Here is a 56614-nt window from a genome sequence, read left to right as displayed (position 1 = left end):
GCCCGCGTCCGGGTCGACCCACAGGAAGGTCCCGGTCTGGCCGAAGTGCCCGAAGGTGCGCGGACTGGAGACGGAGCCGGTCCAGTGCGGGGTCTTGGAGTCGCGGATCTCGAAGCCGAGGCCCCAGTCGTTGGGGTTCTGGTGGCCGTAGCCGGGGAGCACGCCCTTGAGGCCGGGGAAGACGACGGACGTCGCCTCGTCCAGGGTGGAGGGGTGCAGAATGCGCGGCGCCTGCAGCTCGGCGGCGAAGCGCACGAGGTCCTCGACGGTGGAGACGGCGTCGGAGGCGGCGGAGCCCGGGAGGGTGGTGGCGGCCATGCCCAGCGGCTCCAGGACGGCCTGGCGCAGGTATTCGGGGAACGGTATGCCGGTGACCTCGGCGATGTGGTCGGCGAGGACCTCGAAACCGGCGTTGGAGTAGAGCCTGCGGTCGCCGGGCGCGGCCATCACCCGGTGCTCGTCGAAGGCGAGGCCCGAGGTGTGGGCGAGCAGATGGCGGACCGTCGAGCCCTCGGGCCCCGCCGGGTCGTCCAGCTCGAAGACGCCCTCCTCGCAGGCGACCAGCGCCGCGTAGGCCGTCAGCGGCTTGGTGACGGAGGCGAGCCGGAAGCGGTCACCCACCGGGCCGTGGGAGCCGGCCACCGTGCCGTCCCGGCGAACGACGGTGACGGCGGCCGACGGGACCGGCCAGTTCTGGATCTCGCGCAAGCTCTCCATGGGGGCGAGCGTAACGCGGGCGGAAAGATCTTCTGAAGCCGCTTGCTTGGAGTGCACTCCAAGTCCGTAGCGTAGGGGCATGACCGTAACGCAGGTGGCCGTGACGAAGGTGGCGAAGAGACGGCCCGGCCGGATCGCCAGCTGCGACGACGAAACCTCGATTCTGCGGCCGGACGGCCAGGACCAGTACACGATCAGCGAAGTGGTCACGGTGACCGGGCTGACCGCGCACACCCTGCGCTGGTACGAGCGGATCGGACTGATGCCGCATGTGGACCGCTCCCACACCGGGCAGCGCCGCTACAGCAATCGTGATCTGCACTGGCTGGCCTTCGTCGGCAAGCTCCGGCTGACCGGAATGCCGGTCGCGGACATGGTCAGGTACGCGGAGCTGGTGCGCGAGGGCGACCAGACCTTCGGCGAGCGGCAGCAGCTGCTCGTCGCGCACCGCGAGGACGTGCACCGGCGGATCGCCGAGTTGCGGGACACCCTCGAGGTGCTGGACTACAAGATCGACATGTATGCGGGCGCCCGTCGGGCGCCGGAGAGGGCCTGACCCTGATGAGCGACAACGCGAACGACAGCGCAAGCACCGACAGCGCAAGCACCGACAGGATCGACACGGTACGGCTCGGCACGGACGGACCGCTGGTCGGCGTCCAGGGCCTGGGCTGCATGGGCATGAGCGAGTTCTACGGCGACACCGACGAGGCCGCCGCGCTGGCGACACTGGGCGCGGCGCTGGAGGCGGGCGTCACGCTGTTCGACACCGCCGACGTCTACGGGTCGGGGGCGAACGAGGAGTTCATCGCGCCGTTCGTGAAGGCGCACCGGGACGAGATCACACTGGCGACCAAGTTCGCCATCGAACGCAGCGCGGACGACGAGCACTACCGCGGGATCCGCAACGACCGCGCGTACATCCGGCAGGCCGTCGAGGCCAGCCTGCGCCGCCTCGGCACGGACGTCATCGACCTGTACTACATGCACCGCCGCGACCCCGCCGTCCCGTTCGCGGAGTCCGTCGGCGCCATGGCCGAGCTGGTGCGGGAGGGCAAGGTCAAGCACCTGGGCCTGTCCGAGGTGACGGGCGCGGAGCTGCGCGAGGCGCACGCCGTACATCCGATCGCCGCGCTGCAGTCCGAGTGGTCGCTGTTCAGCCGCGATGTGGAACGCAGCGCGGTACCGGCGGCCGCCGAGCTGGGAGTGGCCTTCGTGCCGTACTCGCCGCTCGGCCGGGGCTTCCTGACCGGGGCGTTCCAGGACGCCACGACGGAGCTCACCGGTAGTGACTACCGGCAGTTCCAGCCGCGATTCACCGGCGAGAACGCCAAGCGGAACGCGGATCTACTGGAGCCGGTCCGCCGGATCGCCGCGGCGCACGGAGCCACGCTGGGACAGATCGCGCTCGCCTGGGTGCAGCAGCGGGCCCGGGCGCACCGGCTGACCGTGGTGCCCATCCCGGGCACCCGCAAGGCGAGCCGTGTACTGGAGAACACCGGCGCGACCCGGATCACGCTCGGCGCGCGGGAACTGGAGTGGCTGGAACCGATCGCCGGGCAGGTCGCGGGCGACCGCTACCCGGACATGAGCTCTACTTCCGCCGCGCGCGAGTAGCGGTCTGGACGGCGGCCAGCACGGCGGCGGCGAACGGCAGCGACTCGTGGACCTGCCCGTAGCCGAGCCCGAAGACCACCGCGGCCGGGTCCTGGTCCGGGTCGCCGGGCCGCTCGCCGTCGTTCTGCGGCCGCAGCCGCAGATAGCCGTGGAGCAGCTCGGGGGAGCGCCAGTCGATGCCCGTCAGGCCGGTGACCGGGAAGTGCTGGTCGCCGGCCTTCCACTTGGCGGTCGAGGCGCCCGTCCAGAACCAGCGGAAGGACACCGTGCGGCCGTCGAAGGCGGCTTTGGCGTCGTACGCCTTGAAGGACTGCGGCCCGGCGGGCGCGGCCACCAGGAAGCGGTCGGCCGGTTCGCCGGTGTCGTTGTCGGTGACCGACACCCGCAGTTCGTCCGCGTAGTACTCGGCGAGCGTCTCGCGTTCGGCGGGCAGCACCAGCCGGTAGGGGTCGGCGGCCTCCTTCAGCTGGCCGCTCGCCGCCTCCATCAGCGGATCGGCGCCGGGCCGCGGCAGCGCGCGCAGGACGACGGTGCCGCGCTTGCCCGGGGAGAGTTCGACGCCGGTCAGGGCCGCGTACGGGATCCGGCGCTCGCCGAGCGTCTGGAGAAGCTTCGAATTGCGCACCCCGCGCTCGTACCGGATGACGACGGCATCCGTGTCGAACTCCCACATGGCATTGGATCCGGCCAAAACGTCACCCATATGGCTCATCGTAGGGCCGAATTCACGCTCAACCGCCTGACGGGCTGGAAATACGAAGGCGCACCGGACCCGGGCCTACGGACGGCTCCGCCATGGGTCCGGCACCCGGCTCGGCGCTCAGCTCTGTTGGTGGAGGCCGGACGCGCAGTCCTCGCGGCCGGGAGCGCACTGCACGGAGCCGTAGTGGCCCAGGGCGATGTCCGTGAAGTTCGCCAGGCTCTCGGCGCCGGGCGCGAAGTAGCCGGGGTGGCCGAGAGCGCCCTCGGTGCCGATCACGCGCGCCCCGAAGGACTCGGAGACCGGGTCGGCGCCATGTCCGAGACCCGCGATCTCCAGGTGCGGCACAGATCCGATCCAGTCGCTCGGATCGCGGGCCGCCCACACGTTGGCCGAGGTGTGGAGCTGCTCGGCGTGGTTCACCCGCATCCCCGGACTGCCGAAGACGGTGATGTCGGAGATCTGGCCCTGCGGCAGGTCGGGCGCCGCCACTCCGCACAGCACCGAGCCGTACGAGTGGCAGAAGAGCGAGACGCGCGCGCCGGCGGGGAGTGCGTCGACCAGGGAGTTCAGCCGGACGGCGCCCTGCTCGGCCAGCTCGCCGGTGGACGCGTCCAGGCCCACGCCCGAGGGCGTCGTGTAGTTCGCCCAGGCGATCACCGCGGTTTTCGCGGACGGGTCCTGGGTGCGCTCCGCCGTGTACAGGGCGCGGGCCATGCCGACCGGGGCCGCGTACGACTTGGCGGTGCGTTCGAAGGTGCTGATGTCGGTGTCCACACCCGGCACCACAAGGGCCACCCGGTCGGCGGAAGCCAGATCGCCGAAGACCTCGGCGGCCCGGCCCGCTCCGCTGGGGTCGAAGGCGAGGATCTGCCGCCCGTCGCTCAGCAGCGAGGCATAGCGGCGGGCGCGCTTGTCCGCGTCCATGCGGCCGGCGGGGGTGAGCAGGGAGCTGTGCGAGCGGGCGATCTCAGAGACGCGCGTCTGCGCGAGCGCCACCCGGTTGGCCAGGTAGCGCAGGCTCACCGGCGCGCCGTCGAGGTTGCCGACGACGAGCGGGTAGCGGTTGGCGAGCTGACGGGTCTGCCCGGCGGTCAGCGTCGTGAAGAAGTACGCGATGGAGTCCGCGCCGACCGCGGGGCTGGGCAGCTTGTGCCCGGCCACCGAGCCGTGCAGCCAGGAGGACAGTGCGGCCGCCCGTGGATCGCCGGCGCCCTTGTGCGGTCTCACTGCGGTCCAGCCGGTGGTCGCGAGCATGATGAAGACCACGGCCAGGGCCAGCAGGGCCCGAAGGGACGTTGCGTTGAAGCGCTCATCGAACGGGGTCACTACAGGATTGCCTCGCGAAATCGTCCCGGACGCGCACACCGACCCGGTCCGTCGGCAGAGGGTGCGCGGGGGGATGTACCCCCGGAGGTTTGCGGTAACTCCAGCCAGCGTAGAAGACGCACGGGCATGCCTGAGCCCGTGGTGACTCAAGTCACGTTTCGAAAGTGGCGAAAGAGGCCAAACGGAAGCGCCCGGCCGGAGCTCAGCCGGAGCTCAGCCCAAGCCGAGTTCGACACCTGTCCGACGGGGACCTGGGTGCCCGAATCCCGTTACGCCGTCAGGGCGTTCAAGGCTGGGAGAACTGACGCCGCATGGGCGGCCAGGGGTGGGGAACGCGAACGTCGAGCCCCGAAACCTTACGGAGGGACGATGGCCGCCAGAACCCGCACCCGCTCCCGTATCCGCGCCCGTAACCGCACCGGCGCCGGCACCGCCACCCGCACCGGAACGATCGCCGTCCTCGGCGCCGGCTGCGCGATCGCCGGCTTCTTCGTGCTGGGAATCCTGCTCGGACCGGCCGCGATCATCTTCGGCTGGCTCGCCATGGGCCGCAGCTGGCGTGGCGGAAAGTCGATCCCCGCGGTCGTCGCCGTCATCCTCGGTGCCATCGACACGGTCATCGCCGTCCTGTGGCTGGCGCAGTGACGGCGGCACCGGGCGCCCCATGACGAACGCCGGGCCCCCACCACGGAAAGGGTGCGGGCCCGGCGTTCGAACGTAGACCTAACGAATGACCCGCCGCCTCAGGCGTCGCCGCCCGCGGCGCCCGGGTCGGCCGCCGAGACGTCGAGCAGCTGGTAACGGTCCACGGCCTGCTTCAGCACCGAACGGTCGATCCGGCCGTCACGGGCGAGCTCGGTGAGCACACCCAGGACGATCGACTGCGCGTCGATGTGGAAGAAGCGGCGGGCCGCGCCACGGGTGTCGGCGAAGCCGAAACCGTCGGCGCCCAGCGACTGGTACGTGCCCGGGACCCAGCGCGAGATCTGGTCCGGTACGGCGCGCATCCAGTCCGAGACGGCCACGAACGGGCCCTGCACACCGGCGAGCTTGCTCGTGATGTACGGGACGCGCTGCTCCTCCTCGGGGTGGAGCAGATTGTGCTCCTCCACCGCGATGGCGTCCCGGCGCAGCTCGTTCCAGGAGGTGGCCGACCAGACGTCCGCCTTGACGTTCCACTCCTCGGCGAGGATCTTCTGCGCCTCGATCGCCCACGGAACCGCCACACCGGACGCCAGGATCTGCGCCGGAATGGTGCCGGCGGCGCCCTCCGCGTACCGGTACAGGCCCTTGAGGATGCCCTCGGCATCCACATCGGCCGGCTCGGCGGGGTGCTGGATCGGCTCGTTGTAGACGGTCAGGTAGTAGAAGATGTCCTCGGCGTTCTCGCCGTACATCCGCTTCAGACCGTCCTGCACGATGTGCGCGATCTCGAAGCCGAACGCCGGGTCGTACGCGACGACGGCCGGGTTGGTCGAGGCGAGCAGCTGCGAATGGCCGTCCGCGTGCTGCAGACCTTCACCCGTAAGGGTGGTCCGGCCGGCGGTCGCGCCGAGCACGAAGCCACGCGCCAGCTGGTCGGCCATCTGCCAGAACTGGTCACCGGTGCGCTGGAACCCGAACATCGAGTAGAAGACATAGACCGGGATCAGCGGCTCACCGTGGGTCGCGTAGGCGGAGCCCGCCGCGATCAGCGAGGCCGTACAGCCCGCCTCGGAGATGCCGTCGTGCAGCATCTGGCCGGTCGGCGACTCCTTGTACGCGAGGAGCAGGTCGCGGTCCACGGCCTCGTACTGCTGGCCCAGCGGGTTGTAGATCTTCGCCGACGGGAAGAACGCGTCCATACCGAAGGTGCGGTACTCGTCCGGGGCGATCAGCACGAAACGCTTGCCGATCTCCTTGTCCCGCATGAGTTCCTTGAGGATGCGGACGAACGCCATGGTGGTGGCGATCGACTGCTGCCCGGAGCCCTTCTTGGCCGGTGCGTACGTCTTCTCGTCCGGAAGCGGCAGCGGCTTCGCGCGCACCACACGGGTCGGCACATAGCCGCCGCACGCCTTGCGGTGGTCGTGCATGTACTGGATCTCTTCGGAGTCGCGACCCGGGTGGTAGTACGGCGGGTAGCCCTCGTCGAGCTGCTTGTCCGTGATCGGGATGTGCAGCCGGTCGCGGAAGCGCTTGAGGTCCTCGGTCGTCAGCTTCTTCATCTGGTGGGTAGCGTTGCGGCCCTCGAAGTTCGGACCCAGGGTCCAGCCCTTGATGGTCTGGGCGAGGATCACCGTCGGCTGGCCCTTGTGGGCCTTGGCCGCCGCGTACGCCGCGTAGACCTTCTTGTGGTCGTGACCGCCGCGTCCCAGGTGCAGGATCTGCTCGTCGGTCATGCCCTCGACCATCTTGCGCAGCCGCTGGTCGTCACCGAAGAAGTGTTCACGGATGTAGCCGCCGGTCTCGGTGGCGTACGTCTGGAATTGTCCGTCCGGCGTGGTGTTCATCTTGTTCACCAGGATGCCGTCGCGGTCCTGGGCGAGCAGCGGGTCCCAGCTGCGGTCCCAGACCAGCTTGATGACGTTCCAGCCGGCGCCCCGGAACTGCGACTCCAGCTCCTGGATGATCTTGCCGTTACCGCGTACCGGCCCGTCGAGGCGCTGCAGGTTGCAGTTGACGACGAACGTCAGGTTGTCCAGGCCCTCACGGGCGGCGATCGACAGCTGGCCGAGCGACTCGGGCTCGTCCATCTCCCCGTCGCCCAGATACGCCCAGACGTGCGACTTGGAGGTGTCGGCGATGCCGCGCGCCTGCATGTAGCGGTTCATCCGCGCCTGGTAGATCGCGCCGAGCGGGCCGAGGCCCATCGAGACGGTCGGGAACTCCCAGAAGTCCGGCATGAGCCGCGGGTGCGGGTAGCTGGACAGGCCGTACGGGGCCTTCGACTTCTCCTGGCGGAACGCGTCGAGCTGCTGCTCGGAGAGCCGGTCCAGGAGGAAGGCGCGGGCGTAGATGCCCGGCGAGGCGTGCCCCTGGAAGAAGATCTGGTCGCCGCCGTCGCCCTCGTCCTTGCCCCGGAAGAAGTGGTTGAAGCCCACGTCGTAGAGGGAGGCCGAGGAGGCGAAGGTGGCGATGTGGCCGCCGACACCGATACCGGGGCGCTGGGCGCGCGACACCATGACCGCCGCATTCCAGCGGGTCGCGTTCAGGACCTTGCGCTCGATCTCCTCGTTGCCGGGGAAGAACGGCTCGTCCTTGGTCGCGATGGTGTTGATGTAGTCCGTGCTGCGCATCTCGGGCACCGCGACGCGCTTCTCGCGGGCGCGCTCGATGAGGCGGAGCATCAGGTAGCGGGCACGCTCACGGCCGCGTTCGTCGATAGCCGCGTCGAGCGAGTCGAGCCATTCCGCCGTTTCCTCGGGATCAAAGTCCGGGACCTGGCTGGGAAGGCCGCCAATGATGATCGGGTTGCGATCGGATCCGGAAGCCACGCTGTTCCTTCGCTACTAGGTCTTGCTCTGCTGGGTCGCGCCGCCTCCATCGTGTACCGCGTCGCCAGAAACGTCATCTCTACTGAGCGGTAACTGCCACTCCGTGAGACGGAGGGGTGCGCAGCGAAGCAGGTCGCCGGGCGGCCAAATCGCAACTCTACGCCCACTCGGACGTACGACCGACCCCTGACTTCATTCGTGCACAACCCCGGCAAACCGGCGTGATCTGCGTCACGATCGGACGTGCGGGATAAGGTGACACGTCAACGTTTGGGCGGGATCGGATGCCGGGTACTTGCGCGATCCGCCGCGCCCGTGTGGACTACCGCCAATAACCCCGCGCAGGTGCGGGGAGTTTCCCCCCATGACAGGAGGCAAAGCGTGAGCGCGACCGCGGACCACGCGGAGGAGCGGACCAACCCGGCTGGCCGGCTTGGTTTCGAGACCGGACAGGTGGTCCAGGAGCTCGGGTACGACGAGGACTGCGACCAGGAGCTCCGAGAAGGTATCGAGGAGCTCACGGGCGAAGAGCTCGCCGATGAGGAATACGACGACGTGCCCGACGCCGTCCTGCTGTGGTTCCGCGAGGACGACGGCGACCTCACCGACGCCTTGGTCGACGCCACGTCGACGATCGACGACGGCGCCCCGATCTGGCTCATGACCCCGAAGACGGGCCGAGTCGGCCATGTCGAGCCAAGCGAGATCGGCGAGGCGGCCCAGACCGCAGGTCTGGCCCAGACCAGCACTGTCAACGCCGCCAAGGACTGGACCGGCAGCCGCCTGGTCACTCCGAAGACGGCCAGGGCCGCCGGCAAGCGATAACTCTTCCGGACCCTGCTCCGCGCCCCCGGTGACCTCGGTCGCCGGGGGCGCGGTGCGTCCCGCCCCGGACGGCAGTGACACACTGGCCGTGACCTTCCCGGTACCGAGACGAGGATGTGGCCGTATGGCGATCGAGGTCGGCAGCAAGGCCCCGGACTTCGAGCTGAAGAACCAGCACGGCCAGACCGTGCGGCTCTCCGACTTCCGCGGCGAGAAGAACGTCGTCCTGCTCTTCTACCCGTACGCCTTCACCGGTGTCTGCACCGGGGAACTCTGCGCCCTGCGCGACGAACTGCCGAGGTTCCAGAACGACGAGGTGCAGCTCCTCGCCGTCTCCAGTGATGCCCCGTTCTCGCTGCGCGTCTTCGCCGAGAAGGAGGGCCTGGGATACCCGCTGCTCTCCGACTTCTGGCCGCACGGCGAGGCCTCCCGCGCCTATGGCGTCTTCGACGAGGAGAAGGGCTGCGCGGTGCGCGGCACCTTCGTCATCGACAAGGAGGGCGTGGTCCGCTGGACGGTCGTCAACGGCCTGCCGGACGCCCGCGATCTTCATGACTACGCAAAGGCGCTCGAAGAGCTGTAGAACGGGCTGTAGTCATCGGGAACTGCTCACTAAGCTCAACGCGTTGATCTGTGTACCGCACGACGGGGGCGAGGGTTCTTCCTGACACCCCACGACCGTATGGGAGGACTCGTGGGAGTCAGCCTCAGCAAGGGTGGAAACGTCTCACTGACGAAGGAGGCCCCGAATCTCACGGCGGTCATCGTCGCTCTGGGATGGGACGCCCGGACCACTACCGGAGCGGACTTCGACCTCGACGCCAGCGCACTGCTGGCGAGCCCCGAGGGCAAGGTCATCTCCGACCAGCACTTCGTCTTCTTCAACAACCTCAAGAGCCCCGACGGCTCGGTCGAGCACCTCGGTGACAACCTCACCGGCTCGGGCGAGGGCGACGACGAGGTCATCAAGGTGAACCTGGCCGGCGTCCCGGCCGATATCGCCAAGATCGTGTTCCCGGTCTCGATCTACGAGGCCGAGAGCCGCCAGCAGAGCTTCGGCCAGGTCCGCAACGCGTACATCCGCGTCGTGAACCAGGCGGACAACAACGAGCTGGCGCGCTACGACCTCACCGAGGACGCCTCCACCGAGACCGCCATGGTCTTCGGTGAGCTCTACCGCAACGGCGCGGAGTGGAAGTTCCGCGCCATCGGCCAGGGCTACGCCTCCGGACTGCGCGGCATCGCGCAGGACTTCGGCGTCAACGTCTGAACCGCCTGCGGCGCCGCACACCCGGCAAGGGCGTGCGGCGCCGTGCACGTACCGACCTCAGTACGCACGGGGAGGAAGCGAAAACCATGGGCGTCACGCTCGCCAAGGGGGGCAATGTCTCCCTCAGCAAGGCCGCACCGAATCTCACCCAGGTGATGATCGCCCTCGGCTGGGACGCGCGCTCCACCACGGGCGCGGACTTCGACCTCGACGCCAGCGCACTGTTGTGCGCCAACGGCCGGGTACTCAGCGACGAACACTTCGTCTTCTACAACAACCTCAAGAGCCCCGAGGGCTCCGTCGAGCACACCGGTGACAACCTCACCGGCGAGGGCGAAGGGGACGACGAGGAGATCCTCGTCGACCTCACCAAGGTCCCCGAGCGTGTCGACAAGGTCGTCTTCCCCGTCTCCATCCACGAGGCCGACAGCCGCGGCCAGACCTTCGGCCAGGTCAGCAACGCCTACATCCGCGTGGTGAACCAGTTCGACCAGGCCGAGCTGGCGCGCTACGACCTCTCCGAGGACGCCTCGAGCGAGACCGCGATGATCTTCGGTGAGCTGTACCGGTACAACGGCGAATGGAAATTCCGGGCCGTAGGCCAGGGGTACGCGTCGGGACTGCGAGGCATCGCCCTAGACTTCGGGGTCAACGTTTCGTAAAGCCGCGCTCTGCGCGGGGGGATCTCTCGTAGAGAAGGACTGGGTAGCCCGTGCTCCTCAAGACATTTGGCTGGTCGTTCGGCATCACTGCCGCCGGCCTGGCCTTGGCCGCGTACCTCTGGGGGGTAAAGGGGCTTGCGGTTGTCGCGATCCTCTCGGTCCTGGAGATCTCGCTGTCGTTCGACAACGCGGTCATCAACGCCGGGATCCTCCGGAAGATGAACGCGTTCTGGCAGAAGATGTTCCTCACCGTCGGCATCCTGATCGCCGTCTTCGGTATGCGGCTCGTCTTCCCCGTGGTCATCGTGGCCATCACCGCCAAGCTCAGCCCGCTCGAAGCGGTCAAGGTCGCGATCAACGACCACAACCGCTACGAGGCGCTGGTCACCGGCGCGCACCCGGCGATCGCCGCGTTCGGCGGGATGTTCCTGCTCATGATCTTCCTCGACTTCCTTTTCGAGGAGCGGGACATCCGGTGGCTCGGGTGGCTGGAGAAGCCGCTCGGCAAGCTCGGCAAGCTGGACATGCTGTCCGTCGTGATCGCCATGGTCGTGCTGGTCATCGCCGCGACCACGGTCGCCACCGGCGTTCCGGTGCACGGCGGGAGTGGGACGATCGACAAGACCGCGACGGTGCTGCTGTCCGGTATCGCCGGTCTCATCACGTATCTGGTCGTCGGCGGGATCTCCGGATTCTTCGAGGACCAGCTGGACGAGGACGAGGACGAGGACGAGGACGACGCGGACGAGGAGACGGCGGCCTCCACGAAGGGCAGTACGGCGGCGGTCGTCGGCCTGGCCGGCAAGGCCGCGTTCTTCATGTTCCTCTACCTCGAGGTCATCGACGCGTCGTTCTCGTTCGACGGCGTCATCGGCGCGTTCGCGATCACCAACGACATCTTCGAGATGGCGCTCGGCCTCGGTATCGGCGCGATGTACATCCGGTCGCTGACGGTCTTCCTGGTCCGCAAGGGCACCCTGGACGACTACGTGTACCTGGAGCACGGCGCGCACTACGCGATCGGCGCGCTGGCGTTCATCCTGCTCGCCACGATCAAGTTCCAGATCAACGAGGTCATCACGGGCCTCGTCGGCGTGGTGCTGATCGCGGCTTCCTACTGGTCCTCGGTGGTGCGAAACCGTCGAATCGGGGAAAACTCAGAGGGGTCGAACGATACGGCGGAAGTGTCGTCCGGGGTCTGACAGTCTGAATCCCGGAGCGAGAATTCCCGCCCCCCGCCGATCCGGCGGGGGGCGGTGTCCGTTCAGGGGAGTTCAGGGGAGGGGTTGTCATGTCGTGGTGGAAGTTCCTGCGGCCCAGCGGCGCATCACAGTTCGACGTCGCCAACGCGCACACGGTGGAGCTCACGAAGCGGCACCCGGTGGTCTCGCTGAGCAAGCAGGGGGCGGCCGTCGGCAACCTGCGGATCAATCTCTCCTGGGAGATGCGCACCTCGGACACCGGCGGCTGGAACAAGCAGGGCGGCAGCGGGCTGTTCGGCCGCCGGATGAACCTCTTCAAGCCGGAGATCGTGCAGGCCGCGGGGCCCGCCATGGTCAATGTCGACCTCGACCTGGCGTGCATGTACGAACTCGCCGACGGGACCAAGGGCGTCGTCCAGCCGCTCGGCAACTTCCTGGGCGACCTGAACGAACCGCCGTACGTCAAGCTCAGCGGTGACGACCGGTTCGGCGGCACTTCGGGCGAGACGATATACATCAACTTCGACAAAAGGGACGAATTCGTCCGACTCCTGGTCTTCGTCTACATCTACGACGGCACGCCCGCGTTCGACCGCACCCACGCCATGGTCACCCTCTTCCCCAGCTCGGGCCCGCGGATCGAGATCCCGCTGAGCGAGCGCGAGCCGCAGGCGCGGTCCTGTGCGGTGGTCCTCATCGAGAACCGCAAGGGCGAGATGATGGTGCGGCGCGAGGTGAAGTACGTCTACGGCTTCCAGGCCGAGATCGACCGGCTGTACGGCTGGGGTCTGCAGTGGGGACGGGGCTACAAGTCCAAGGTGTGACGGCGGCCGCGGATCCCGGCAGGGCGGGCCCCGGACAGGCCCTAGCGGTGGCCGGTCTGGAACTGGGGGCCCTGCGGGGGCAGGACGAAGCCCGGTGCGGCGGCCACCGGCTGCGGGTAGCCGTAGGCCGGTGCGGCGGGCTGGGGGCGCTGCTGCGGGGGCTGGGGGTACCCGTAGGCGGGCTGGGCGGGTACGTGGCCGGGAGACGGCTCAGGGAGCGGGTAGCCGTACGCGGAGGTGGCGTCGGGTTCCGGGGCGGCGGGGGCCGCCTGGGCGGGCCCCTCGGCGGCGGGCCCGGAATCGGGGTCCGCGTTCGTGTCGTCGTCGACGGCGATGCCGAATTCGGTGGCGAGGCCGACGAGGCCGGTCGCGTAGCCCTGTCCGAGGGCGCGGAACTTCCAGGTGGTGTCGCGGCGGTACAGCTCGCCGCAGATCAGTGCGGTCTCGTCGCCGGTGTCGGGCGTGACGTCGAAGGTCGCCAGCGGGGCGGCGTGGACGGCGGCCGCGGTGTCGTAGAGCAGGACGTGCAGGTCGGGGACGTGGCCGAAGGAGCCGCCGTCGGCGGACGCGGCGATGACGACGCGGGCCACGGAGGCGTCCAGCGACGCCAGGTCGACCTCGACGGTGTCGGTGAGGCCCTCGGCGACGCGTTTCTTCGGGAGGTGGCGGGCCAGGCCGGAGGGATGCCTGGGCTCGTTGTAGAAGACGAAGTCCGCGTCGGAGCGGACCCGGCCGTCCGCGCCCAGCAGGAGGGCCGAGGCGTCGACGTCGGGGACGCCGGCGCCGGGGCTCCAGCGCAGCACCGCCCGGATCCCCAGGACGTCCAGGGGGATGTTCGAGCCCTTCACCATCGCGTGGGTCATGGCGGTCATCCTGCCTTCCCCGGCGTCCGGGCCACAACGCAGGGGACCGGAAGCGCTGACAGAGGTCATACGACCGACGTGTGCGAGTTACCTGATTTTCACGCGCGGGGGGAACGTCAGTCGTGTGACCGCACGTACGATAATCCGCCAGCTACCATTGGGTCAGCCACGCATAAAAGGGGGCATATGCGCCACTTCGGACACCTTGCGCCAGACGTACGGAACGAACTGTTCCACCGCGAGCCGCAGGAATTCACCGCGGACTCCTCCGCCCGCACACTCTCCGTCGCCCTCGGCGCGACCCTCTACAGCCCGGCGACCCGGCCGCACCTCGCTGACGACGTGCTGAAGCAGGCCGCGCACGGCGTGGTGTCCATGGTGCTCTGCCTGGAGGACTCCATCGACGACCGCGAGGTCGTCGCCGCCGAGGCCAATCTGGTCCGGCAGTTCGCCGACCTCGACCGGCGGAAGAGCGTCAGCGACCCTCCGCTGCTGTTCATCCGGGTCCGCAACCCCGCCCAGATAGGCGACCTGGTGCGGCGGCTCGGTGACACTGTGCGACTGCTGACCGGATTCGTGCTGCCGAAGTTCACCGAGGAGAGCGGCATCCCCTTCCTGGAGGCGCTGGCCGCCGCGGAGGCGGCGTCGGGCCACCGGCTCTTCGCGATGCCGGTGCTGGAGTCCCCGCAGCTCATGCATCTGGAGAGCCGTGTCGAGACGTTGTCGGGGATCTCCCGCACCGTCGACAAGTACCGCGACCGCGTGCTGGCCCTGCGGCTGGGCGTGACGGACTTCTGCTCCTCGTACGGGCTGCGCCGGGCGCCCGCGATGACGGCATACGACGTGCAGATCGTCGCCTCCGTGATCGCGGACGTCGTCAACGTCTTCGGACGGGCCGACGGCACCGGGTTCACGGTGAGCGGTCCGGTGTGGGAGTACTTCCGGCACCACGAGCGGATGTTCAAGCCGCAGCTGCGGCGCAGCCCCTTCACCCCCGAGGCGGAGGACCTGCGCACCGCGCTCATCGAGCACGATCTGGACGGGCTGCTCCGGGAGATCGAGCTGGACCGGGCCAACGGGCTCCAGGGCAAGACCTGCATCCACCCGACGCACGTCTTCCCCGTTCACGCGCTGAACGTGGTCACACACGAGGAGTACTGCGACGCCGCCGACATCCTCCACGAGGACCGCAGCGGCGGCGGGGTCCTGCGCTCCGCGTACACGAACAAGATGAACGAGGTGAAGCCCCACCGGGCCTGGGCCGAGCGCACCATGGGCCGCGCCGAGATCTTCGGTGTGGCCCGCGCGGACATCGGCTTCGTGGAACTGCTCGCGGCCTGCCTGCCGTCCTGATCAACGCAGCACCCGACCAGCGCCGTACCTGATGCGCCGCACCTGATGCACAGAAGTGAGAACCACCGCATGGCAGCAACACCGACATGGTCCGGCCAGTGGGTCGCCGACCGGCTGGACATCGCCCTCGAAGGCGAAGGGCTGAACGCGCTGCTGGGGCTCGCGCTGCGGGAGAACAAGAAGCGCGCCCACCTGTTGGTATCGAATGTGCTGGGCAAGCACGTTCCCCGGCATCCCTTCGACGTCCACGCCGCCGGATACGGGCTGGGCCGCAGGGTCAGGGAACTGCTCGGTGACGCGGAGGCCGCGCGGGCCGTCGTCCTCGGTTACGCGGAGACCGCGACGGGTCTCGGCCACGCGGTCGCCGACGGTGTCGCCCTCGCGCCGTATCTGCACTCGACGCGGCGCGCCGTCGCCGGAATCGCGGCGGCCGGCGGCTTCGAGGAGGAGCACAGCCACGCGACCGGGCATCTGCTGCTGCCGGAGGACCCGGAGCTGCTGAGCGGAGACGGACCGCTGGTGCTGGTCGACGACGAGTTCTCGACCGGCCAGACCATCCTCAACACGATCAGGGATCTGCACGACCGCCACCCTCGCGCCCACTACGTGGTCGTCGCGCTCGTCGACATGCGGTCGGACGCCGACCGGGTGCGGCTGGACGAGTTCGCGGCCGGGCTCGGCGCCCGCGTCGACCTGCTGTCGCTGGCGTCCGGGACGGTCCGGCTGCCGGACGGCGTACTGGAACGCGGCCAGGCGCTCGTCGCGGCCCACGAGACCCCGCCGCCCGCGCCCGCCGCGTCGTACGAGGCGGTCCGGGTCGACCTGGGCTGGCCCGAGGGGCTGCCGGACGGCGGACGGCACGGGTTCACGCCTGAGCACCGGGAGCGGCTGGAGGCCGCGCTGCCGGGCATGGCGGAAGCGGTGCGCGTCGCCCTGCACGATCAGGGCCCGGGCCTGGTCGAACCGCGTCGCATCCTGGTCCTCGGCAACGAGGAGCTGATGTACGCGCCGCTGCGGCTCGCGCAGGAGATCCAGGACGGCACCGGCGCCGAGGTCCGCTTCTCCACCACCACCCGCTCGCCCGTCCTGGCCGTGGACGACCCCGGTTACGCGATCCGCACCCGGATCGTCTTCCCGGCCCATGACGACCCCTCCGACGGGCCCGGCCCGCGCTACGCCTACAACGTCGCGGGCGGCGGTTTCGACGTGATCATCGCCGTCGTCGACTCGGCGGGGGACACCCCGGCGCTGCACGCGCCCGACGGGCTGCTGGCGCATCTCGCCGCTCACACCGGACACGTACTGCTCGCGGTCGTGCCCGCGTACCAACCGAACGGACAGGTTCCGCAGATGGCCCAGACCCGTACCCTCCCCTCTCCCCTGCGCGGCCCGGCGTTCTCGTCGTACGCGGCGGAGGAGGTCGGCTGGCTGCTGAAGGACCTCTCGGATGTCGCCCTGGAGGCGCCGACCGAGGAGCGCGAGGAGGCGGTCCAGAGCGGCGGGGCGCACTACGCGGAGTCGCTGCCGGTGGAGTACCAGCCGGGCGAGGCGTACCAGGCGCTGTTCCGTGCCGCGCTGGACACGTCGGCGGGCCGGATCGCGCGGGCGGTGGGCGCCGTCACCGAGCTGGTGCTCGCCGAACGCGGCCCTGACGCGGTTCTCGTCTCGCTGGCGCGCGCCGGCACGCCCGTCGGTGTGCTGATGCGCCGCTGGGCGCTCCACGCCCACGGCCTGGAGCTGCCGCACTACGCCGTCTCGATCGTGCGCGGCCGGGGCCTCGACCCGACCGCGCTGCGCTGGCTGGCCGAGCACCACGACCCCGGGCAGGCCGTCTTCGTCGACGGCTGGACCGGCAAGGGCGCCATCACCCGGGAACTGGCCGAGGCCGTCAAGCCGTTCGGGGCCTTCAACCCGGACATCGCGGTGCTCGCCGACCCGGGCGGCTGTGTGCGCACCTACGGCACCCGCGACGACTTCCTCATACCCTCCGCGTGCCTCAACTCCACCGTCTCCGGGCTCATATCGCGCACGGTACTGCGTGCCGACCTGACCGGTCCCGATGAGTTCCACGGCGCGAAATTCTACCGCGAGCTGGCCGGCGCGGATGTCTCGGGGCTCTTCCTGGACGCCGTGACGGCCCGCTTCGGCGAGGTCGCCGACGCCGTCGCCGAGGACGTCAAGGCGCTCCAGTCGCAGGACCGCAGCCCCACCTGGGAGGGCTGGGCCGCCGTCGAGCGGATCAGCGAGGAGTACGGCATCGGGGACGTCAACCTCGTCAAGCCGGGGGTCGGCGAGACGACGCGGGTGCTGCTGCGCCGCGTCCCGTGGCGGATCCTCGCGCAGCGCGGGGGCGGCGCCGACCTGGACCATGTGCGGCTGCTCGCCGAGCAGCGCGGGGTGCCGGTGGAGGAGGTGGACGGGCTGCCGTACTCGTGCGTCGGCCTGATCCACCCGCGCTTCACGCGTGGGGCCACGGGGGCCGACGGCCTGGCGGCGGGCGGGATTTCCGACCGGGGGTCCGGGGGTTGCCCCCCGGATGAGCACAGCACGCGTGGGGCCACCGGTACCGATGGCAAGGCGGTCGCCCGATGACCGCCGGAGGCCGTACCCCTCGTACCCCCCGTACCCTCGTGGCCAGCGACCTGGACCGCACGCTGATCTATTCCTCCGCCGCGCTGGCGCTGGCGATGCCCGACGAGCACGCGCCGCGGCTGCTCTGCGTCGAGGTGCACGAGGCGAAGCCGCTGTCGTTCATGACGGAGACCGCGGCCGGTCTGGTCCAGCGGCTCGCCGCCGAGGCGGAGTTCGTGCCCGCCACCACCCGTACGCGCAAGCAGTACCGGCGGATCAGCCTGCCGGGCCCGGTGCCGCGTTTCGCGATCTGCGCGAACGGCGGCCATCTGCTGGTCGACGGGCGTACCGACCAGGACTGGAACGCCGAGATGCGCCGCCGTCTCGCGGACGGCTCGGTGCCGCTGGCCGAAGTGCGCGCGCATCTGGCGCGGGTGACGGACCCGGCGTGGCTGCGCAAGGAGCGGGTGGCCGAGGAGCTGTTCGCGTACCTCGTGGTGGAGCGGTCGCTGCTGCCCGAGACCTTCGTGAAGGACCTGGCCGAGTGGGCCGACGGGCGCGGCTGGACGGTGTCGCTGCAGGGCCGGAAGATCTACACGGTTCCCAAGCCGCTGTCCAAGAGCTCGGCGCTCGAAGAGGTCGTACGGCGTACCGGCGCCACGCGTGTGCTGGCCGCGGGGGACTCGCTCCTCGACGCCGATCTGCTGCTCGCCGCCGACGCCGGCTGGCGGCCGGGGCACGGGGAGCTGGCGGACGGCGGATGGTCGGCGCCGCATGTGACGCCGCTGGCCACGGTGGGTGTGGCGGCGGGCGAGGAGATCCTGCGGAGGATGCTCGCGCACGCCGGGGACGGCCGGGGTGGTGTGACTCCCGCGCCGCGCGGAGCCGTTCGCGCCCAGGCGTCCGGCGCCGGGCACTGACCGGCGCTAGGGCCTGTCCGGCCGATCACGAAAGGCCGGACAGGCCCTAGTCCGCGGTGGTGACCACCCGGGTGCAGTTGGCGCGGGCGGCCTCGACCCGGGCCGCGTTGGGGCGCTCGCTGGAGTCGATGAAGGCGCGCGCCTCGGGTTCGCTGCGGCCGCCGCGGATGTGGCGGCGCAGCAGCCGCCGCTCGCGCACCGCGCGCGGCGCGTCGACGAACCACAGTTCGTCGAGCAGATCGCGCACCGATTCCCAGCCCGTCCCGTCGTCGGCGAGGTAGTTCCCCTCCGTGACGATCAGCCGCACCTCAGGGAGCACGACCAGCCCCGCGGCGATCGGCTCCTCCAGCCGGCGGTCGAACTCGGGCACATAGACGGGGCGTTCGTGGCTGGACCGCAGCCGGCGCAGCAGCTGGACGTAGCCGTCCACGTCGAAGGTGTCGGGCGCGCCCTTGCGGCCGCCGCGCCCGAGCCGTTCCAACTGGGCGCGGGACAGATGGAACCCGTCCATGGGGACGTACGCCGCCATGTCCGAGCCGAGCCGCGCGTTGACCCCGTCCACCAGCCGGCGGGCGAGGGTGGACTTGCCCGCGGCGGGCGCGCCGGCCAGCCCCAGCAGGGCCCTGCGGCCTGGAATGCTGGGCACGAGGGCGACGGCGTCATCGACGAGCATGCCCGTCACCTTAAGCGTCCACCCGAGGAGAAGCCTTGTACGAGACGAAGAATCCGCAGCTCACCCCCGAGCTGTACGCATATGTACTCGAGCACAACCCGCCGCTGGACCCGGTGCAGCGGGAGCTGGTCGACATCACCCACAGCCGGCTCGCCGATGTGTCCGGGCTGCAGACCGCGGAGGAGCAGGGACCACTGCTGGCCTTCCTCGTGCGGCTGACCGGCGCCCGCCGCATCGTCGAGGTCGGCACCTTCACCGGTTTCTCCACCCTGTCGATGGCCCAGGCGCTCCCGGACGACGGACAGCTGATCGCCTGCGACGTCTCCGAGGAGTGGACGGCCGTCGGCCGCGAGGCATGGGCGAAGGCGGGCGTGGCGGACCGGATCGACCTGCGGATCGCCCCGGCCCTCGACACCCTGCGCGCGCTGCCCGTGGAGCCGTGGATCGACTTCGTCTTCCTCGACGCCGACAAGGTGAACTACGGCGCCTACTGGGAGGAGCTCGTGCCCCGGATGAACCCCGGCGGCCTCATCGTCGTGGACAACACGCTCTTCCACGGGGCGGTCACCGACCCGGCCGTGGAGGGCGCCGCGGCCGCGATCCGGGTCTTCAACGACCGGGTGCGCGCGGACGACCGGGTGGACGACGTGCTGCTCACCGTCGCGGACGGCCTCACGTTGGCCCGCAAGCGGTAGGGCCGCACGGCGCCCTGCTGACCCGGCCCTCCGGCCCCCGGACCCTTCCGGCCCCCCGGACCCGTGCTCTCAGTGCTGCGGCAGCCCGTGAGGCGGGGTCCGGCGGGCGGCCGCAGCCGCCCGTGCCGCCGCCTCACGCGCCGCCTGCTCGGGGTGGCGCCGCAGCCAGTACGGGTTGTTGTGCGGGAGACCACCGGTGACCCGGCCGTACATCCCGAAGACGAGCAGCATCACCCCGACGACAAAGCTGAACAGCACGTTCGGCATCTTGAAGGCCAGGAAGTTGTGGCCGCTGTCCAGCAGGGCGAGATTGACGAAGCCGCTGAGCACGAAAGCCGCGCCGAGGACCATGTTCAGCGTCGAGGCGGTATTCCCGCCGACGACCATGCCCGCGAAGAGCAGGAAGCCGACGGCGATCGACAGGACACTGAGCGTGCCGTTGGTATTGAGGCCCGCCACGGTGTCGCCGTGGGTGTCCAGGAAGGGCACCTGGTTCAGCAGTCCGAGGATGCCGAAGACCAGCAGCACCAGTCCGGTGAGTCCCGCGCCGACGCGGTAGACCTGGCTGAGCCGGTGATCCGCGGGAAGATGCTCGTCCAGTCGCATGACGCCTCCTTCACGGAAGCGGAGCACAAGCGGAACCTGGCGCCCCACTTACCTCAAGCATCCTCCCGGAACGCTCAGATCTCAACCACTCGGCCCGCCACACCGCCGTCGGCGAAGCCGTTCACGCCGCCGCCCACGCCGCCGTCCACCAGGGAGCGCAGCAGCGCGGGCCCGGCCTGCTCCAGGCTGCGCAGCACCGTTCGGCCCGGGGCGGCCGGGATCGGGACGACGGAGGGGACGGCCAGCACCCGGCAGCCGGCGGCCTCGGCCGAGGCCACACCGGTGGGGGTGTCCTCCACCGCGACACAGCGGGCCGGATCGGCGCCCAGCAGCCGGGCGGCGGCCAGATACGGGTCAGGGGCCGGCTTGGTGCGGGCGGTGTCGTCGGCGGTGACGGAGAGCGCGAAGTGCTCGCGGCCGAGCACATCGAGCACGAGATCCACGACGCGCCGCGGCGAGGCCGAGACCAGCGCCGTCGTCACCCCCTCGGCCTTCAGCCGGGCCAGCAGCACGGTCGCGCCGGGGCGCGGCCGCACCTCGCGCGCCACCAGCTCGGCGAAGCGCGCGTCCAGTTCCGCCGCCAGGTCCTCGCGGGTCCTGGCGGTGCCGGTGGCCGTGAGGAGATGGCCGGTGGTGTGGCCGACGGACCGGCCCAGCACCTCCGGGACGTCCGCCTCGCCCAGCGTGTAGCCGAGCGCCGACGCGGTCTCGGCGACCGCGTCCCACCACACCCCCTCGGTGTCGACGAGCGTGCCGTCCATGTCGAAGAGCACCGCCTGCAACGTCACGCGGTACGTCCGTCGACGAGCACCGGGCGCTGCGGGAGGGTCACGGTGACGGCGGCGCCGGCCGGCAGGGTGGCCGCGCGGTGGCTCGGCACATCGGCCTTGACGGTGGCGCCGTCCGGCAGCGACAGGGTGAGACGGGTGACCGAGCCGTGGAAGGCCGCGGTGAGCACCCGGGAGCGGCCGTCCTCGTCCGCGGTGGCCTCCAGGGCCTCCGGGCGGACCAGGACGTCCACCGAACTGTGCGCCGGGGCGTCGCCGCGCACCGGCAGCCGCTGGCCGAGCACCTCCACGTCGCCGTCCGCCATCGTGCCCGGCAGCCGGTTCATGGTGCCGACGAACTCAGCGACGAACGCGGTCGCGGGCGTGTCGTACAGCTCGGCGGGCGCCGCGCACTGCTCCAGCCGGCCCTCGCGCATGACCGCGACCCGGTCGGCCGTGGACAAGGCCTCCTCCTGGTCGTGGGTGACGAAGACGGTGGTGATCCGCAGCTCCTGCTGCAGCCGTCTGATCTCCTCGCGCAGCGTCACCCGGACCTTGGCGTCAAGGGCCGACAGCGGTTCGTCCAGCAGCAGCACCTTGGGCCGCAGCGCCAGCGCGCGGGCCAGCGCCACGCGCTGCTGCTGGCCGCCGGACAACTGGTGCGGGAAGCGGTCGGCGTGCTGCGGCAGGCCCACCAGCTCCAGCAGCTCATGGGCACGCGAGCGCCGTTCCGCGGCGCCGGTGCGCCGCATCTTCAGGCCGAACGCGACATTGTCGGCGGCCGTCAGATGCGGGAAGAGGCTGTACGACTGGAAGACCATGCCGGCGTCGCGGCGGTGTGCGGGGACGGCGCTGATGTCCAGGCCGTCGACCAGGACCTCACCGGAGTCGGGCCGTTCGAAGCCGGCCAGCATCCGCAGCGCCGTGGTCTTGCCGCAGCCGGACGGGCCGAGCAGCGCGAGCAGCTCCCCGGGACGGGCGGTCAGATCGAGGCCGTCGAGAGCCGTCGTGGCGCCGAACGACTTGCGCAGCGCCCGGAACTCGACGGTCGTGGCGGTGGCGTCGGACGTGGTGGCCTGCAAGGCCGTAGCGGCGGTCATGCCGCCTCCTGTGCGATCGGTGCGGGAGCGGCCGCGTCGCGGCCGGCCCGGCGGGACTTACGGGACAGGGAACGGGACCGGTCGCGGGGCCGGCCCGCGGCGGCGAGCACGAGCAGCAGCACCCAGGTGACCACCAGGCTCAGCACCGAGACGGCCACCGACAGCTGGGCCTGGTTGCCGCCGGTGTTGACGATCCACACCGCGAACGGCTGGTATCCGAGCAGTGCGCCGACGGTGTACTCGCCCAGCACCAGCGCCAGGGTGAGGAAGGACGCGTTCAGCAGCGCGCCGCGCATGTTCGGCAGCACCACCTGCAGAACGGCCCGAGGGGCGCTCGCGCCGCAGCTGCGGGCGGCCTCCACCAGGACGCGGACGTCGACCGCGCGCATCCCGGAGTCCAGCGCCCGGTAGGCGAGCGGCAGCGCCATCACCGTGTAGGCGAGGACCAGGACGAACGGGAACCGCTTGTCCTGCACCGCGGTGAACGTCTGGAACAGCGGGGTGCGCGAAAGGTGTTCGGGCCCCCAGCGCAGCACGCTGCTGTAGCCGGAGACCAGCGCCACCGAGGGCACCACCAGCGGCAGCGAGCAGACGATCTCCAGCACCGGCCGCAGCCGGGGCGCGCCGAGCCGCACCGCGACCAGCGCGGGGACCAGCAGCACCATCACCAGGACGATGGTCGCGGCGGCCAGCTCCATGGTGAGCAGCAGACTGTCGGTGAAGCCGTCCGCGCCCAGGATGCCGCCGTACGCGTCGAGGGTGAGACCCTGGCCCGGGATGTCCACGGTGAAGATCACCGAGGCGGCGACCGGGACCAGGAAGTACAGGCCGGCGAGCAGGCCGACGGCGCCGCGCCACATCGGCTTGCGGGTCAGTCGAGCCATCGTGCGCTCCTTCGCTGGAGGGGGACGTAGACCGCCATGACGAGCCCGGCGACCACGACCATGTCCAGGCTGAGCGCGAGCGCGATGTTGCCCTGGCCCACCAGGACGTTGCCGGACAGCGCGTCGGCGATCTGCACGGTGATCAGCGGCACCGAGCCGCTGCCCAGCGCGGCGGCCGTGGCGTAGGCGGCGAAGGCACTGCCGAAGAGCAGCACGTAACCGCCGAGCAGCGACGGGGCCAGTACGGGCAGCGCCACGTGCCGCCAGTACTGGAAGCCGGTGGCACCGCTGTTGTGCGCGGCCTCACGCCACTGCTTGCGCAGCCCCTCGAGGGCCGGCGTGATGGCCAGGACCATCAGCGGCAGCAGGAAGTACAGATAGACCACCACCAGGCCCCAGAACGTGTAGAGGCTCCAGCCCTTGCCGGTCAGCCCGAGGTGCTCGGTGAGCACGCCCGCGTTGCCGAGGGTGGCGATGAAGGCGAAGGCGAGCGGCACCCCGCCGAAGTTGGCCAGCACCCCGGACGCCGCGAGGACGCCCTCCCGCAGGGCGCGGTGACGGGAGGTCACCACGGCCTGCGCGAGGGGGAGTCCGAGCACGGTGGCCAGCAGCGCGGACAGCGCGGACAGTTTCACGCTGCCGATCAGCCCGGTGAGATACGCGCCCCGCACGGAGTCCGTGAGGTTCGACGTCGTCCATCGCGCGCCTCCCGGCGCGTCGCTCGACGTACTGAAGGCGCCGGTCAGCATGGCGGCGGCGGGCAGTCCGAACGCCACCAGCATGAACAGCACGAGCGGAAGCACCGCCAGCAGGCCGGCCGGCGCCCTGCTCTTCAGGGTCTTCAGGATCATCAGGAGACGGCCTTGGCCCAGCCCTGGGTGACGGCCTTCTTGGCCGCGTCCACCTGCGCGGGGGTCGGGAAGACCGGGGTGCCGGCCACGGCGGGCAGCTTGGCGGCGGCGGCCGAGTCGAGGGCGCCGGACTGCTTGAGGGCGTCCATCAGCACGGGACGGGCGTAGCCCTTGAGCCACAGGTTCTGGCCCTCGGAGCTGTACAGGTACTCCTCCCACAGGCGGGCGGCCGCCGGGTGCGGCGCGTCCTTGTTCACGGCCTGCGCGTAGTACTGGGCGTAGACGCCGTCACTGGAAATGGAGACCTTCCAGTCCACGCCCTTGGACCCGAACTCGTCGGTGTAACCCGCGTTGAGGTAGTCCCAGTCGATGCTGATCGGCGTCTCGCCCTTCTGGACGGTCGCCGGGGTGGACTCCACCGGGTTGTAGTTGCCTGACTTCTTCAGCTGCCCGAAGAAGTCCAGGCCGGGCTGGATGTTGTCGAACGAGCCCTTGTTGGCGATGGCCGCCGCGTAGACGCCGCCGAAGGCCGAACCGGACTTCGTCGGGTTGCCGTTCAGCGCCACCTGGCCCTTGTACTGCGGCTTGAGGAGGTCCGCGAAGGTCTTGGGGCACTCCTTGACGCGCTTGGCGTCGCAGCCGATCGAGACATAGCCGCCGTAGTCGTAGTACCAGCGCGCCTGTGCGTCCTTCTGGGCCGCGGGGATCTTCTCGTAGTCCGCGACCTTGTACGACGCGAAAAGGCCCTGGGTGGCACCGCTGAGCGCGAAGGCGCTGCCGAGGTCGACGACGTCGGGGGCGCGGTCCTGGCCCTTGCGGGTGCTGATCGCGGAGATCTCGATCTGGCTGGAGGCGTCGGGGTTCTCGACCTCGACCTTGATGCCGTACTTCTTGCTGAAACCGTCGATGATCGCGCCGTAGTTGGCCCAGTCGCGGGGGAGGGCGATCGCGTTGAGCTTGCCCTCCTTCTTCGCGGCGGCGACCAGGGCGTCCATTCCGCCCAGCTCGGCGGCGGAGGTTGCGGTGGCGGCGCTCTTTTTGCCGTCGGCCGCAGTGGTCTCGGTGGGTGCGGCGCCACAGGCGCTGAGGCCGAGCGCCGCTACGGCGAGGACACCTGCGAGGCCGGCGGCCCGGGGGCGGGGCAGAATCACGGGACTCTCCATGGACGTAGCCAGGGTTGGCTGTACAACTTGAACAACGCGACCCCAGTACGCCGGAGGCTGGTGTCCGGAAGATGAACGGACCACCTGGTCCCGGAGTCGGTCACGGGAACGCCGTGGTTCCCCTGGAACCGACCGTTAGGCTCGACGCCGGAGCAGCGGAAGACGTGGGGGAGCAGCGTGGCGGACGGCCGGCAGACGATGTACCGGAAGGTGGCCGCCGATCTGCGGCAGGCCATCGCCGACGGCGCCTACGGTTCCGGCGGCCGGCTGCCCGCGGAAAGCGATCTCGCCACCCGCTACGGCGTCTCGCGCGGCACCGTCCGGCAGGCCCTGGCCGTACTGCGCGCCGACGGACTGGTCACCTCACGGCGCGGCACCCGCCGGGTCGTCCTCGGCACCGCACGCGTCCAGAGCTTCGGTGAACTCCTCAGCTTCACCCGCTGGGCCCGCTCCATCGGCGAGGAACCCGGCGGCCGGGTGGTGGAGATCGTCAGGGGCCCCGCCGACGAACTCGAACGCGAACAACTCCGCCTGCGGCCGGACGCCGTGGTCTACCGCGTCCTGCGGGTACGCACCCTCTCCGGTGCGCCGGTGATGGTGGAACGCACCGTCTACCCCGAGCACATAGGCGCCCTCGTCGAGGCGCTCGACCCCCACGCGGTTTCGCACACCGTGCCGCTCCAGGAGCAGGGCGTACTGTTCACCGACGCCCACCACACCATCGACCTGACCCTCGCCGACGCGGACGACGCCCGGCTGCTCGGCTGCCTGGAGGGCGATCCGCTGCTGCGCGAGCGGCGCCGCACCACCGACCCGGCGGGCTTCCCCGTGGAGTGGTCGCAGGACCGCTACCTGCCGGGAACGGTGGCCTTCACCGTCCACAACTCGACTGCGGTCACCTCCCTCTCCCGGCACACAGGAATCTGACGAAACGTCGGTCACTGGTCTTCCTAAGTTCATGTGCGGCTGCGATCATCGCTACCGCTACCCGCCAGTAACCCTCATTTACCTCTCTGACCAGGAGGCCCCGTGTCCCCCATCTCCCGCCGTACGCTGCTGGGTTCGGCCGTCGCCACCGGCGCCGCCCTCGGCGCCGGCGCCCTGCCCGCCGGCCTGCAGCAGGCACTGGCCGCACCGGCACAGCAGGGCACACTGGACGATGTCGAACACGTCGTGGTCCTGATGCAGGAGAACCGCTCGTTCGACCACTACTTCGGCACCCTGAACGGGGCCCGCGGCTACGGTGACAGCTCTCTGCTCCGCTTCCCGAACGGCTCCGACGTCCTGCACCAGCGACTCCTCGGCTCCGTCGGCGGCACCACCCTGCTGCCCTGGCACCTGGACACCGCCACCTCCGATGCCCAGCGGATCTTCGACCTCGACCACTCCTGGGACGGCACTCACAGCGCCTGGGCCAACGGTCAGTACAACAACTGGGTGCCCGCCAAGAGCTGGTACACGATGGGCTACTACCGGCGCCAGGACATCCCCTTCCAGTACGCCCTCGCCGACGCCTTCACCCTCTGCGACCAGTACTTCTGCTCCACCATGGCGTCCACCAACCCCAACCGCCTCTACCTGTGGTCCGGCATGGTCGACCCGCACGGCACCGGCGGCGGCCCCGTCGTCGACAACAGCGAGAAGGGGTACGCCTGGACCACCTATCCGGAGCGCCTCCAGGCCGCCGGCGTCTCCTGGAAGGTGTACCAGCAGGAGGACAACTACGACGACAACGCCCTGGCCTGGTTCAAGCAGTACCAGAACGCATCCAAGGACTCCCCGCTCCATGTGAACGGCATGGTCAAGCGGGGCCCCGACGACTTCGCGCAGGACGTCGCCGCCGGAAATCTCCCGGCCGTCAGCTGGGTGGTGGCCCCCACCGACCAGTCGGAGCACCCCAACCACCCGCCGGCCCAGGGCGCGGACTTCACCTCCTCCTACGTACTGGAGGCACTGGCCGCGCACCCCGAGGTCTGGGCCAAGACCGTCGTCCTGCTCAACTACGACGAGAACGACGGCTTCTTCGACCACGTCATCCCTCCGGCCGCACCCGACGGCACCCCCGACGAGTTCATCAACGGCGCCCCGATCGGCCTCGGCCCGCGCGTCCCGATGATCGTCATCTCCCCCTGGAGCCGGGGCGGCCGCATCAACTCCGAGGTCTTCGACCACACCTCGGTGCTGCGCTTCCTGGAGAACTGGACGGGCGTACGGGAACCCAACATCTCCGCCTGGCGCCGCACGGTCTGCGGAGACCTGATGTCGGCCTTCGACTTCCGCACGCCCGCCACAACGTTCCCGCCCCTCCCCGACACCAAGAAACTCCTGGCCGACCTGGCGGAGCAGCACAAAAAAGTCCTCCCGCCCCTCTTCCCTCCGCTGGTCCAGCACTTCCCCGAGGTCGAGCCCGGCGACCGCCCGTCCCTGCCAACCGGCTACCGCTTCGGGTCCTCCTCGCGCACCGACACGGCCAAGGGCCTGCTCTGGATCACCATCGACAACTTGGGCACCCTCGGCGCGGGCCTGTCGATGTACACCGTCAACCACCGCAGGTTCGGCGCCTGGCGCTACACCCTGCCCGTGGGCGGCAGCGTCACCGACTACTTCAGCGCCCAGTCCGTCAGCGGCGGCCCGTACGACATCGACACCCACGGCCCGGACGGATTCCTGCGCGGCTACCAGGGCGACGTCCGCACGTGGACGAACCCGGCAAAGGCGCACCCGGAAATAGCAGCAGTGGAAGAGCCAAACGGAATCCGCCTCACGCTCACCAACACAGGTGGAAAAGCAGCAACGTTCACCCTCCCCACCCAGCAGATCACGGTGGCCCCGGGCGGCTCGGAGGCAGCGGTGGTCCCCGCCACCAACGCGGGCCGCTACGACTTCACGGTGACGGCTGACACCGGCGACGGCTTCGCCCGCCGCTTCGCGGGACGGCTCCAGCCTTAGGGCCGACGACGGCCGGAGGGGACGGGGCGGGGTGTCCCCGCAGGGCGGCGAACGAACTCAACCCGCGCTGTTCCGCTGACACGAGCGTTCGCCGCCCGGGGAGATACCCCGCCGCGGCACCGACCCCTTGACGGCCTACCGCAACAACCCCGCGAGCAACGGCCGGAAGTGCGCGAAATCCGGCGTCCGCGCGTCAACCCGCTTGGCGGCCTCGTCCCACCGTCGCAGCCGCACAGCATCGGCCCCGAAGTCCTCGTCCTCAAAGGCGCGCACCTCCGCCGAGGACATCGGTCCGCCCTGCACCCGCAACGTATGAACCGAGGCTTCCGACAGCTTCCCGAAGTAGTCCGGCTCGACCGCGCACAGATACCGCTTCGCGGCGACATGCAGCCGCACCGGCTCGGTCACCTCGGGCCCGAACCACCGCGCCAGCCGCTCCGCACCCGTGTGACTGTGCCGGTTGTCCGTACCGTCGGAAGCCATCAGGTCAGCCCCACTCACAGGCCCGTGAAAATGCCCCACGTCATGCAACAGTGCGGCGGCGACCAGCGAAGCACCCGCCCCGGCCGCCTCCGCGAGCGCAGCGGCCTGCAGCATGTGCTGGGCCTGGGTGATCTCCTCGCCCAGATACTGCTCGGCGCCCGCGCCCTCGAAGAGAGCGGCCAGCTCATCGAGCGGCTGCTCGCGCCGCAGCACCTCCAGCGTGCTCGCGAGCCCGTCGAGATCGGCGTAACACCCCTGCAGATGACGTTCACCGCTCTCGGCGAAGGCGGTACGGGCGTGCAGCAGACGGGTGTTGTCGAAGATCAGGCAGTCACCGGGCGCCAGCCGGAAATCGAGCCGCAGATCGTCCCGCAGCAACAGGGCGCCGAACCGCCGATACGCGGCATAGAACAAGTCCAGCTCTTCCGCCGAGAGCCGCAGCGTCCCGATGGACCGGTTGTTGAACCGGACCTCGCGGATCCGCCCGAGCGGGTCCACGTCGATCAGCGGCCGGTCCGCGCGCAGCGCGCTCCGGGCGTCGTCGAAACGGAACGGCACGAGGGTGCGGGTCAGCACCTCGTACGCGGCCGGGTCCTCGTCGCGCAGCAGCGCGGCGGCGGCGAAGCCGTCGACGAGCCCCGAGTCACCGCCGGTGGCGGCATTCGTCAGACAGTGCAGCAGCTGCAGCGTCGGCACGGGGTCGCGGTACGGGTTGTCGGTGTGCGGGGTGATCGCGGCGCCGGTGAAGGCGAGATTGTTCGGGTCCGCCTCGACGCGGACGTCGAACAGGGAGCCGTAGTTCGTCTCCCGCACGTAGCCGAACGTCTCCGCGACGGCCAGCACCTGCCGTTCGCGGCACGGCACTCCCCGCAGCAGCGCGAAGCCGAGCCGCTGGACGGACTCCAGCACCCGTATCCGCTCGGCCGGTTCCGCGAGATACGCCTCCCAGTCGGCCTCGGGCAGCCGCCCGTCGAGCGCCGCCGCGCGCCACAGCTGCTTGCCGTCCTCGGTACGACCGTCTCCGGAACGGCCGTCGCCGCTCGGTGCCGACTCTGTCAGCCACTCCAGCGCGTACACAGACCGATGTCCGTCAGGAACCCACTCCACCTCGAACGAGGCTCCGCCGGCCCGCTCCCGTACGTCCCCGATGGCCAACTCCTGCGGCAGATCGGTGATGTGGAAGAGCTTCTGACCATTGCGCGGATCGCGGCACAACGAGCAGCCGCAGTTGTCCCGGAGCCAGGCCGCCGGGAGGCGGGTCAGGTCCATCACGTCCTCCATAAGTTGTCCAGCCAACTTTGAATTCATGGAGAACCTGGCACACGCCCATGAGGACCGGCGGACGGCCGAATGTCCGGAGAGTGAACGGGACCGGTGAACGGGACTGGTGAACGGGACCGGTAAACGGGACCGGAGAGTGCGGCGGCGCGGTCAGCCGCAGCAGCCACCCCCGCAGCACCCGCCGCCGCCACCGCCGGAGCCCGACGCGGGAGCGGCGGTGCCGCCCACGGCGACCGCCGACAGCAGCTTCACGGTGTCGTCATGCCCGTCCGGGCAGCTCGCGGGGGCGGACGACTCGGCCATCGGCCGGTTCAGCTCAAAGGTGGTGCCGCAGGACCGGCAGCGAAACTCGTATCGGGGCATGCCCGAAGAATAGCCCCGGCACCTCGAGCAGGATGAGCACGCAACCCCCGCACGCAATCCCCGCACGCAACCCCCGCACGCTCAGCGCCCCTGCGCACGGTCCTCACGGATATTGGCGACGACCCGGTTCGCGGTCTCCCGCACCGCCGCCGTCTCGGTCAGGAAGTGCCAGTAGTCCGGATGCCGGCCTTCCAGCTCTGCCACCGCCCGGTCCAGCCGCCCCACCGCGTCGTCCAGCGGACGGGCATGCCGGTGCTCCGGTGTGGTGCGGCCCTGCATCGCCAGCCGCTGCGCGTCTCGGATGGCGAACCGGGTCTTCTCGACCTCGGCCTTCGGATCCTTGCGGACCTCATTGAGCCGCCGCAGCCGGTCGCCGGCCGAGGAGACCGACCCGTCCACGTCGTCCAGCAGCGCCCGTACCGTGCTCAGCCGTGAGGTCGCGTCCGCCCAGCGCTGCTCGTCGCGCGCCTTCGCGGCCTCCGCGAGCTTCGCCCCGGCCTGCGTCACCGCGACCTCCGCCTGCGCCGGAACCTGCTGCAGGTCCTGCCAGCACGCCAGGGAGAAACGCCGCCGCAGCTCACTGAGGACCGGATCGACGCCCGCGGCCCTGGTCGCCAGCGCCTCGGTGCGGGTCCGCAGGCTGACCAGCCGCTTGTCGATCTCCTTCGCCTGCTCCGGCAGTCGTGACGCCTCCGCCCTGACCGCCTCCGCGCGGCGCTGCACATCCTCCGCGCGCGTCAGCGTCTCCGGCACGCCGTGCGTACCGGCTCCCTGATTCAGCTTCGTCAGCTCCGGCGACAGCGCCGCCAGCCGCGCCGCGAGGTCATCGGCCTTCAGCCCCGCGGCCCGCACCGCGTCCAGCGCGTTGCTCGCCGCCAACAGCCCGTGCCGGGCCCGTTCGACCGCGGGCGCCAACCGCGCCAACTGCGTCTCGGCCTTCCCCAGCAGCGGCCCCAGGCTCTGCGCGAACCGCTCCAGGTCTGCCTTCGCCCGGTCGAGATCGTCCTTCGCCTTCGTCAGCTCGCTGCGGGCCCGGGCGGCGGTGGACGCGTCCAGCTCATCGCGGTCCAGGTCATGCGCGTCAACGGTGGCGATGTAGGCCCCGCTCACCTGGTCGATCTGTTCCCCGAGCGCCCGGAACCCGGCCAGCGCGCGCTGCGCGGCAGGAGAGCTGTCGACCGCTTTGATGGTCTCTATCGACATCTCGAGATCCCGCTGCGCGGTGTCCAGCTCATAGAAGGCCTGCGATGCGGCGTCCTTCGCGGCCTGGGCATCAGCGCGCAGATTGTCGCCGCGCCGCCACCACGAGCGTGCCGTCGTCACAGTGACTCTCTCCCGCAGGTCCGCCGCTGGTGTCTGTCGGCTCCAGTCTCCCACCTGACCAAGACGAATACACGGCCCGGGCCGGTTGCACGGACACGTGACCGAACGCCGGGCGATGCTTTACCCGCTCTTGGTATCGGGTTGAGGAGCACAGGGGTCGGCGATGTAATCTGTCACTTCACGTTCCGCGGGCGTGTAGCTCAGTGGTAGAGCAGCGCCTTTACACGGCGCTGGTCGGCGGTTCGAACCCGTCCACGCCCACCGCACGATCGATCCGGGAGCCCCCGGCCAGCCATGGCCGGGGGCTCCCGGCGTCTCCGACCCCTGACTGGCGGGCCGCGTGGTCACCCCCGAGGCTGGAAACCGTATGGTCCGGCGGCCTCAGGAGGAGCCATGGCGGGTATCCAGCCGTTCACGTGGGAGGACTACGCGGCGCGGATGACGCGTGCCGCGAAGGCGGCGGCCGGAGCGGGGCTGGCAGGGCTGGTGGTGACGCCGGGGCCGGATCTGGTGTATTTGTGCGGATATCAGCCGACGGCGATCGGCCTGCTGCGGCCCGACGGCCGGTGCGGGATCTCCGATTCGGCGTGGGCGATGCACCTGCTGAGGGCGAGGAGCAGCCGCTCGTGCCGGGGATGTGCTTCTCGATCGAGCCGGGCATCTATCTGCCGGGGCGCTTCGGGGTGCGGATCGAGGACATCGTGATGTGTACGGAGGCGGGCGGGCGGCGGCTCAACGGCACGCCGCACGAGATGCGGATCGTCGCCTGATCCCCGACCCGGCCCGAGGTTTAACGACCATGCGTTGATTCGTTCGGGGGAACGGGTTCGAACACGGGCAGAGTCGCGAGCCGGCGGGCCTCAAGATCTGTCCTGTGAGAAATCGGTGGGGAAGGGCTGCCCTGCGCGGGGCAGTGGTGGTGGCGGGGACCGCGCTGTGCGGATCGGGGCTGCTGGTACCGGTGGCGGTGGCGGACGACCCGTGTCCGGGCCCGGTCTCGGTTCAGGCGGGGCAGGGCTCCTTACGGGTCTGCGTTCATGTTCAGCCGTTGGACGTTCAGCCGTTGGACGTTCAGCTGTGGCTCGGGCACTGCCCCTGCCATGAGCACCGGCACTGGTACTGGCCCTGTCACTGCCATGGGCACGAGCACGAGCCGCCGTGCCCGGAACCGACACCCACGCCGACGCCTTCACCGACCCCGACACCGACCCCGACGCCGAGCCCCACCCCCGCACCCACCCCGGCGCTGACCCGTGCGCCCACGCCGCAACCGGCGCCGCAGCCCACGCGTCGAGCGCCCGTGGCGCCCCCACGGGCGGCGCCGGCACCCCGCGTCGAGCCGACGCCCACGCCTGCGACCAGCCCCGCGCCCACCCCGTCCCCGCGGCACGCCCCGCCTCCGCGCCCGGCCGTCCACTGGCCGAAGCGCGTCGCACCTCCGCCGGCCCCGAAGCACCATCAGCGGCCGCTGATGATGACGATGCTTCTCACGACGGTGCCGGGACTGCTCGCGGCGGCTGTGCTGCGGCCGGGGTCACGCGCGCACGGCAGGGCCCGTTGACCCGCTGTCAGTTCAGTCAGCTAGGAGTTCCGAATGTCGCAGTGGATTGTTCTGGTGATCGCGATGGCCGCGGCCTGCGTGGTCGTCGTCACTGTCGTCGTGCTCAGACAGCGGCGCGTCCCGGTGGACGACGACCCCACGGAGACGCCGGACGTCATCGAGTACATGACGATGATGATCGGGGTGATCTACGCGATCGTTCTGGGCCTGGCCATCGCGGGCGTGTGGGAGGGGCAGAGCGCGGCGCAGGACGATGTGATGCGCGAGGCACAGGCCCTGCATGAGGTGAGCACGCGGGTGCAGGTGTATCCGCCCGGGGTGCGGGACCGGATCCGGGCGGACGTCGACGCGTACGTCAGCTATGTGATCCACCAGGAGTGGCCGTACATGACCGACCACGGCACCCTCTCCCCGCAGGGGACGGAACTGCTGTCGGTGGTGCGCCGGGGCGTGACGGACTACGCGCCGAAGGGGGATCTGGACGCGCAGGCGTACCAGCCGATGGTGGACCAGGTCGCGGTGGCGGACGAGGCGCGTACCGCGCGCGGCCAGAAGGCCGGGGCGACGATGCCGGGGATGGTGTGGTTCGGTCTCATCGCGGGTGCTCTGGCGACGGTGGGGCTGATCTTCACGCTGCAGATCCGCCGCTCTGGGCGGGAGTTGCTGCTGGCCGGCCTGTTCAGTGCGCTGATCGCGTTCCTGCTGTTCCTGATCTGGGACCTCGACGCGCCATTCGGCCGGGGCATCGCGGTCAGCGCCGATGTCTTCCGGGACCTGTTCCCGGCGCTGAAGTAACGCGGAGCGGAGCGGGGCACGGACGGAGGCGGCGGCCGGGGGAGAATCCCCGGCCGCCTCTCGTAGCGGGCGCTGGTCCCGGCCCTAGTCCCGCCAGTTGGCGACGTTGACGTTCTCCAGCACACCGAGCGCGTCGGGGACCAGGACGGCGGCGGAGTAGTAGGCGCTGACGAGGTAGCTGATGATGGCCTTTTCGCTGATGCCCATGAAGCGCACGTTGAGGCCGGGCTCGTACTCATCGGGGATGCCGGTCTGGCGCAGGCCGATGACGCCCTGGTTGTCCTCCCCGGTACGCACCGCGATGATCGAGCTGGTACGAGCGTCACTGATCGGAATCTTGTTGCAGCTCAGGATGGGTACGCCGCGCCAGGCGGGTACCGTGCTGCCGCTGACCTCGACGGAGTCCGGGTAGAGGCCCTTGCGGGTCCATTCGCGGCCGATGGCGGCGATGGTGCGGGGATGGGCGAGCAGGAAGCGGGTGCCGCGGCGGCGGCTGATCAGTTCGTCCAGGTCGTCGGGGAGCGGCGGGCCGGCGTGCGGCTGGATCCGCTGGTCGTAGTCGGCGGCGTGCAGAAGCCCGAACTCGCGGTTGTTGATGAGCTCGTGTTCCTGGCGTTCGCGCAGCGCCTCAATGGTGAGCTTGAGCTGCTCCTCGATCTGGTTCATCGGTTCGTTGTAGAGATCGGCGACCCGGCTGTGCACCCGCAGCACGGTCTGGGCCACGCTCAACTCGTATTCGCGCGGCGCGAGTTCGTAGTCGACGAAGGTGCTGGGCAGATCCGCCTCGCCCTTGTGGCCCGACGCCAGCTCGATGGCCGCCTCACCGCGCTTGTTCACCCGCTGGCGGGGAATGGCCCGGAACGCCTCCACGTGCGCGCGCAAGGGTGCGGACTGGTCGGCGAGGGCTTGGAAGTCCTGTCGGGGCAGGGCCAGGACGGTGGTGGTGGTCGCGGCCCTGGCGGTGAACTCCCAGAGGTTCTCGTCCTGCAGGAGGCCCTGTTCGCCGAAGTGGGACCCGTCGGCGAGGACGCCGAGACGATTCTGCTCGCCGTACGATCCCTCGCTGAGCTTCTCGACCTTGCCGTGGGCGATCAGGTAGAGGGTGTCGGCGGGCGCTCCCGCCTCGGCCAGGAGCTCGCCGGGGGCGAACTCGCGTTGCGTGAAGCGGTCGGCGAGCGCGGTGAGCACCGCGGGGTCGTCGAACGCGCGGAGCAGCGCGATTTCCCCCAACTCGGCCGGGATGACCCGCACTTGTGAGCCGGTCTTGACGAACGTCACCTTGCCGTCGCCGACCGAGTAGGTCAGTCGGCGGTTGACCCGGTAGGTGCCGGCCGAGACATGGACCCAGGGCAGCATGCGCAACAGCCAACGGGAGGAGATCCCCGCCATCTGTGGTGCGGACTTGGTGGTGGTCGCCAGATTCCGGGCGGCAGCCGTATCAAGGCTGGTGTGCGCCGAACTGTTCCCCGGGGCGCCCGGGGTGCTGAGAGCGGCGTCCTGGCCCGCATCAACCGACATGCGTAGTCCTTCGCACTAGGAGGTGAGGTGTGGAATGCAGAACCATTCTTTTCGTCACCCTCCGCGCTGGCTATCGCCGGATCGAGTGAGACTAAAACACCGAACCTTGGTACGGGGGGAAGGGACTTTTGGCCGATGGGGACAGTGTCCCCATCTGGCAAGGTATGGAGTCACTCCGCTGACGGAACTGACCGCCAGGACCGCGGTGTTCGCCAAGGAGTCGGCCGACATCTGGCTGTAGACCGTCAGACCGGGCCGGCGCTCGCCGCCAGGACCGCCTCCGCGACGGCCGCCGGGTGATCGAGCATCACCAGGTGGCCGGCGGGGGCAGCCGTCGTGAAGCGGGCGCCGAGGGTGTCCGCGAGGGCGCGCTGCCGCTCCAGCCAGCGCCGCTGCCGGTGCGACCGGCCACCGCCGTCGGCGGCCAGCACGGTCACCGGCACGGGCGGGAGGGGCGCGCGCTCGCGCAGGGCGGCGAGTTCGGCCGCAACGTCGAGGTAGCGGGCGTTCTCCAGCAGGGCGGCCCGCAGATGGCGCGAGGTGCCGTAGCAGCGGCGTACGAGGCCGGCGGGCGCCGGATCGCCGCCCCGCGACCTCGACATCCGTACGGTGAGCCGGCGGGTGGCCGGGCCCAGCGTGTACGGCAGGGCGGCGGCGCTCAGCCCCCGGGCGAACAGTGTGGCGGCGCCGGTGCGCCACTCCACGGCGGGTGCGGGCCGGGGGTCCTCCTCTACGCTGCCGTCCACCAGCACCACGCCCGCCGTGCGGCCAGGATGCAGCCGGGCGAACGCCTCCACGTGGAAGGCCGCGATGGAGTGCCCGACCACGGTCGCCGGCCCGTTCAGGCCCAGCGCGTCCAGGACGCCCAGAATCCGGTCGGCCTCCCCGGCCGCCGTCGGCGGTACGAGGAGCGGGGCGCTCAGCCCGAAGCCCGGCCGGTCGAAGCGCACGACCGTGCGGTGCGGGGCGAGCAGCGGGACGACCGGGTCCCAGTCGAACCAGCAGCAGCCCAGGCCGCCGCTGAGCACGCACACCGGTCCCGAGCCCTCCCGCAGGACGTGCAGTGGCACCCCGCCGATGCGCAGGATCACTCGGATTCACCTCGCGAGGCAGGGGACGGAACAGACGGGGCCGACGGAGCGGGCGGAGCGGGCGTGCCGACGGAGGTGGCCGAGCCGCCCAGCCCACGACCGACCACGGGGCGGCGCGGCAGGCGCAGCAGGGCGATCACGGCGGCGGCGGACACCGCGAGCCCGGCGGCGAGGTCGGTGGCGCGGAAGAGGCCGCCCAGCGGCTGGTCGGCGGCGGCCAGCTCGCTGACGTAGGCGTTGACCGGGTCCAGGCCGGTGGCCGGCACGACCTCCAGGACCCACGCGGTGTAGGCCGCCGCGCCGAGCAGCAGCCCGGCGGCGACGGTCCGGGAGCGGGGGGCGGCGGGCTGCATGCCCCCATGATCCCCGCCGCACGCCATTTGCCGGGGATGCGGGCCGGCCGTCGGGCGGAAACCGAAGCCAGGGGGAACGGGGCGGGCCGGGCAGGGGTGGTGCAGGGGCGTCAGAGCGCCTCGACGACCGTGCCCCGGTCGGCGGCGGTCTGCGGCGGGATGGTCAGCGGCACGGTGGCCAGCGCCGCCGCCATCGCGGTGCGGCGGCCGCGGCGGAAGACATAGGCGGCCAGCGCGCCCGAACCGCACAGGGCGACCAGCGACATGACGCTGCCGAGCCAGCTCGCGCCCAGCCACTCGCCGCCGAGGTACCCCAGGCCCACGCTGTACGTCGCCCAGGCCACCCCGGCCAGCGCCGACCACGGCAGGAACTCCTTGGGCCGGCGGTGCGCCACACCCGCGCCCAGGCTCACCACGGAACGGCCGGCCGGTGCGAAGCGGGCGAGGACGACGAGCGCCCCGCCGCCCTCCGTGAGCACCTGGCCCAGCCGCTCCTGAGCGGTGGACAGCCTGCGGGACTGTGCCATGCGGCGGTCGAACCAGTCGCCGCCGCGCCAGGCCAGCCGGTAGGCGGCGATGTCGCCGACGCAGGAGGCGATGGCCGCGCACACCAGCAGGGCGACCACATCCATGATGTCGCCGCCCGCACCCGTGGTGCCCGCGGTCGCGGCGCTGATCACCAGCACCCCGCTGGGCAGGATCGGGACGAACACATCGAGCAGTACCGACAGCGCCACGAGGACGTAAATCCATGGCCAGTCGAACAAGGAGCTCAGACCCTCGAGCACCATGCCTCCTCGTCCGACGTATGCCTATTCACGGATGGGCGGATCTTCATCCGCTCCCAGCCGTACAGCGTACGCCAGAGGTGCTGGGTGTTACGGGAGAGGGGTGGGTGATGTTCGAGACACGGTGCGGGGAATATCCCGGACACCGAGTGAAGGGCGGCCGGGAAGGGGGTCCGCGGGGCGGCCGGGAACCGGGTCCGTGACACGGTCCGTGGCCGGTTCCGGGACCGCGGAGAAGGGCGGCCGGCCGGTGACCATCAGCAGCGCGGCCCTGGCCACGGCGTCAGCGTCGGCCAGCGTGACCGAGTTGGCCCAGGGCCGCGCCCCGGCCGCCGTCACCCAGTGCGCGCCTTCCGTCGGCACGCCCACGGCGAAGCGCCGGGGATGGGCCCGCCCCCGCCGGTCGATCAGCCGGTACGGGCGTGTCGTGACATCGACTCCGCCCGTCTCGTAACCGCCCACCCGGTACGGGCGGCAGGCGCCGGCCGCCAGCAGCCGGGCGAGCAGCGGGTCGGCGGTCCTGCGCAGATCCGGCTCCGGCAGCCGGGCCTCGATCAGCGTGGTGGCCCGGATCCGCGATCCCGGCACGTCCGGCGACTCGGCCGTGAAGTACGGACCGCCGTCGGTTCCCAACTCCAGCCGTGGGCCCAGTATGTCCACCACGCCCGCTTCGATCAGCGCCACCAGCTCCTCGACCCGGCGCCGTGGCGGCCCGATCGACAGGAAGGCGTTCAGCGGCGTGTACCAGCGGTCCAGGTGGTCGCGGTGCGACGCGCCCGCCAGTCCGCTGTGGTCCACCACCTGCCGCAGCTCGTTCCGCAGATCCCGCAGGACGTCCAGGGCCGCTTTGAGCGGCCCGTCCACGTTGCCGAGCCGGGCCTGCGCCACGTCCTGCCGCAGATGGCCGAGCAGCCAGCCGCGGAAGGACGCGCGGCCGTCGAAGGCGGCACCCCGGTGCGGGTGGGCCAGCCGGGTCCAGTCCCACCGGTCCGCCGCCGGTATCCCGAACTCGTCGAGCAGCGCGGCCTCTTCGGCGCCGCCGTGCGGGGCGCGCAGATACCGGTCGCGGAACAGGTCGACGGAAGAGCCGCGCGATGGACCGCCGGAGAGACCGCCGGAAAGGTCGCCGGTCCCCGACAGCAGACCGCAGTAGTACGTCGTCTCGACCTCCTTTGCGACCAGCGGCCACACATCCGCCACGAAGTCGGGCAGGTCGCCGGACGCGGCGCGCCCGCGCAGGCCTTCGATCGCCGCCGCTGTGAGCAGCAGCGGTTGGTGCCGGTCGTGCGGGCCCTTCGCGTTGTCCCCGCGTGCGTGGTACGGGATACCGCGCCGCGAACCGGCGTAGATCCGCGGCTCGCGCCCGGAGGCGAGGTATCTCAGCGTGCCGTCCGCCCGGTCACCACGCGGGTCCGCGACCCGGTGGAACGATCCGCCCCGGCCGGAGGTCAGCAGCGCCATGTGGTCGAAGAAGTTGAGGCCGAGCCCGCGCATGAGCACCGGTTCGCCGGGGGCTATCGCGGACAGGTCGAGGTCCGCGGGGTTCGCCGGGGGGAAGTGGCTCAGACCGTGGACGTCCGCGTAGTCGGCCAGGGCCTGTTCCCGCTCGGTGGCCGAGACCGGCAGGTGGCCCTGGGCCAGGATGACGGCGGCCAGGCCGTCCAGCGTGCCGCCGTCGTCGAGGGTGAGCGTCTGCAGGCCCGCCCCGGGCGGCGCACCCGCATCCCCGGGCGGAGCGGCCGCATCCTCCAGCCGCACGGCACGCGCCGTGTGCACCCGTACGGTGACGCTGCCCGGTGCCACGCGCAGCACCTGCCGGAACACCCACTCCAGGTAGTGCCCGTAGAAGGCCCTGCTCGGATAGTCGTCGGGTCCCAGCGCCCGCGCCTGCGCCCGCACCCAGGGCTCGTAGCGGTCCGCCCCCGCGGAGTGCGGCAGGGACCGCGCCCATGCGTAGAGACCGGGGCCGCGCAGGATCGGGCCCTCGCACTCCACGCTGGAGTCCGTGAACAGCGTCACCTGCGACGCCACCGTGTTCATCAGCAGTTCCCGCGACTGGCCCGTCCGCCACACGCTGCCGGGACCAGGTGGGGACGGATCCACGACGTGGACGGTCAGTGCCGCGCCGGACGTCAGCTCGCGGGCGCTCGCGCAGATCCGTTCCAGCACGCTCGTGCCGCGGGGCCCGGCACCGACGATGGCCAGGGCGTGTTCAGTTGTGTGTCCATGCACGTGTGCGTACTCCCGGGCAGGTGGGGCTGGGGATCACCCATCCTGCGCAACATGCCCAACAGGCTGAGCCGGAAACGGAATACCAACATCCGGCCGAAAAGGGTCCCGTGGACTTCCCGGCTCGTTTCGTATGGCGCCCGGCGTCACATCCCTCTCAGTGCTCTGCCGCTCAGCGCCGCCGGAGGGTCGAGGGCGTGAACGAGCCCTTGGGTCCTGTGACCTTGAGATCGAGCGAACGGCCGCGCAGGGTCAGGGTCATGAGCTGGTTGCCGAACCAGGGACCGCCGAGGCGCGTCCAGCGGACGACGGGCGCGGGCAGCCGGCCGTGCCGGGCGAGCGCGCGGCCGATCCAGCGCCCGGCCCGGCTCCAGCCGAAGCGGAAGCCCGCCCGGATCGTGGCGGGGACGCTGTTGTGTATGGGGGAGCAGGTCAGTTGGAGTACGCGGCTGCGCACCGGGCGCGGCCAGTGCGCCTCGGCGATGTACGCGTGGTGCACATCGCCGGACAGCACGCAGATGGCGGCGGGGGCCCGCGGCCCGCCGCCCACCTCGGCGAAGAGGTCCGCGAGCGCGTCGAAGGAGGTGCGGAACGCCGCCCAGTGCTCCAGGTCGGCCGCCTGGCGCAGTTTCTCGCCGCGCTCCGCCCACCGCCGGCCCCGTACGCCCCGGCACAGCGCCGCGTCCCACTCCTCGACGGCGTGCACGGCGTGCGGCAGCAGCCAGGGCAGTGAGGTGCCGACCAGCAGGTGATCGAACGAGCCGTCGGACAGCAGCTGCCGGCGCACCCATTCCCACTCGCCGTCGTCGAGCATCGCGCGCCGGTCCTCCTCCAGGACGCGGGCGGCCCGGGAATCCACCATCAGCAGCCGGACGCGCCCGAAGTCGCGCCGGTAGCTCCACCGCACCGACGCGGCATCGGCGTCGGCGCGGGCGGCGAAGGCGCGGACGGCCTCGGTGCCGTCGGCGGCGGTGCGGACGGTGCGGAACAGCTCATCGGCGGCCAGTTCGGCGGGGGAGAGGTTGCCCAGGTGCTGATACACCCAGTACGACATCAGGCCGCCGAGGATCCGCTCCTGCCACCAGGCGGTGGAGCGGATCGTGCCGAGCCACGCCTGTGAGGTGTTCCAGTCGTCGATCACATCGTGGTCGTCGAAGATCATGCAGCTGGGGACGGTGGACAGCAGCCAGCGCACCTCGGGATCGAGCCAGGACTCGTAGTAGAGGTGGGTGTACTCCTCATAGTCCGCGACCTGGTCCCACGGCGGATCGGTGAGGTCGCGGCGGTGGGCGAGCCAGTCGCGGGTGGGCTGCGAGGTCTCGTCCGCGTAGACCTGGTCGCCGAGCAGCAGCAGTACGTCCGGGCGGGCGGCGCCGTCCCGCACGATCTCCCGGGCGAGGGAGGCGAGCGCGTCGGGGCCGACCGGGTCGTGGGTGTGGTGCGCGGGCGCCGCCCACCGGCAGGAGCCGAACGTCACGCGCAGCGGAGCGCTGCCGCCGGCGGAGGTGTGGATGGCGCTGGGCGGGAACGGGGAGCCGGGCGGCGGCCACACCTGGCGGCCGTCGAGGCGCACGGCGTACGGGGCTTCCGTGCCAGGGCGCAGTCCTGTCACCGGCACCAGCGCGTAGTGGTGGCCCGCGACCTGCCAGGTCCTGGCGGCGCCGCCGCCGTCCCCTTCACAGGCCACGACGGCCTCGCAGGGCCGGTCGGCCTCGATCCACACGGTCGCGCTGTTCTCGTCCACGTACCGCAGCAGCGGCCCCAAACGCAGTTCAGCCATGATGACCGGCCTCCCCTCCGTCACCCAAGACTACGGACACCGGAGGAGAGGCGGGAGTTGCCCGTCGGACCGAGGGGTGGCGCACCGTCGGTTCCGGCGGGTCCCGCCGCCGGACGCCTACAGTGGCCCCCGTGCTCGTCTCCGCGTCCGCCGCCACCGCGTTCACCGCCCACACGTTCACCGCCACGACGTTCTCCGCCGCCGCGTTCACCGGTCCCGTGGGCGCCGGCCCGGTGTTCGCCGCTCACGCGTCGGCCGCCGTCACGTCCGCGGCCTCCATCTCGCTGCTCCCCGTCAATCGCACCCTCGGCATCGTGCTGGCCGTCCTGCTGGTGGTGGCCACCGGAGTCGCCGCGTACGCCCACCTCGCGGACGAGCAGGAGAACTACGCGCGCGGTATCGCCACCGCAGGGCTGCGCGCAGCCCTGCAGCTCGCGGCCGTCTCGTCCCTCATCGGCTGGGTCGTCCACTACCAGCTCGCGCTGCTCGCTTTCGTCGCCGTCATGTACGCGGTCGCGGTGTGGACCGCGGGGCGCCGGATCACGCGCGACGACAGCTGGAAGTGGGCGGCCGTGCCGATCGGGGCGTCCGCGCTGCCGGTCGTCGCGCTGCTCGTACTGACCGGTCTCGTGCCCCTCGGCGGCATCGCGCTGATCCCCGTCGCTGGCATCCTCATCGGCGGCGCGCTCACCGCGACGGTCCTCGGCGGCCGCCGTGCGCTGGAGGAGCTCCACAGCCGGCACGGCGAGGTCGAGGCCGCCATGGCGCTGGGCTTCGTGGACCGCGACGCGCGGCTGGAGATCGCCAGGCCCGCCGCCTCCGGCGCGCTCGTGCCGGGCCTGGACCAGACGCGGACTGTGGGGTTGGTCACTCTGCCGGGCGCATTCGTCGGCATGCTGCTCGGCGGGGCATCACCCGTCATGGCAGGGGCGGTTCAGCTCTTCGTGCTCGTCGCGCTGCTGGTGGTGCAGGCGGTCGCGGTCTCGTCGGTACTGGAGCTGGTCGCCCGGGGGCGGCTGACCCGTCGCGTAGACTGATAAGCGCAGAAGGGGAGTAGCTCTTCGCCGGACCGTCGACATACTGCCCGCCCTCGTGGTGGGCCGGCGCCCGGAGGCATGGTGGATCCCACCGCGCCAGCGAGACCTTCGGCCGCAGCGTTTCATTGCGCTGCCGTGCCGAAGCGACCCCTTTTCCAGGCGCTCCGGGTGCGGCGGCCCGACCGATGAGGATCCGCCCCGTGTTCAGCTTCACTGTCGCCGCCATCGTCTTCGGCGTCATCTTCCTGGCCGAACTGCCCGACAAGACCGCGCTCGCCGGGCTGATGCTCGGCACCCGCTATCGCGCCTCGTACGTCTTCTGCGGCGTCGCCGCCGCCTTCGTCGTCCATGTCGCCCTCGCCATCGCGGCGGGCAGTGTGCTGACCCTGCTCCCGCACCGCTGGGTGCAAGGGGTCGTCGGGCTGCTCTTCCTCGCGGGCGCGGCCATGCTGCTCTTCAAGAAGGACGACGAGGAAGAGGGCGTCCGCGAACCCGCGGACCAGAGCTTCTGGAAGGTCGCGGGCACCGGCTTCATGCTCATCCTGGTCGCGGAGTTCGGCGACCTGACGCAGATCATGACCGCGAACCTCGCCGCCCGCTACGACGATCCGGTGGCCGTCGGCCTCGGCGCGGTCCTCGGCCTGTGGGCGGTCGCCGGGCTGGGGATCTTCGGCGGGCGGATGTTGATGAAGCGGGTGCCGCTGGCGCTCATCACGAAGATCGCGGCCGGTGTGATGGTGCTGCTCGCGGTCTTCAGCCTCTACGAGGCGATCGCCTGATAGGACGGCCCGACGGCCTGACCCTTTGACGGGTCGGGCCGCCGTTGGGCGGTCGGGCCGGCTTCAGCCGATGTGGACCAGGAGGCCGCCGTCCGCGGTGGCCTCCACCCGTACCTGCTCCAGCGAGTCGACATGCGCGTTCGGAGCGTGAACGGCGGCGCGCGGGCCCACCCCGACGACGCGCATCCCCGCGGCCTTCGCCGCCGCGATGCCGACCTCGGCGTCCTCGAACACGATGCAGTCCTCGGGGGCGAAGCCCAGCTCGGCGGCGCCCTTCAGGAAGCCCTCCGGGTCCGGCTTGCTCGCGCTCACCCGCTCCGCGGTCACCATGATCTCCGGCAGCGGCAGCGCCGCGGCGCCCATCCGGGCGCGGGCCAGCGCCTCGTCCGCCGACGTCACCAGCGCGTGCGGCAGGCCGGCCAGCGAGGCCAGGAACGCGGGCGCCCCCGCGATGGGCACGACGCCGTCGAGGTCGGCCGTCTCCTCCGCGAGCATCCGCTGGTTGTCGGCGAGATTCAGTTCCACCGGCCGGTCCGGAAGCAGCACCGCCATGGTGGCGTGGCCCTGCCGCCCGTGCACGACGCTCATCACGTCCTTCGCGTCCAGCCCGTGCTCGGCGGCCCAGCGGCGCCAGCAGCGTTCCACCACCGCGTCGGAGTTCACCAGGGTGCCGTCCATGTCGAGGAGCAGCGCGCGGGCGGTCAGAACGGACGGGCTGGACGGCATGGACGCTCCTCTGGAAGTACTCAGTGGCCCCGCTCGCCGGTCAGGGGAAACGAGCGGAGCCACTTTGTTTCTCCACGATACAAAACATGGGCCCGCAACGCCAGCGGATCTCGGGATCAGGCTGCGGGGGCCGCAGGGGCCGCGAGGTCTACGGGGTCTCGACGTACTGCAGCAGACCCCACGTGAAGTGCGCGATATAGCGGGCGCCGGTCGGGGGGTCGCTGAGGGCGAGCCGCCACCGGGTGGGGGCGCTGCCTTCGAGAGGAGTCGCGCGCGGGAAGGCGCGGGCGACCTCGTCGACGGTGCAGGACCAGGGGGCGAGGTCGGCGGCGGACCCGAGCACGGGGGGCAGGGCGCCCGGGGCACGGACGAGCCACTCGTTCCACACCGCGCCGCCGCCGGGCGCGCACAGCACCTCGAACCGCAGCTCGGGCCAGAGCGGTACGGGCCACAGATGGGCCTTGCAGCTCAGGTCCCCGATGCGCCGGACGGCCGTGCTCTCGGGCGGCCCGAGCGCGGCGCGGTAGCGGCGTTCACCGCTCGGGGACGTACGGGAATGGAGTCGCGCCTGCCAGCGGCGGTTGGCCTCGCGCAGTTCGGCGCGGGACGCGCCGAGCGTGCGGAGCGCCTCCTCGACCAGCTCGGGCCGGTGGTCCGCCATCCGCCGCAGCAGTACGAGTTGGAACTGACCGGCCCCGAATTCCTCTGTCGCCACCCGGTGATCCTCGCAGACGCGCTACCAGGAGGTCTGCTGCTCCAGAGCGGTACGCGTCGCCGGGCCGTAGACGCCCTCGGGATCGCTGGTGATCGCGTTCCAGAACTGGAACATGGCCACGGCGTCCCGCACCTCGGAGTCGAACCTGCCGTCCACGCCGCCCATATAGACGTAGGCGCGGCGCAGCCGCTGCTGGAGGTCCACCACCGGGGCCCCGGTGTCGCCCATCTGCAGTGCCGGGTCGGCGAGGGTGGGGCGGTTCGTGGGGGGAGTGGTGGTCGGGGTCGTGACGGGGCCGGATCCGGAGCCGGGCACGGAGCCGGGTGCGGCCGGTGTGTTCGTCGTGACGGGGGGCTGGGACGGGGGCGCGGACACGACGGGGGAGGCCGGGGGCGCAACGGACTTCACCGGGGTGGACGGGGCGCGGTGGGTGGCGGTCGGCGACGCCGTGGGGCCCGACGCGTGCACGGCGCTCGGCGCCGCGGTGGCCATCACGTCGCTGCTGGGCAGAACGACGTCGGGCACGCTGTTGCTGTTGTCGGGCAGGGCCCGCTCCGGCCGGTCGGGCGCGCTCAGCAGCTGGTTGGCGACGGCGACCGCGCCTGCGGTCAGCGCCGTGGCGGCGACGGTGGCGGCCGCGACGACGAGGCCACGTCTGCGGCGGCGGGGTCGGCGGCGCCGGCCGCCGCGGCGCTCATCCTGGCCCCCGGGGCCCGGTCCGACCGCGAACAGCTCAGGACCGGACGGCTCCACCGGGTATTCGAGACCGTCGTACGCGCGGCCGTCAGATGCGAGACCGTCGTATGCGTGGCCGTCGTATTCGAGACCGTCGTACCCGTGGCCGTAGTACGCGTCGTCGGCGTACGCGAGGCCGTTGTATGCGGGACGGTCGTTTTCGGCCGGGAACATGCCCAGGTCGGTGTCGGCAGGGCTGGGCCCCGCGGTTCCGATCAGGGGTTTCACGGTCGACTCGGCGGGCTCGGTGCCCGGTTCCGCCACGTATGGCCGAACGCGCAGCGGGTGGAAGCCTTCCGTCGCCGCGAGCGCGGCTCGCCGTTCGGCCGACCGTGACGCGGCCGTGGCCACACCCGGTTCCAGCTCCTCTGCCCCCTCCGGCTCCACTGGGCTCCCCTCCCTCGACGGTCCGCGAATACCTCAAGACGCAGTGATTATGCCGCCCGGGGCATGCCGTGCCCAGGTCCGGCCGTCACTCTCGGTGGCGCATAGGACGCGAAACCCGCGCGAATAGTGTGAATATTGATTCGCGATCAAGCGGCGCGACGCGAGGAGCACGGCATGGCGCAGGACACCACGGCCCCCACCGGACCGCCGGCGGCCCTTCCCGGCGCGCACCAGGACAAGCGCTCGGTGCGGATCGCGATCAGCGCGCTCGCCCTCGGGATGCTGCTGGCCGCGCTGGACCAGACGATCGTGTCCACCGCGCTGCCGACGATCGTCAGTGACCTGGGCGGCATCGAGCACCTGTCCTGGGTCGTCACCGCATACCTGCTCGCCTCGACGGCCGCCACCCCGCTGTGGGGCAAGCTCGGCGATATGTACGGCCGGAAGAAGCTCTTCCAGACCGTCATCGTGATCTTCCTGATCGGTTCCGCGCTGTGCGGCATCTCGCAGAACATGCCGCAGCTGATCGCCTTCCGTGCCCTGCAGGGCCTGGGCGGCGGCGGTCTGATGGTGCTGTCGATGGCAATCGTCGGCGACATCGTGCCTCCCCGGGACCGGGGCCGCTACCAGGGCGTGTTCGGCGCGGTGTTCGGCGCGAGCAGTGTGCTCGGGCCGCTGCTGGGCGGGGTGTTCACCGAGCAGCTGTCCTGGCGGTGGGTGTTCTACATCAACCTGCCGATCGGTGTCGTCGCGCTGGCCGTCATCGCGGCCGTGCTGCACATTCCGGTCCGCCGCACCTCGCACCGGATCGACTACATGGGCATGGCGGTGGTCGCCGCGGCGGCGACCTGCCTGGTGCTGGTGACCTCGCTCGGCGGCACGACCTGGCCCTGGAGCTCGCCGAAGATCATCGGGCTGGCGGTGCTCGGCGTGGTCCTGGTGGCCGGCTTCATCGTCATCGAGCGCCGGGCCGTGGAACCGGTGCTGCCGCTGCGGCTGTTCCGGGTCCGCACCTTCTGGCTGTGCTCGGTGATCTCCTTCGTCATCGGCTTCGCGATGTTCGGCGCGATGACGTACCTGCCGACGTTCCTGCAGGTCGTGCACGGCCTCTCGCCGACGATGTCCGGTGTGCACATGATCCCGATGGTGATCGGCATGCTGGTGTCCTCCACCGGTTCAGGACAGATCGTCAGCCGCACCGGCCACTACAAGGTCTTCCCGATCCTCGGCACCGGGATCACGATCATCGGCCTCCTGCTGCTGCACCGGCTCGACGAGTTCACCAGCACCTGGGTGATGAGCGGCTACTTCCTGGTCTTCGGCTTCGGCCTCGGCCTGGTCATGCAGGTGCTGATCCTGGCCGTGCAGAACTCCGTGGGCTACGAGGACCTGGGCGCCGCCACCTCCGGTGCGACGTTCTTCCGTTCCATCGGCGCCTCCTTCGGCGTCTCGATCTTCGGTACGGTCTTCGCCAACGAGCTGAACGGCAAGATCGATTCGGCCATCGCGGGCAAGCCGCTGCCGCCCGGCTTCGACCCGTCGGTGATCTCCGCCAACCCCCGCGCCGTGGAATCGCTGCCGGCCTCGATCCAGGGACCGGTGGTGCACGCGTACTCGGCCTCGATCACCACCGTGTTCCTGTGGGCGGTGCCGGTCACCGTCATCGCGTTCGTGCTGGCCTGGTTCCTCAAGGAGCAGCCGCTGCGCGGTTCCGTCACGGTGCCGGACGGAACCGAGACCTTCGGCGCCAACCCGGTGGAACGGTCGTCGATCGACGAGATCGCCCGCGGCCTGTCGCTGCTTGGCAGCCGGGAGGCCCGCCGCGACCTGTATGCGCGGATCACGAGGATGGCGGTGCTCGACATCCACCCCGCGTCCAGCTGGCTGCTGCTGCGGATGGCCAAGGGCGGGGAGTCCGACCCGGTCGTACTGGCCCGCATCACCACCGTGCCCGCCGACGTCATCGAGCAGGCGGCCGTCGAGGTCGAGAGCCGCGGGCTGGCCGTCCGGGAGGGCAATCCGCTGGTCCTCACCGACAGCGGCCGGGAGATGGCCGCTCAGCTCGGAGCCGCGCGGCGGACCGTACTGGGCGAACTGCTCGGGGACTGGGACCCGGAACGGCACGCGGACCTCGCGGCGCTGCTGACGAAGCTCAGCGGCGAGCTGTGCGGCGGTGACACCGACCGGCTGACGAAGGAGCGTCCGGCGGCGGGCGGTTCAGCCGCCTGACGCCCCGGTGGCACCTGCGCCACCGCCTGCCGCACGCCTGCCCCGGGCTGGTGGAACGCCCGCCCCCACGCCCGCCCTCCTGTGCGTCCTCACGCCCGTTCTCACGCCCGTTCAGCCTCTGCTGGACGGGTGTTCGACGTTTGGGTACCCGCTTTCGGGCAAGCCGAACGATGAGTTCGCAGTATTCGCAGTATTCGCAGTACCGCGCACACTCTGTCCGTCGACCCGCAGAAACGGGAGGCACGTAATGTCCACTGGCGTGACTATCGCCATCGTCGTGGTTGTCATCATTCTGGCAGCCGCTCTCGCGACCGTGATGCTCCGGCCCGGGGGCATGGGCGGCCAGAGCCTGCGACGCCGCTTCGGCCCCGAGTACGAACGGGTCCTGGGACTTCATGACGGTGACACCGAGGCCACCGACAAGGAACTGACCGAGCGCCTCCAGCGGCACGGAGACCTCAAGACGCTGCCGCTGTCAGCGGAATCCCGCGAGGAGTACACCGCCCGCTGGTCATCGGTCCAGGAGCACTTCATCGACTCGCCGGCCAAGGCGCTGACCGAGGCCGACACGCTGATCGAGCAGCTGGCCCGCGAACGGGGTTACCCGGACGCGAAGTCCGCAGAACACTTCGACGCGCTGTCCGTGCACCACGCCCGTGACCTGCAGGGCTACCGCGATGCCCACACCATGGCCGGCCGGACGGGCCAGGCGGGCGGCGAGGGCGGGGCCTCCACCGAGGAGATGCGCGCAGCCCTCGTCCGGGCTCGCTCGATGTTCGCGGAGCTGATCCGGGCCGACGGGCACGGAGCGGACCGGAACCGCCGCACGGATGCGGAGCACCCCGACGAGCGGACCGCCGGAAAGCGGAGCGGCAATGGCCTGCACCTCGGCACGATCGGCCGTCGCCAGAACTGAGGCCCCCGCCCGCACCGCCCGCCCCCAGCCATCGGTTCCAGGTGTCACAGGAGACAGAGACGATGAACGATCGACAGGACCAGATCCGAGAGAGCGACAAGGCCGCCCCGGACACCGCGCCGGGCACCACCCCTCCAGCCGGCACGTCGCAGCAGCGTGAGGCTCAGCCGCGCGAGACGCAGATCCCCCGCCAGGCGGAAGGCTCCGCCGTGCCCCGCACCACCGCGAACCGCCCGGACGAGCCGCCCCCCACGCCTCCCGCCCTGGGAGCCCCGCACAACGCCGCCGGCGACCGCACGCCCGGCTCCGACCGTACGACGGCCGGCAAGGACCGCACGTCCCCCGCCACCCGCGCCGGTGCCGAGTCCCCCCGCCACGGTCACGGCGACGGCGGGCTCGGGGAGCGGCTGCAGCGCGCGATCGGCGCGTTCGTGGACGAACCGCGGAAGTCCGTCGAGGAGGCCGACGCCGTACTCGAACAGGCCACCAGGCAGCTCACCGAGAAGCTCGCGGAGCGCCGCCGTATCCTCCGGTCGGCATGGCACGACGACGACGCCAAGGCCGACACGGAGGAACTGCGTCTGGCGCTCATGCACTACCGCGACCTGACGCAGCAGCTGCTCAGCATCTGAGGGCAGCCGCCCGGTGACGGCGTCAGCTCTTCGGGGCCGTCTGCTGGACGACCTCGAACGACCACAGGGCGGAGTCCGAAGCGGCCGGTTTGGGCCGCTCGGCTCCGCCCTCGCCCGCGCCGGCACCGCCGTGCGCGGCCTTCATCGACCCGGACATCCAGTTCTTGAAGTCCTCCTCGCTGCGCCACCGCGTGTACACCAGGTACTGGTCCGTGCCCTCGACCGGGCGTAGCAGTTCGAACCATTCGAAGCCGTCGGAGTTCTCGACGGATCCGGCACGCGCCGCGAACCGCTTCTCCAGCGTCTCGCGCATCTCCGCCGGCACGGTCAGGGCATTGATCTTCACGATGCTCATGGCCCCATCCTGCCGTACGGTCCCCGCCCGGGCGCGGGTGCTCAGCCCGGTCGGTCGGCGCGACCGTTCAGCCCCCGTAGCTGACCTGCATCTCCTTCACGCCGTTGATCCAAGCGGAGCGCAGCCGGCGGGGGTCGCCGACGAGTTTGATGTCGGGCATCGCGTCGGCGATGGCGTTGAACATGAGGTCGATCTCCATGATCGCCAGGTTCTTGCCCATGCAGTAGTGCGGGCCGCCGCCGCCGAATCCCAGGTGGAGGTTGGGGTCGCGGGTGATGTCGAAGCGGTCCGGCTCGTCGAAGACCTCGGGGTCGTGGTTGGCGGAGGCGTAGAACATGCCCACCCGCTGGCCCTTCTTGATCTCCTGGCCGCCCAGCACGGTGTCGCGGGTGGCCGTGCGCTGGAAGGACGTGACCGGGGTGGCCCAGCGGACGATCTCCTCGGCGGCGGTGCTCGGGCGCGTGGCCTTGTAGAGCTCCCACTGCTCGGGGTTGGTGAGGAAGGCGTGCATGCCGTGGGTGATGGCGTTGCGCGTCGTCTCGTTCCCGGCGACGGACAGGACGAGGACGAAGAAGCCGAACTCGTCGGTGCTGAGGTTGCCTTCGTCCTCGGCGGCGACGAGCTGGCTGACGATGTCCTTGACCGGGCACTCCTTGCGGGCGGCGGCGAGGTTCATCGCGTACGAGATCAGTTCCATGGCCGACTCGGCGCCCACCTCCTCGGTGATCGCCAGCTCCGGGTCGTCGTAGGCGATCATCTTGTTCGACCAGTCGAAGAGCTTGTTCCGGTCGTCCTGCGGCACGCCGATCAGCTCGGCGATGGCCTGGAGCGGGAGTTCCGAGGCGACCTCGGTGACGAAGTTGCCCACCCGCCGGCCGCGCGCCTCGGCCACGATGCGGTGGGCGCGGTCGCGAAGCGTCTGTTCCATCTGGCGGATCGCGCGGGGTGTGAAGCCCCGCTGGACGATCTGCCGGACGCGGGTCAGCTCGGGCGGATCCATGTTGAGCATGATCAGCCGCTGCATCTCGATCTGGTCGCGGGTGATGTGCTCGTTGAAGCGGATGACCGCGGTATTGAGGAACGACGAGTAGACCTCGGGGTTGAGCGAGACTTCCTTGACGTCGGCGTGCCGGGTGACGACCCAGTACCCCTCGTCCTCGAAGCCGGCGGTGTTGTAGGGCTGTTCGTTCCACCAGACGGGGGCGGTCCGGCGCAGCTGCGCCAGTTCGGGGAGCGGTACCCGCTGCTCGTACACGTCCGGGTCTGTGAAGTCGAAGCCTTCGGGAAGCGCTGGGCAGGGCATCGGCCACTCCATGTCTGACGGTCCATCAGATATGGCTTGAACGTAGTAACCAGTTCTACAAGTAGCAAGGGGAATGACGGTGTGGATTGGATGTGGGGTCGTGGAGGCTTGTGCACGAGTCTTGCGCGCCGCGTACCGGGGGTAATAAGACTGCATGCAGAACTAGTACGCGTTCTAGTTCTGCCGGAGGCGCCGGGACGCCGACCGGTCGAGGAGAGGACGAGATTCATGGCCGCTGAACCCGTCATCGTCGAAGCTGTACGCACGCCCATCGGCAAGCGCGGAGGCGCGCTCGCCAATCTCCACCCCGCCTACCTGCTGGGCGAGACCTACCGCGAACTGCTCGGCCGGACCGGGATCCAGCCGGACGCCGTCGAACAGGTCGTCGGCGGCACCGTCACTCACGCGGGCGAGCAGTCGATGAACCCCGCACGCAACGCCTGGCTCGCGATGGGACTGCCGTACGAGACCGCCGCGACCACCGTGGACTGTCAGTGCGGGTCCTCGCAACAGGCCAACCATATGGTCGCGAACATGGTCGCGGCGGGAGTCATCGACATCGGCATCGGCTGCGGTGTCGAGGCGATGTCCCGGGTGCCGCTGGGCAGCGGCTCCAAGCACGGGCCGGGCAAGCCGTTCCCCGACGAGTGGAACGTGGACCTGCCCAACCAGTTCGAGGCCGCCGAGCGCATCGCCCGGCGACGCGGGCTGACCAGGGAGAACGTCGACCGTCTCGGCCTGATCTCGCAGGAGCGGGCGGCCCGGGCGTGGGCGGAGGAGCGGTACAAGCGGGAGACCTTCGCGGTGCAGGTGCCCACGACCGAGGAGGAGCAGCAGGCCGGCCAGGGCATGTGGCGGCTGGTCGACCGCGACCAGGGCATGCGCGACACCACCATGGAGGGCCTGGCGAAGCTGAAGCCGGTCATGCCGACCGCCGTCCACACCGCGGGCAACTCCTCGCAGATCTCCGACGGGGCCGCGGCCGTCATGTGGGCGTCCAAGCGGATGGCGCGCGCCCTCAAGCTCCGCCCGCGCGCCCGTATCGTCGCCCAGGCACTTGTCGGTTCCGACCCGCACTACCACCTGGACGGTCCGGTCGACGCGACCCGGGCGGTTCTCGGCAAGGCCGGGATGACGCTGAAGGACATCGACCTCATCGAGATCAACGAGGCGTTCGCGTCCGTCGTCCTGTCCTGGGCGCAGGTCTTCGACCAGGACCTGGAGAAGGTCAACGTCAACGGGGGAGCGATAGCCCTCGGCCACCCGGTCGGCTCGACCGGCGCCCGGCTGATCGTGACCGCGCTGCACGAACTGGAGCGGACGGACAAGGAATTCGCCCTCATCACGATGTGCGCGGGCGGCGCGCTGGCGACGGGGACGATCATCCAGCGGCTCTGACGTGCCAGCTGTCCAGCGGGCTCGGGCATCCAGCGGCTCCGCGTCGCCGCCCCCGGGGTGGGACGGAGCCGCTGGGGACAGCCACCGGCGGGCGTACGGAGCGGGGCGCGGCGGGGGGCGCCTCGCTCCGCCCGGTCGCTACGGCCTCCCGGGAACGCCTCCCGGACCGCTCGCGGGGGTGTCCGCGGTCGCGGGCGCTCTCGCGGATCCGGCCGTCGGGCCGAAGGCCACCGGCGCTGCGAAGGCCGCGCGGCGGGTGGCGCGGCGCAGGGCCTTGAGGATGGTGGCGCCGAGCGTGAAGGTGAGGATCGCGGTGACGGCGGCGCGCGGCAGGTCCCAGCCGAGCGACGTCGCGAGGCAGTACGCGACGAAACGGCCGAGGTTGTCGAGGACCGGGTCGCCGCCGACGTAGGCGATGCCGGAGGACAGCCCCCCGATGGTCACCCAGCCCTGCAGATTCATGACCGTGCCGTAGAGGATCGACGAGGCGACGCCGTAGCAGGCGAGCATCGTCAGCTCGCCGCGGCCGCGCAGGGTGTCGGGGCGCGGGAGCAGCCCCGCGCCCATGGCGACCCAGCCCATCGACAGCATCTGGAACGGCATCCACGGGCCGACACCGCCGGTGAGCAGCGCGGACGCGAACATCGACACCGCCCCGAGCACGAAGCCGAATCCGGGACCCAGCACCCGCCCCGACAGCACCATCAGGAAGAACATCGGCTCGATGCCGGCCGTACCGGCGCCCAGCGGCCGCAGGGCCGCTCCGACGGCGGCCAGCACTCCGAGCATGGCGATCGACTTGGCGTCCATCCCGCCGTCCGCGATGGTCGCTATGACCACGGCGATCAGCATCGGCAGCAGCGCGGCGAACAGCCAGGGTGCGTCCTTGCTGTGGGCGAGTCCGGTGCCCGGGTCGGCGAGCAGTGGCCAGCCGAACATGGCGATGCCGATCGCCGAGATCAGCGTCAGCGCCGTGACGGAGCGCGGACCGAGGCGGATGGGACGTACTTGCCGGTCGGGACGTACCGGACGGTCGGGACGTCCGTGCTGGTCGGTCTGTTCGTGCTGGTCGGTCCGTACCTTCCGGTCGGTCCGTACCTTCCGGTCGGGACGTTCGTTCCGGTCGGGACGTTCGTTCCGGTCGATAGGTACCGGCTGGTCGGTTCGTACCGGCCGGTCGGGACGCGTCATGAGGACTCCTCCAGGGCGCGCGCGACCTGCGGGACGGTCAGCCAGGGCAGTGGCGCGAGGATCTTGGAGACCTGCGGGGCGAAGGCGGGGGAGGAGACCACGACCTCGGCGGTCGGGCCGTCCGCGACCACCTCGCCGTCGGCCAGGATCACGACCCGGTGGGCGAGTTCTGCGGCCAGTTCCACATCGTGGGTGGCCAGCACGATCGCGTGACCGTCGGCCGCTAGCACCCGCAGCTGGGAGACGAGCCGGCCCTTGGCCGCGTAGTCGAGGCCGCGGGTCGGCTCGTCGAGCAGCAGCAGCGGCGGCCGGGCGGCCAGCACGACGGACAGCGCCAGCGCGAGGCGCTGGCCCTCGGACAGATCGCGGGGATGGGTCGCGTCATGGACACCCGGGAGGAGTTCGGTGACCATCGCGCGGCAGGTGCCGGGCGCGGCGTGCGCGTCCTGGTCGGCGGCCGCGCACTCGCCGGCGACGGTGTCCGCGTACAGCAGATCCCCCGGCTCCTGCGGTACCAGGCCCACCTGCCGGATCAGCTCGCCCGGCTTCGTACGGGACGGGACGATGCCGCCGACCGTCACGGTGCCCGAGGAGGGCGGGTGCAGACCCACGAGGGCGGACAGCAGGGTGGACTTGCCCGCGCCGTTGCGCCCCATCAGGGCGACGGTCTCGCCGGGGCGGACGGTCAGCGACACCTGGCGCAGCGCCTCGGTCCTGCCCCGGCGGACGGACAGCCGGTCGAGGACCGCCACCGGCCCGGCGGCGGCCGCAACCCCGGCTGCAACCCCAGCCGTAACCCGGCCCGCAACCCCGCCCGCAACCGGCGGCGTTCGGCCCGCCAGCCGCTCCCGCAGCGGCCCGGCCTTCCGGCGCGCGTCGCGGACGGACAGCGGCAGCGGCGACCAGCCCGCGAGCCGGCCCAGCGCCACCACCGGCGGGTGGACGGCCGAGACCGCCATGATGTCGGCGGGCGCGCCCATCATCGGGGACGCGCCGGGGGCGGGCAGCAGGATCACCTGGTCCGCGTACTGCACGACGCGCTCCAGCCGGTGCTCCGCCATCAGGACCGTGGTCCCCAGATCGTGGACCAGCCGCTGCAGCACGGCCAGCACCTCCTCCGCCGCGCCCGGGTCCAGGGCGGACGTCGGCTCGTCCAGCACCAGCACCTTGGGGTGGACGGTGAGCACCGAGCCGATGGCGACGCGCTGCTGCTGACCGCCGGAGAGCGTGGCGATCGGACGGTCCCGCAGCTCGGCCAGACCGAGCAGGTCCAGGGTCTCCTCGACGCGGCGGCGCATCGTGGCGGGCGCGAGGCCGAGCGACTCCATGCCGTAGGCGAGCTCGTCCTCGACGGTGTCGGTGACGAAGTGCGACAGCGGGTCCTGGCCCACCGTGCCGACGACATCGGCGAGTTCACGTGGCTTGTGGGTACGGGTGTCCCGGCCCGCAACGGTGACCCGGCCGTGGAGGACTCCGCCCGTGAAGTGCGGCACCAGACCGGAGACCGCGCCCAGCAGAGTCGACTTACCGACTCCGGACGGCCCGACCAGCAGGCACAGCTCCCCCTCGGGGACGGTGAGGTCCACTCCCGCGACGGCGGGTTCCGCGGCGTCGTCGTACCTGACCGAGACCTGCTCGAAGCGGATCATGTGCGGTCCTCCTTCGGCTTCGATGGTGCGAACCGGGACGAGGCGGGGAGCGGCGCGGGGAGCGGCGAGACGAACGCGGGCAGCAGCCCGGCCAGGACCGAGAGCGCGGGCCACAGCGGCAGCGTGGGCGCGGTGAGCGGGATCGTCGACGGGGCCAGCGCCAGGGGATCGTGAGAGGCGGCCCAGATCATCAGCGCCGCCACCGCGACCCCGGAACCCGAGACCAGCCAGGCCCGTATGCCCCACCGGTCGGGGCGGTAGCGGGAACGGATCGAACGCCGGCCGCCGAGCCGCAGCCCCGCCAGCGCCGAGACCAGGCCGAGCAGCAGCACCGGCACGCCGTACCCGGCGCCGGACGCGGACAGCAGCGCGTACGTGCCCGCGCACACGCCGAGCAGTCCGCCCAGCGTCAGCGCGGCGGTCGTTCGGCGTATCGCGGGCGGCACGTCGGCGGACCGGCCGTAGCCGCGGGCGTCCATCGCGGCGGCCAACGCGACCGACCGCTCCAGCGCCCCTTCCAGGACCGGCAGTCCGACCTGCAGCAACGCCCGCACCCCCCGGTCCTCGCGGCCCCGCAGCCGGCGGGCGGCGCGCAGCCGCTGCACATCGGTGACGAGGTTCGGCGCGAAGGTCATCGCCACGACGACCGCGACCCCCGCCTCGTACAGCGCGCCCGGCAGCGATTTGAGCAGCCGGGCCGGGTTGGCGAGCGCGTTCGCCGCGCCCACGCAGACCAGCAGCGTGGCCAGCTTCATGCCGTCGTACAGCGCGAACAGCAGGCCCTCCGCCGTCACTTTGCCACCCAGCCGGACGCCGCGCGCCCAGTCGGGCAGCGGGATCTCGGGCAGCGTGAACAGGGTGTGGGTCCCCGGGATCGGCGAGCCGAGCAGGATCGCGAAGACCAGCCGGATCGCGAGCACCACCAGACCCAGCTTCAGGAACGCCCCGTACGACCGCGCCCAGGGCGCGTCCGTCCGGCG

51 protein-coding genes, 1 tRNA gene and 1 pseudogene (1 of these 53 cut by a window edge) are annotated in these 56614 nt (G+C 71.0%); 24 read left to right on the top strand and 29 right to left on the bottom strand.

Annotated elements, in window-relative coordinates:
* On the bottom strand, positions 1 to 717 hold the 5' portion of the coding sequence (locus QMK24_RS19785; protein WP_283467652.1) for a serine hydrolase domain-containing protein. It extends 99 nt beyond the left edge of the window; only the first 717 of its 816 coding nucleotides appear in the window; its start codon is at positions 715 to 717; its stop codon lies beyond the left edge, outside the window.
* A 79-nt stretch (positions 718 to 796) separates the two neighbouring features.
* Here QMK24_RS19785 and QMK24_RS19780 point away from each other — a divergent pair, with 79 nt between their 5' ends.
* Both QMK24_RS19780 and QMK24_RS19775 read left to right on the top strand, forming a co-directional pair.
* Positions 797 to 1273, top strand: coding sequence for a MerR family transcriptional regulator (locus tag QMK24_RS19780; RefSeq protein WP_283467649.1), 477 nt, complete (start codon positions 797 to 799; stop codon positions 1271 to 1273).
* A 5-nt stretch (positions 1274 to 1278) separates the two neighbouring features.
* Positions 1279 to 2334, top strand: a complete 1056-nt coding sequence (locus QMK24_RS19775; protein ID WP_283467647.1) for an aldo/keto reductase — start codon at positions 1279 to 1281, stop codon at positions 2332 to 2334.
* On the opposite strand, the gene QMK24_RS19770 is transcribed toward QMK24_RS19775, so the two are convergent.
* Positions 2312 to 3037 carry a DUF4429 domain-containing protein gene (locus tag QMK24_RS19770; protein ID WP_283467645.1) on the bottom strand — a complete coding sequence of 242 codons (726 nt, stop codon included), beginning with the start codon at positions 3035 to 3037 and terminating at the stop codon, positions 2312 to 2314. The genes QMK24_RS19775 and QMK24_RS19770 overlap by 23 nt on opposite strands.
* 117 nt (positions 3038 to 3154) lie before the next feature.
* The gene (locus QMK24_RS19765) at positions 3155 to 4363 is read right to left on the bottom strand and encodes an alpha/beta hydrolase (protein WP_283467643.1); all 1209 of its coding nucleotides are present in this window, start codon (positions 4361 to 4363) and stop codon (positions 3155 to 3157) included.
* A gap of 369 nt (positions 4364 to 4732) precedes the next feature.
* On the opposite strand from QMK24_RS19765, the gene QMK24_RS19760 reads away from it, so the two are divergent.
* Positions 4733 to 5008, top strand: coding sequence for a small hydrophobic protein (locus QMK24_RS19760; protein WP_283467641.1), 276 nt, complete (start codon positions 4733 to 4735; stop codon positions 5006 to 5008).
* A gap of 98 nt (positions 5009 to 5106) precedes the next feature.
* Here QMK24_RS19760 and aceE read toward each other — a convergent pair whose 3' ends face one another.
* Complete coding sequence (gene aceE / locus QMK24_RS19755; protein WP_283467639.1) at positions 5107 to 7839, bottom strand: pyruvate dehydrogenase (acetyl-transferring), homodimeric type; 2733 nt, start codon at positions 7837 to 7839, stop codon at positions 5107 to 5109.
* A gap of 381 nt (positions 7840 to 8220) precedes the next feature.
* Between aceE and QMK24_RS19750 the strand changes: the two genes are divergently transcribed.
* The 6 genes from QMK24_RS19750 to QMK24_RS19725 all read left to right on the top strand — a co-directional run bounded on the left by QMK24_RS19750 (position 8221) and on the right by QMK24_RS19725 (position 12622).
* Positions 8221 to 8664, top strand: coding sequence for a DUF3052 domain-containing protein (locus QMK24_RS19750; protein ID WP_283467637.1), 444 nt, complete (start codon positions 8221 to 8223; stop codon positions 8662 to 8664).
* Between the two features lie 124 nt (positions 8665 to 8788).
* Positions 8789 to 9247: a peroxiredoxin gene (locus QMK24_RS19745; protein WP_283467635.1), complete on the top strand. Its 459-nt coding sequence runs from the start codon at positions 8789 to 8791 to the stop codon at positions 9245 to 9247.
* Positions 9248 to 9358: 111 nt separating this feature from the next.
* Positions 9359 to 9934, top strand: a complete 576-nt coding sequence (locus QMK24_RS19740) for a TerD family protein (RefSeq protein WP_283467633.1) — start codon at positions 9359 to 9361, stop codon at positions 9932 to 9934.
* Positions 9935 to 10020: 86 nt separating this feature from the next.
* Positions 10021 to 10596 (top strand): TerD family protein, encoded by a 576-nt coding sequence (locus QMK24_RS19735; protein ID WP_283467631.1) that lies wholly within the window; start codon positions 10021 to 10023, stop codon positions 10594 to 10596.
* A gap of 50 nt (positions 10597 to 10646) precedes the next feature.
* Positions 10647 to 11798 (top strand): DUF475 domain-containing protein, encoded by a 1152-nt coding sequence (locus QMK24_RS19730; RefSeq protein WP_283467629.1) that lies wholly within the window; start codon positions 10647 to 10649, stop codon positions 11796 to 11798.
* Positions 11799 to 11887: 89 nt separating this feature from the next.
* A complete protein-coding gene (locus QMK24_RS19725) occupies positions 11888 to 12622 on the top strand; it encodes a TerD family protein (RefSeq protein WP_283467627.1) in 735 nt (244 codons plus the stop codon).
* 41 nt (positions 12623 to 12663) lie between these two features.
* Here QMK24_RS19725 and QMK24_RS19720 read toward each other — a convergent pair whose 3' ends face one another.
* Positions 12664 to 13494 (bottom strand): TerD family protein, encoded by an 831-nt coding sequence (locus QMK24_RS19720; protein ID WP_283467626.1) that lies wholly within the window; start codon positions 13492 to 13494, stop codon positions 12664 to 12666.
* Between the two features lie 177 nt (positions 13495 to 13671).
* Here QMK24_RS19720 and QMK24_RS19715 point away from each other — a divergent pair, with 177 nt between their 5' ends.
* The 3 genes from QMK24_RS19715 to QMK24_RS19705 all read left to right on the top strand — a co-directional run bounded on the left by QMK24_RS19715 (position 13672) and on the right by QMK24_RS19705 (position 18329).
* The gene (locus QMK24_RS19715; RefSeq protein ID WP_283467624.1) at positions 13672 to 14838 is read left to right on the top strand and encodes an HpcH/HpaI aldolase/citrate lyase family protein; all 1167 of its coding nucleotides are present in this window, start codon (positions 13672 to 13674) and stop codon (positions 14836 to 14838) included.
* 69 nt (positions 14839 to 14907) lie between these two features.
* A complete protein-coding gene (locus QMK24_RS19710; RefSeq protein WP_283467623.1) occupies positions 14908 to 17430 on the top strand; it encodes a phosphoribosyltransferase in 2523 nt (840 codons plus the stop codon).
* Positions 17427 to 18329, top strand: coding sequence for an HAD family hydrolase (locus QMK24_RS19705; RefSeq protein WP_283467621.1), 903 nt, complete (start codon positions 17427 to 17429; stop codon positions 18327 to 18329). The genes QMK24_RS19710 and QMK24_RS19705 overlap by 4 nt, the downstream gene beginning before the upstream one ends.
* 46 nt (positions 18330 to 18375) lie before the next feature.
* Here the strand turns inward: QMK24_RS19705 and QMK24_RS19700 are convergent, their stop codons facing one another.
* The gene (locus QMK24_RS19700; protein WP_283467620.1) at positions 18376 to 19002 is read right to left on the bottom strand and encodes a nucleoside/nucleotide kinase family protein; all 627 of its coding nucleotides are present in this window, start codon (positions 19000 to 19002) and stop codon (positions 18376 to 18378) included.
* Positions 19003 to 19037: 35 nt separating this feature from the next.
* On the opposite strand from QMK24_RS19700, the gene QMK24_RS19695 reads away from it, so the two are divergent.
* Positions 19038 to 19697, top strand: a complete 660-nt coding sequence (locus QMK24_RS19695; RefSeq protein ID WP_283467617.1) for an O-methyltransferase — start codon at positions 19038 to 19040, stop codon at positions 19695 to 19697.
* 69 nt (positions 19698 to 19766) lie between these two features.
* Here the strand turns inward: QMK24_RS19695 and QMK24_RS19690 are convergent, their stop codons facing one another.
* From QMK24_RS19690 to QMK24_RS19665, 6 genes are all read right to left on the bottom strand, one after another.
* Positions 19767 to 20303 (bottom strand): DUF4383 domain-containing protein, encoded by a 537-nt coding sequence (locus tag QMK24_RS19690; RefSeq protein WP_283467615.1) that lies wholly within the window; start codon positions 20301 to 20303, stop codon positions 19767 to 19769.
* 74 nt (positions 20304 to 20377) lie between these two features.
* Positions 20378 to 21091, bottom strand: a complete 714-nt coding sequence (locus QMK24_RS19685; protein ID WP_283467613.1) for an HAD family hydrolase — start codon at positions 21089 to 21091, stop codon at positions 20378 to 20380.
* Entirely contained in the window at positions 21088 to 22170 is a 1083-nt protein-coding gene (locus QMK24_RS19680; RefSeq protein WP_283467610.1) for an ABC transporter ATP-binding protein, read from the bottom strand. Before QMK24_RS19680 ends, QMK24_RS19685 begins: the two co-directional genes overlap by 4 nt.
* Entirely contained in the window at positions 22167 to 23054 is an 888-nt protein-coding gene (locus QMK24_RS19675) for an ABC transporter permease (protein WP_283467608.1), read from the bottom strand. Before QMK24_RS19675 ends, QMK24_RS19680 begins: the two co-directional genes overlap by 4 nt.
* Positions 23042 to 23905 carry an ABC transporter permease gene (locus QMK24_RS19670; RefSeq protein WP_283467605.1) on the bottom strand — a complete coding sequence of 288 codons (864 nt, stop codon included), beginning with the start codon at positions 23903 to 23905 and terminating at the stop codon, positions 23042 to 23044. The genes QMK24_RS19675 and QMK24_RS19670 overlap by 13 nt, the downstream gene beginning before the upstream one ends.
* Positions 23905 to 25068 carry an ABC transporter substrate-binding protein gene (locus QMK24_RS19665; protein WP_283467603.1) on the bottom strand — a complete coding sequence of 388 codons (1164 nt, stop codon included), beginning with the start codon at positions 25066 to 25068 and terminating at the stop codon, positions 23905 to 23907. Before QMK24_RS19665 ends, QMK24_RS19670 begins: the two co-directional genes overlap by 1 nt.
* Positions 25069 to 25266: 198 nt before the next feature.
* Between QMK24_RS19665 and QMK24_RS19660 the strand changes: the two genes are divergently transcribed.
* Both QMK24_RS19660 and QMK24_RS19655 read left to right on the top strand, forming a co-directional pair.
* Complete coding sequence (locus QMK24_RS19660; RefSeq protein ID WP_283467692.1) at positions 25267 to 25995, top strand: GntR family transcriptional regulator; 729 nt, start codon at positions 25267 to 25269, stop codon at positions 25993 to 25995.
* 102 nt (positions 25996 to 26097) lie between these two features.
* The gene (locus QMK24_RS19655; RefSeq protein WP_283467602.1) at positions 26098 to 28017 is read left to right on the top strand and encodes a phosphocholine-specific phospholipase C; all 1920 of its coding nucleotides are present in this window, start codon (positions 26098 to 26100) and stop codon (positions 28015 to 28017) included.
* A gap of 135 nt (positions 28018 to 28152) precedes the next feature.
* On the opposite strand, the gene tmpA is transcribed toward QMK24_RS19655, so the two are convergent.
* From tmpA to QMK24_RS19640, 3 genes are all read right to left on the bottom strand, one after another.
* Entirely contained in the window at positions 28153 to 29769 is a 1617-nt protein-coding gene (tmpA, locus tag QMK24_RS19650) for a 2-trimethylaminoethylphosphonate dioxygenase (RefSeq protein WP_283467600.1), read from the bottom strand.
* A 162-nt stretch (positions 29770 to 29931) separates the two neighbouring features.
* A complete protein-coding gene (locus QMK24_RS19645) occupies positions 29932 to 30144 on the bottom strand; it encodes an FmdB family zinc ribbon protein (protein ID WP_283467599.1) in 213 nt (70 codons plus the stop codon).
* An 81-nt stretch (positions 30145 to 30225) separates the two neighbouring features.
* A complete protein-coding gene (locus QMK24_RS19640; RefSeq protein ID WP_283467597.1) occupies positions 30226 to 31467 on the bottom strand; it encodes a hypothetical protein in 1242 nt (413 codons plus the stop codon).
* 189 nt (positions 31468 to 31656) lie between these two features.
* On the opposite strand from QMK24_RS19640, the gene QMK24_RS19635 reads away from it, so the two are divergent.
* The 3 genes and pseudogenes from QMK24_RS19635 to QMK24_RS19625 all read left to right on the top strand — a co-directional run bounded on the left by QMK24_RS19635 (position 31657) and on the right by QMK24_RS19625 (position 33823).
* A tRNA-Val gene (locus QMK24_RS19635) sits at positions 31657 to 31728 on the top strand.
* A 362-nt stretch (positions 31729 to 32090) separates the two neighbouring features.
* A pseudogene (locus tag QMK24_RS19630) lies at positions 32091 to 32237 on the top strand (M24 family metallopeptidase); the annotation flags it as partial.
* 824 nt (positions 32238 to 33061) lie between these two features.
* On the top strand, positions 33062 to 33823 hold the full coding sequence (locus QMK24_RS19625; RefSeq protein WP_283467596.1) for a bestrophin-like domain: 762 nt from the start codon (positions 33062 to 33064) through the stop codon (positions 33821 to 33823).
* 84 nt (positions 33824 to 33907) lie between these two features.
* Here the strand turns inward: QMK24_RS19625 and QMK24_RS19620 are convergent, their stop codons facing one another.
* The 6 genes from QMK24_RS19620 to QMK24_RS19595 form a co-directional block, all read right to left on the bottom strand.
* A complete protein-coding gene (locus QMK24_RS19620; RefSeq protein ID WP_283467595.1) occupies positions 33908 to 35341 on the bottom strand; it encodes a family 2B encapsulin nanocompartment shell protein in 1434 nt (477 codons plus the stop codon).
* A gap of 245 nt (positions 35342 to 35586) precedes the next feature.
* Positions 35587 to 36432, bottom strand: coding sequence for an alpha/beta fold hydrolase (locus QMK24_RS19615; protein WP_502962585.1), 846 nt, complete (start codon positions 36430 to 36432; stop codon positions 35587 to 35589).
* Positions 36429 to 36785 carry a DUF998 domain-containing protein gene (locus QMK24_RS19610; RefSeq protein WP_349307887.1) on the bottom strand — a complete coding sequence of 119 codons (357 nt, stop codon included), beginning with the start codon at positions 36783 to 36785 and terminating at the stop codon, positions 36429 to 36431. The genes QMK24_RS19615 and QMK24_RS19610 overlap by 4 nt, the downstream gene beginning before the upstream one ends.
* A 110-nt stretch (positions 36786 to 36895) precedes the next feature.
* Positions 36896 to 37573, bottom strand: a complete 678-nt coding sequence (locus QMK24_RS19605; protein WP_283467690.1) for a DedA family protein — start codon at positions 37571 to 37573, stop codon at positions 36896 to 36898.
* 90 nt (positions 37574 to 37663) lie between these two features.
* Complete coding sequence (locus QMK24_RS19600; protein WP_283467594.1) at positions 37664 to 39805, bottom strand: FAD/NAD(P)-binding protein; 2142 nt, start codon at positions 39803 to 39805, stop codon at positions 37664 to 37666.
* Between the two features lie 169 nt (positions 39806 to 39974).
* Entirely contained in the window at positions 39975 to 41582 is a 1608-nt protein-coding gene (locus QMK24_RS19595) for an alkaline phosphatase D family protein (RefSeq protein ID WP_283467593.1), read from the bottom strand.
* A gap of 278 nt (positions 41583 to 41860) precedes the next feature.
* Here QMK24_RS19595 and QMK24_RS19590 point away from each other — a divergent pair, with 278 nt between their 5' ends.
* Positions 41861 to 42619, top strand: coding sequence for an ABC transporter permease (locus QMK24_RS19590; protein ID WP_502962588.1), 759 nt, complete (start codon positions 41861 to 41863; stop codon positions 42617 to 42619).
* Between the two features lie 200 nt (positions 42620 to 42819).
* A complete protein-coding gene (locus QMK24_RS19585) occupies positions 42820 to 43398 on the top strand; it encodes a TMEM165/GDT1 family protein (RefSeq protein WP_283467590.1) in 579 nt (192 codons plus the stop codon).
* A gap of 63 nt (positions 43399 to 43461) precedes the next feature.
* Here QMK24_RS19585 and QMK24_RS19580 read toward each other — a convergent pair whose 3' ends face one another.
* The 3 genes from QMK24_RS19580 to QMK24_RS19570 all read right to left on the bottom strand — a co-directional run bounded on the left by QMK24_RS19580 (position 43462) and on the right by QMK24_RS19570 (position 45961).
* Positions 43462 to 44124, bottom strand: coding sequence for an HAD-IA family hydrolase (locus QMK24_RS19580; protein ID WP_283467589.1), 663 nt, complete (start codon positions 44122 to 44124; stop codon positions 43462 to 43464).
* Positions 44125 to 44272: 148 nt separating this feature from the next.
* Entirely contained in the window at positions 44273 to 44785 is a 513-nt protein-coding gene (locus QMK24_RS19575; protein WP_502962589.1) for a hypothetical protein, read from the bottom strand.
* A 75-nt stretch (positions 44786 to 44860) separates the two neighbouring features.
* Positions 44861 to 45961: a peptidoglycan-binding domain-containing protein gene (locus QMK24_RS19570; RefSeq protein WP_283467587.1), complete on the bottom strand. Its 1101-nt coding sequence runs from the start codon at positions 45959 to 45961 to the stop codon at positions 44861 to 44863.
* Positions 45962 to 46135: 174 nt separating this feature from the next.
* On the opposite strand from QMK24_RS19570, the gene QMK24_RS19565 reads away from it, so the two are divergent.
* The 3 genes from QMK24_RS19565 to QMK24_RS19555 all read left to right on the top strand — a co-directional run bounded on the left by QMK24_RS19565 (position 46136) and on the right by QMK24_RS19555 (position 49738).
* Complete coding sequence (locus QMK24_RS19565) at positions 46136 to 48190, top strand: MFS transporter (RefSeq protein WP_283467586.1); 2055 nt, start codon at positions 46136 to 46138, stop codon at positions 48188 to 48190.
* 259 nt (positions 48191 to 48449) lie between these two features.
* Positions 48450 to 49106: a hypothetical protein gene (locus tag QMK24_RS19560; protein ID WP_283467585.1), complete on the top strand. Its 657-nt coding sequence runs from the start codon at positions 48450 to 48452 to the stop codon at positions 49104 to 49106.
* A 62-nt stretch (positions 49107 to 49168) separates the two neighbouring features.
* Positions 49169 to 49738, top strand: coding sequence for a hypothetical protein (locus QMK24_RS19555; RefSeq protein ID WP_283467584.1), 570 nt, complete (start codon positions 49169 to 49171; stop codon positions 49736 to 49738).
* 22 nt (positions 49739 to 49760) lie between these two features.
* On the opposite strand, the gene QMK24_RS19550 is transcribed toward QMK24_RS19555, so the two are convergent.
* Complete coding sequence (locus QMK24_RS19550; RefSeq protein ID WP_283467583.1) at positions 49761 to 50093, bottom strand: antibiotic biosynthesis monooxygenase family protein; 333 nt, start codon at positions 50091 to 50093, stop codon at positions 49761 to 49763.
* Positions 50094 to 50160: 67 nt separating this feature from the next.
* Positions 50161 to 51396 carry a cytochrome P450 gene (locus QMK24_RS19545; RefSeq protein ID WP_283467582.1) on the bottom strand — a complete coding sequence of 412 codons (1236 nt, stop codon included), beginning with the start codon at positions 51394 to 51396 and terminating at the stop codon, positions 50161 to 50163.
* A gap of 228 nt (positions 51397 to 51624) precedes the next feature.
* On the opposite strand from QMK24_RS19545, the gene QMK24_RS19540 reads away from it, so the two are divergent.
* Positions 51625 to 52794 carry a steroid 3-ketoacyl-CoA thiolase gene (locus QMK24_RS19540; RefSeq protein ID WP_283467581.1) on the top strand — a complete coding sequence of 390 codons (1170 nt, stop codon included), beginning with the start codon at positions 51625 to 51627 and terminating at the stop codon, positions 52792 to 52794.
* Positions 52795 to 52932: 138 nt separating this feature from the next.
* Here QMK24_RS19540 and QMK24_RS19535 read toward each other — a convergent pair whose 3' ends face one another.
* The 3 genes from QMK24_RS19535 to QMK24_RS19525 form a co-directional block, all read right to left on the bottom strand.
* The gene (locus QMK24_RS19535) at positions 52933 to 53985 is read right to left on the bottom strand and encodes an ECF transporter S component (RefSeq protein WP_283467580.1); all 1053 of its coding nucleotides are present in this window, start codon (positions 53983 to 53985) and stop codon (positions 52933 to 52935) included.
* Positions 53982 to 55634: an ABC transporter ATP-binding protein gene (locus QMK24_RS19530; RefSeq protein WP_283467579.1), complete on the bottom strand. Its 1653-nt coding sequence runs from the start codon at positions 55632 to 55634 to the stop codon at positions 53982 to 53984. Before QMK24_RS19530 ends, QMK24_RS19535 begins: the two co-directional genes overlap by 4 nt.
* The coding region (locus QMK24_RS19525; protein ID WP_283467578.1) for a CbiQ family ECF transporter T component at positions 55631 to 56614 on the bottom strand (984 nt) is incomplete at its 5' end. The genes QMK24_RS19530 and QMK24_RS19525, both read right to left, overlap by 4 nt.

The sequence above is a fragment of the Streptomyces sp. PH10-H1 genome, assembly GCF_030063355.1.
Lineage (GTDB): Bacteria > Actinomycetota > Actinomycetes > Streptomycetales > Streptomycetaceae > Actinacidiphila.
Note: the sequence above shows the minus strand (reverse complement) of the source record. Positions and strands in the feature narration are given on the sequence as shown.

Excerpts from the sequence above, each read along its gene's own strand:
- QMK24_RS19580 (WP_283467589.1), bottom strand. The coding sequence starts at position 44,124 with ATGCCGTCCAGCCCGTCCGTTCTGACCGCCCGCGCGCTGCTCCTCGAC.
- QMK24_RS19770 (WP_283467645.1), bottom strand. The coding sequence starts at position 3,037 with ATGGGTGACGTTTTGGCCGGATCCAATGCCATGTGGGAGTTCGACACG.
- QMK24_RS19690 (WP_283467615.1), bottom strand. The coding sequence starts at position 20,303 with ATGCGACTGGACGAGCATCTTCCCGCGGATCACCGGCTCAGCCAGGTC.
- QMK24_RS19535 (WP_283467580.1), bottom strand. The coding sequence starts at position 53,985 with ATGACGCGTCCCGACCGGCCGGTACGAACCGACCAGCCGGTACCTATC.
- QMK24_RS19555 (WP_283467584.1), top strand. The coding sequence starts at position 49,169 with ATGAACGATCGACAGGACCAGATCCGAGAGAGCGACAAGGCCGCCCCG.
- QMK24_RS19710 (WP_283467623.1), top strand. The coding sequence starts at position 14,908 with ATGGCAGCAACACCGACATGGTCCGGCCAGTGGGTCGCCGACCGGCTG.
- QMK24_RS19735 (WP_283467631.1), top strand. The coding sequence starts at position 10,021 with ATGGGCGTCACGCTCGCCAAGGGGGGCAATGTCTCCCTCAGCAAGGCC.
- QMK24_RS19645 (WP_283467599.1), bottom strand. The coding sequence starts at position 30,144 with ATGCCCCGATACGAGTTTCGCTGCCGGTCCTGCGGCACCACCTTTGAG.
- QMK24_RS19545 (WP_283467582.1), bottom strand. The coding sequence starts at position 51,396 with ATGCCCTGCCCAGCGCTTCCCGAAGGCTTCGACTTCACAGACCCGGAC.
- tmpA (WP_283467600.1), bottom strand. The coding sequence starts at position 29,769 with ATGGACCTGACCCGCCTCCCGGCGGCCTGGCTCCGGGACAACTGCGGC.
- QMK24_RS19670 (WP_283467605.1), bottom strand. The coding sequence starts at position 23,905 with ATGATCCTGAAGACCCTGAAGAGCAGGGCGCCGGCCGGCCTGCTGGCG.
- QMK24_RS19705 (WP_283467621.1), top strand. The coding sequence starts at position 17,427 with ATGACCGCCGGAGGCCGTACCCCTCGTACCCCCCGTACCCTCGTGGCC.
- QMK24_RS19550 (WP_283467583.1), bottom strand. The coding sequence starts at position 50,093 with ATGAGCATCGTGAAGATCAATGCCCTGACCGTGCCGGCGGAGATGCGC.
- QMK24_RS19540 (WP_283467581.1), top strand. The coding sequence starts at position 51,625 with ATGGCCGCTGAACCCGTCATCGTCGAAGCTGTACGCACGCCCATCGGC.
- QMK24_RS19700 (WP_283467620.1), bottom strand. The coding sequence starts at position 19,002 with ATGCTCGTCGATGACGCCGTCGCCCTCGTGCCCAGCATTCCAGGCCGC.
- QMK24_RS19715 (WP_283467624.1), top strand. The coding sequence starts at position 13,672 with ATGCGCCACTTCGGACACCTTGCGCCAGACGTACGGAACGAACTGTTC.
- QMK24_RS19575 (WP_502962589.1), bottom strand. The coding sequence starts at position 44,785 with ATGGCGGACCACCGGCCCGAGCTGGTCGAGGAGGCGCTCCGCACGCTC.
- QMK24_RS19610 (WP_349307887.1), bottom strand. The coding sequence starts at position 36,785 with ATGCAGCCCGCCGCCCCCCGCTCCCGGACCGTCGCCGCCGGGCTGCTG.
- QMK24_RS19595 (WP_283467593.1), bottom strand. The coding sequence starts at position 41,582 with ATGGCTGAACTGCGTTTGGGGCCGCTGCTGCGGTACGTGGACGAGAAC.
- QMK24_RS19780 (WP_283467649.1), top strand. The coding sequence starts at position 797 with ATGACCGTAACGCAGGTGGCCGTGACGAAGGTGGCGAAGAGACGGCCC.
- QMK24_RS19680 (WP_283467610.1), bottom strand. The coding sequence starts at position 22,170 with ATGACCGCCGCTACGGCCTTGCAGGCCACCACGTCCGACGCCACCGCC.
- QMK24_RS19625 (WP_283467596.1), top strand. The coding sequence starts at position 33,062 with ATGTCGCAGTGGATTGTTCTGGTGATCGCGATGGCCGCGGCCTGCGTG.
- QMK24_RS19660 (WP_283467692.1), top strand. The coding sequence starts at position 25,267 with ATGTACCGGAAGGTGGCCGCCGATCTGCGGCAGGCCATCGCCGACGGC.
- QMK24_RS19725 (WP_283467627.1), top strand. The coding sequence starts at position 11,888 with ATGTCGTGGTGGAAGTTCCTGCGGCCCAGCGGCGCATCACAGTTCGAC.
- QMK24_RS19760 (WP_283467641.1), top strand. The coding sequence starts at position 4,733 with ATGGCCGCCAGAACCCGCACCCGCTCCCGTATCCGCGCCCGTAACCGC.
- QMK24_RS19665 (WP_283467603.1), bottom strand. The coding sequence starts at position 25,068 with ATGGAGAGTCCCGTGATTCTGCCCCGCCCCCGGGCCGCCGGCCTCGCA.
- QMK24_RS19620 (WP_283467595.1), bottom strand. The coding sequence starts at position 35,341 with ATGTCGGTTGATGCGGGCCAGGACGCCGCTCTCAGCACCCCGGGCGCC.
- QMK24_RS19675 (WP_283467608.1), bottom strand. The coding sequence starts at position 23,054 with ATGGCTCGACTGACCCGCAAGCCGATGTGGCGCGGCGCCGTCGGCCTG.
- QMK24_RS19775 (WP_283467647.1), top strand. The coding sequence starts at position 1,279 with ATGAGCGACAACGCGAACGACAGCGCAAGCACCGACAGCGCAAGCACC.
- QMK24_RS19720 (WP_283467626.1), bottom strand. The coding sequence starts at position 13,494 with ATGACCGCCATGACCCACGCGATGGTGAAGGGCTCGAACATCCCCCTG.
- QMK24_RS19745 (WP_283467635.1), top strand. The coding sequence starts at position 8,789 with ATGGCGATCGAGGTCGGCAGCAAGGCCCCGGACTTCGAGCTGAAGAAC.
- QMK24_RS19530 (WP_283467579.1), bottom strand. The coding sequence starts at position 55,634 with ATGATCCGCTTCGAGCAGGTCTCGGTCAGGTACGACGACGCCGCGGAA.
- QMK24_RS19565 (WP_283467586.1), top strand. The coding sequence starts at position 46,136 with ATGGCGCAGGACACCACGGCCCCCACCGGACCGCCGGCGGCCCTTCCC.